The sequence below is a fragment of the Kitasatospora sp. NPDC101183 genome (assembly GCF_044767945.1).
Classification (GTDB): domain Bacteria; phylum Actinomycetota; class Actinomycetes; order Streptomycetales; family Streptomycetaceae; genus Kitasatospora.
In genome coordinates, this window is sequence record NZ_JBIWOW010000001.1 from 452743 (window position 1) to 499753 (window position 47011).

Sequence of the window (47011 nt, forward strand, 5' to 3'; positions counted from 1 at the left end):
CCCGGCGGAGCAGTACCGCCAACTGGACTCGCGCTTCCACCTCGCCATCGGCGAACTCACCGGCTCCCCCACCCTCGCCGCGGCCATCGCCGAGGCCAGGATGCGTCTCAACGACCTGCTCAACGCCATCCCCATGGTGGACCGGAACATCGAGCACGCCGCCGAGCAGCACCGGGCGATGGTCCGGGCGATCCTCGCCGGGGACGGTGACGCCGCCCGGCGCGCCACGGAGGAGCACCTCGCCGCTACGGCCGCGCTGCTGCGGGGCTTCCTCGCCTGAGCGTCGACCGGCCCGAGCGTCGACCGGGGTACTTCCGGTGATCATCGAACCGATGATCACCGGGGATACGGGGAAGGGGGCGCCGCACCGCGGCCGCCCCCTTGCGCACCGCGGGTCATGCAGCCTTCGTGGGGTCCCCCGTGGCCCAGGCGACGCCGTCGCCGCGGTCCATCGTCCCGATCGCGGTCATGTCCTCCTCGTCGAGGGCGAAGCCGAAGATGTCGGCGTTCTGCCGGACGCGGTAGGGGTTGGTGCTCTTCGGCAGCACCGGGTAGCCCTTCTGGACGGCCCAGCGCAGGAGGACCTGTGCCTCGCCGACGCCGTACTTCCGGGCCATGACCTTGAACGGGCTCTCCGCCTGCTCACCGTCGGCCCTCATCCGCTCCGACTTCGCGCTGTCGTGCCCCTCGGCGGTGCGCCAGGTGGAGAGCGGGACCAGGCTGCTGTAGGCGATGGGCGTGATCCCGTTGTCGTCGAGGTAGCGGACCAACTCGGGCTTCTGCGACCACGGGTGGAGTTCGATCTGGTTCGCCGCCGGCAGCGGCAGGCCCGCCGCCTTCAGCTCCTCGATGTGCCCGATGCCGAAGTTGCTCACGCCGATGGCGCGCGCCTTGCCCTGGCGCTGGAGCTCGACGAGCCCGCGCCACTGCGCGAGCCTGTCCTCGCGCCCGAACGGCGCGTGGATCAGGTACAGGTCCACGTGGTCCAGCCCGAGCCGTTCGAGGCTCTCGTCGAGCGAGGTCACCGTGGACTCGGTGGTCTTCGCCTCCTGCCCCCACTCCCGGTTCCCGGGCCAGAGCTTCGTGGTGACGAACAGGTCGCCGCGCGTCAGCCCTTCGGAGCGGAGGGCCTCCTCGATGCCCGCGCCGACGCCGGACTCGTTCCGGTAGACCTCGGCCGTGTCGATGTGCCGGTAGCCGGCGCGGACGGCCTCCGCCACCGCCGCGGCGGCCTCGCCGTCCTCGATGAGGTACGTGCCGAAGCCCAGGTAGGGGATTTCGGTGCCGGTGGTCAGTGTTCGGGTGCGCATGCTGTTCTCCTCGGAAACGGGAAACGCGACGTGATCGACGCTACCCAGCGGGGCCTCGCGACGCCTGCCCGCTCCTCCCTGTGGCTTGCCCGATCCTGCACGGATTGAGAGAGTAGGCTGGCCCACGCGGCTGCCCCGGTGGTCCGGCCGGGGTATCGACGGAGGACGAATCGTGCACCTGGAACGACTGATCGAGGACGCTTCACGCCGGGTCCGCGTACCGGAGGGCAGCCGTCCACAGGCCGTGCCGCAGCCGATGCCGGGCCTCCAGATCCTCCGGCAGAACTCCCCGACCTCCTTCCAGGCCTCGCTGTACGAGCCCGTCCTGTGCCTGATCCTGCAAGGGGCGAAAGAGATCACGATCGGCGAGCAGACGCTGTCGTTCGACCCGGGCGACTGCGTCCTCGTGAGCCACGACCTGCCCGTGACCTCCAGGATCACGAAGGCGCCCTACCTGGCACTGACGCTCGCGGTGGACATCGCCGCGATCCGGGAGCTCTACGACAAGGTCGCCGACTCGGCGCTCGACGGCGAACACGCCCGCGTGCTGCAGAAGCACCGGGCGGACCCGGGGCTGCTGGACGCCATGGGCCGGTACCTGGCGCTGGCCGACTCCCCCGCCGACGCGCGGGTGCTCGGCGCGCTCACCTCGACGGAGATCCACTACCGCCTGCTGACGGCCCCGTTCGGCGGCATGCTCCGCCGTCTCATGCGCCGCGACAGCAACGCGAGCGCCGTCGCCCGCGCCATCGGCCGCATCCGCGAGGACATCCGCTCGCCGATCACGGTCCCGGATCTCGCACGGCAGGTCGGGATGAGCGCGTCCTCCTTCCACAAGCACTTCAAGGCGATCACCTCGACGACGCCCCTGCAGTTCCAGAAGGACCTCCGTCTGCTCGAAGCACGGCAGCTCCTCAGGACGGGCGGCCCCTCGGTCACCACCGCCGCCTACGAGGTCGGCTACGAGAGCCCGAGCCAGTTCAGCCGAGAGTACGCGCGCAAGTTCGGGGTCCCACCGAGCCAGGACCTCGCCGGTGCGAGCGCCACGGCGTAGGTGCGGCCCCCGCCTCCGGCGGGTCCGGCCGGGGCACTCGGCCGCGCTACAGTCCGTCCCATGAGTGAGTCGATGCGCCCTCCCTTCGGAAGTTTCACGGCCGTCTCCGCCGCGCTGGAGGTCTGCGACGACCTCGCCGCACCCGTGGCCGACGCCCTGAAGAACTGGGACGCCCGCGAGGCCGCCGAGTCCGTGCTGTACGTGGACACCGACCCCGAGAGGGCCGACACGGCGGTGTTCGCCGAGGTCTACGAGGTGCCCCTGGAGCTCTCCGCGAACTGCGTGGTGGTCGCGGCCAAGCGCGGTGGGGAGGTCACCCTGGCCGCGTGCCTCGCCCTAGCCCATACCCGGGTCGACGTCAACAAGGCCGTCCGCACGCACCTGGGCGCCCGCAAGGCCTCCTTCGCCCCGATGGACACCGCCGTCGAGCAGACCGGCATGGAGTACGGCGGCATCACCCCCGTCGGCCTGCCGCAGGCCTGGCCCCTGCTGATCGACGAGGCCGTGGCCGCCGCCCCGCACGTCCTGGTCGGCAGCGGCCGGCGCCGGGGCAAGCTCATCCTCCCCGGCTGGGCGCTGGCCCAACTACCGGGCGCCGAGGTGCTGGCCGGCCTGGCCGGCTGAGAACCCTGACGGCCGAGGCCCGGGACGGCGGCGCCGACCTTCCGTCTTTCACCATCGAGGAGCACGTCATGACCGATCAGGTCCACGCCCATCTGCTCACGGCCATCGAGCTGGCGGCGAGCGCACGGGAGCACGGGAACCACCCCTTCGGCGCCCTGCTCACCGACCGCGCCGGGAACCTCCTGCTCACGGCCGAGAACACCGTGCTGACCGACCACGACGTCACCGGCCACGCGGAGACCAACCTGGTGCGGCTGGCCTCACGCACGCTCACCCCCGCCCAACTCGCCGACACCACGCTCTACACGAGTACGGAGCCGTGCGCGATGTGTTCCGGCGCCATCTACTGGAGCGGCATCCCCCGCGTGGTGTACGCGCTCGCGGCGACGGAGCTGAACGTCCTCGCGGGAGTGGACCCCGAGGAGCCGCTGCTCGACCTGCCGTGCCGCCAGGTCTTCGCGGCCGGCGGGAACACCGTGGAGGTGTCGGGACCGTACCTCTACACCGAGGCCGCCGCCGTGCACGCCGGCTACTGGGGGTAGGCACCCGACGGGGCCGGGCGGGCGGCTTCCCAGTAGCGGGGGTCGGCGGGTGGGCGGGTGCGCAGGTCGGCGCGGACCTCCTCGGCAAGGCGGAGGGTGTCGCGCCGGTTGATGTGGGCGCCGATGCCGGCGCCCAGCAGGAGCGGGGTCACGGAGGGCACGCGGCGCAGCCAGCTGCGGGTGAGCCGGTGGCGCACCCGTCGGCGGACCTCGGCGCCCAGGGCGAGGGCGGCGAAGCCGGCTGGGCGCACCAGCAGCGTGGCGTCGATGCCCCGACGGTCGGCCCAGGCGGCCAGGTAGGCGCCGGCTCGCTGCGGGACGGTGCCGGGTGCGGGGAGGCCGTACACCTCGTGCAACTCGGCGACGAGTTTCACCTCGACGGCGGCCACGGCCAGGGTCTCGGCCGCGATCTCCATCGGCATCGCGGGCGGCACCGGCAGCATCGCGGCCGCCCCGACGCCGGCGCCGAGCGCGCCGCAGGCGCGGGTGGCGCCGGTGACCAGCAGGTCGGCCAGGCTCTCGGGGGTGGTGGCGCCGGGGTGCTGGGCGCGCAGGGTGGCGAGGCCGCGCACGGGGATGCGGGGCGCGGCCCGGATCAGTTGCTCGGTCAGGGCACGGCCGCCGACGGCCGTGCCCCGGGCGGCGGCACGGCCGCCTCGGCCCAGCAGGTGCGCGCCCTTGGTCACCAGCGCCCGGCCCCGGCCGTGCTGCGGCCTCGCGGCCGGACGTTCGGCCTCCTCGACGAGTTCGGCGAGGCCCACGGCCAGGCCCTCCCCGGCGACGGGGTCCGGGTCGGAGTCGGTCGGATGCCCGGAACGATCCGATTTGTGGAATTTCCTCATGGGCTCGCGGATACCCCGCCCGGCCGTCCGCCATGCCCTTGATCGTGGTCTGCCGAGTGCCCGACGCTGTCGGGGATCTCGGCGATGGCGGTCCGCCGTGCCCAGGCATCCCGGTCTCCGAGATCCTCGACCTCGTCACCCGCGATCAGCGCTGCGTCTCCTCACGGTGCCCGACGGCGGCCGCGCCGGGTATGACGAGCAGCTTGCCGGTGGTGCGCCGGGCCTCCAGATCGCTGTGCGCCTGCGCGGCCTCGGACAGTGCGTAGCGGCCCGTCACAGCGACATCAAGTGCCTTGGAGCGCACCCACGCGAAGACATCGGCGGCCCGTCGGAGCAGTTCGGACCGATCGGCGATGTAGTCCCCGAGGCTGGGCCGGATCAGCGTCAGCGAACCGCCGTGGGCGAGCCGGATCGGGTCGAACGGAGGCACGGCACCACTTGCCGCGCCGAAGAGCACGAGGTGGCCGCGGGTTCGCAGGCTGGCGAGGCTCGCGTCGAAGGTGTGCGCGCCGACGCCGTCGAAGACGACCGGCAGTCCCTGACCGCCGTTGAGCCGCCTCACCTCGGCTGCGAGATCGTCGACTTCGGAGGAGAGGATCACCTCGGCGGCCCCGGCACGCTTCGCCAACTCGGCCTTCGCCGTGGTGGACGTCGTACCGATCACCCTGCCGCCGAGATGGGTGATGAGCTGGGTCAGAAGCAGCCCCATGCCACCGGCAGCCGCGTGCACGAGCACCGTGTCGCCCGCCCGGACCGGGTAGGCGTCCTTGACGAGGTAGTGCGCGGTCATGCCTTGGAGGAGCGCGGCGGCGGCCGTCTCGAAGTCGATGTCGTCGGGCAGCGGCACCAGCCGGGAGGAGTCCACGACGGCCCGCTCGGCATACGTGCCGGGAATCTCCGCCCAGGCGACCCGGTCCCCCACCGCGACGTCGGTGACGCCCGGCCCGACCTCGACGACCGTGCCGGCGCCCTCGGAGCCCGGGGTGAAGGGCAGCGGGAGGCTGTACCGGCCTTCGCGGTGGTAGACGTCGAGGAAGTTGACCCCGGATGCGGCGACCTCCACGACCGCCTCGCCAGGCCCCGGCCGCGGCTGCTCGACCTCGGCCTCCCGCAGCACCTCGGGACCGCCCACCTCGTACACCTGGATTGCTCGCATGACCCCTCCGACAAACGATTTTCCCCCACCAACTCCCAAGATCGCGATCCGATTCCCGGCCGGGCCGGCTACGGGCCACGGGCTACGGGCCACGGGCTACGGGCTACGGGCTACGGGCTACGGGCTACGGGCCGAGGGTGAGCAGGTGGTCCGCGTGGGTGGCGGCCAGGGGCAGGTCGTGGGTGACGAGGACGACGGCGAGGCCGTGGTCCGCCCGCAGGGTGTGCAGGAGGTGCATGATGCCGGCGGCGGTGGCGGGGTCCAGGGCGGAGGTGATCTCGTCGCAGAGGAGGACGTCGGGTTCGGCGGCCAGGGCGCGGGCGATGGAGACGCGTTGGCGCTGCCCGCCGGAGAGTTCGTGCGGGTAGCGGGCGGCGTGCTCGGGGGTGAGGCCGACGGCCTGGAGCAGGGAGGCGACGCGGTGGTCGTCCGTCCGGCCGAAGTGGAGCTTCAGCGGGCGGGCGAGGGTGGCGCCCACCGTCCGGGCCGGGTTGAGGGCGCCGAGCGGGTTCTGCGGGACGAGTTGGACGCGGCGGCGCTGGTCCTGGGTGCGGCGGCGGTGGGAGGCGGCGAGGGGCGCTCCCCCGAGGGTGACGGTGCCGGCGTCCGGGCGGTGGAGCCCGGCGAGGGTCCGCAGCAGCGTCGTCTTGCCGCAGCCGGAGGGGCCGGTGACGCCGGTCAGGGTGCCGGGGCGGAGGGTGAGGTCGAGGTCGGCGAAGACGGGCCGGCCGCTGCCGACCCGGGCGGCGAGCGCCTTCACCTCGACGACCGGGACGACCGGTTCGGCGAGGATCGGCTCGACCTGCTTGAGGAGTACGGGTGTTGGCGCCTCGACGGGAGCTGCCGCCAGCGCCAGGACGTCGTCGGCGCAGCGCGCGACGAACTCCGCGTCGTGGCTGGTGAGCCCGACGGCGATGCCCTCCCGCTCGGCGAGTTCGCGCAGCAGGTCGGCGATCCCGTCGCGCAGGGCCGGGTCCAGGCCGGCCGTGGGTTCGTCGAGGAGGAGGACGGCGGGGCGCCGGGCGAGGGCGCGGGCGAGGGCGACGCGTCGCTGCTGCCCGCCGGAGAGGCCTGCGGTGCGGCGGCGTTCGAGGCCTTCGTCGACCGGCAGCCGTACGGCGCGCAGCAGGTCCGGTACGGAGGCGGCGCGGCGGGCGGGGGCGGTCTCGGTGATGAGCCGGTCGACGCGCATGCGGGGGTTGAGCCCGGAGCCGGGGTCCTGGCCGACGTAGGCGAGGTGGTGGCGGCGCAGTCGGCGCAGTTCGCCGGGCGGGAGGGCGAGGATGTCGTGGCCGAGGACGGTGAGGCTGCCGCCGGTGACCTGTGCGCCGGGCGGCAGGGCGCCGACGAGGGCGCGCAGCAGGGTGGTCTTGCCGACGCCGGAGGGGCCGGTGACGGCGGTGACGCGGCCGGGGGCGAGGGCGAGGGTGGCGTCGGTGAGCAGCGGGGTGCCGCGAAGGGTGACGGAGAGTCCGGCGACACGGACGACGGGGGTCCTCACAGCGGTGGTGCTCACAGCGGCGTCTCCGGGGTGGGCCTGGCGGGGGCGAGGGCTTCGGCGGCGAGGTTGACGCTGATGGCGAGCAGGCCGATGGCGAGGCAGGGCGCGCCGACCGCCCACGGGTTGAGGGTGATCCCGGCGGCGTTCTCGCGGATCATCAACGCCCAGTCGGCTTCCGGCGGTTGGGGGCCGAGCTGGAGGAAGGCGGCGATGGAGACGATGTAGACGCCCTCGACGAAGCGCAGGCCGAACAGGGCGAGGACGGTGGAGCGCAGGTTGGGCAGGACCTCGTGGACGGTCAGGTGCCACAGGTTCTCCCCGCCGGCCGCCGCTGCCTCGACGTACCCCGCGGAGGCGACGGGCCCGGCCGCGGCGGCCACGATCCGTACGGCGTAGGGGACGCCGAGGACGACGGCGGCGGCCGCCACGGCGAGGCGGCCTCCGCCGGGCCAGGCGAGGGCGATGAGCATGATGGCGAGGACGGACGGCAGCAGGATGGTGAGGTCCGCGGCGCGTTCGATCCAGCGGCCGAGGGCGGGGCGCAGCGCGGCGAGGATGCCGAGGGCCGTGGCGGTGGCGGTGACGACCAGGGCGATGGCGAGGGCGGTGGCGATGAGCGCGGTGCCGCCGCTGAGGAGGCGGCTGAGGACGTCGCGTCCGAGCTGGTCGCCGCCGAGCGGGGCGTCGGCGCCGGCCTCCGCGTACGGGAAGACGACGGGGGCGTCGACGGGGTGCGGGGCCAGGAGCGGTCCGGCGAGGGCGGCGGTGACGAGCAGGAGGGCGGGGGCGGCGCGCAGGAGCGCCCGTCGCTTCCTCCGGACGGCGGCGGGGGCCGTGACGGTCATTGGCGTTCGCCTCCCAGGACGGCGGTGCGGGCGAGGTCGGCGATCAGCAGGAGCACGCTGATGGAGGCTCCGGCGGCGGCCACGACCCCGGCGACGAGCGGGGTGTCGCGGTCGGTGATGGCCCCGGCGAGGACGGCGCCGATGCCGGGGTAGTTGAAGAGGGTCTCGACGACGACGGTGCCGCCGAGCAGCATTCCGGCGGAGGTGGCGATGCCGACGGCGATGGCGGGCAGGGCGCCGGGGAGCATGTGGTGCCCGAGGACGCGCCGCCGGGGCAGGCCGTCGAGGACGGCGGCCTGGACGTGCGGCAGGGCCGCCTGGTCGGCGAGCGCGCCGCGCACGATGCGGGTGTTCCAGCCGATCTGGGGGACGGCCAGGGAGAGCAGCGGCAGCAGGATCATGGTCCAGGTCTCGGGCCTGCCGTCGGGCCCGGTGAGGGTGACGGCGGGCAGCCAGCCGGTCCACTGGGACAGCAGCAGGAGCAGGGCGACGGAGACGACGAACTCCGGGAGCGCGAACGCGGCGGTGGACAGGGCGTCGACGGCGCGGTCCACCCGCCCGCCGGGGCGCAGCGCGGACCAGCCGCCGAGGGCGAGGGCGCCGACGGTGCTGACGGCGAGGGCGAGGCCGCCGAGCAGGAGGGTGTTGGGGAAGGGCCCGGCGAGGACGTCGGTGACGTGCTCGCCGCGCGCGGTGGTGCCGAGGTCGCCGGTGGGCAGGCCGGTCATCCAGTCCCAGAAGCGTTCGGGGACGGGCCGGTCGAGGCCCATGGCGGTGCGCCGGGCGGCGAGGTCGGCGCCGGTGACGCCCCGGTCGGAGGTCGCTCCGGCGGCGTCGCCGGGCAGGAGTTCGACGGCGGCGAAGACGGCGGCGAGCAGGAGGACGAGCATGAGCAGGCGCCGGACGGCCTGTCGGGCGGCCTGCCGGGCGGCCCGGCCCGCACCCGGGAGGATGCGGGCCGCGGCCGGGTGGGCGGTGGTCAACGCGCCAGCCAGGTCTTCTCGAGCTGGACGCGGCCGTAGCCGGGGAGCTTGGGCAGGTCGCGGACGGCGGCGCCGGCGAGGTCGATGCCGTCGGCCATGCCCCACAGCAGGTAGCCGGACTTGGCGAACTCGATCTCCTGGAGCTGGTGGAGGAGCTTGTCGCGCTCGGCGGGGTCGGGGGTGCCCATGGCCTTGCGGTACGTCTCGTCGAAGCCGGGCTCGTTCCAGCCGGTCTCGTTCTGCCCGGCGTCGGAGAGCATGGTCTTGGAGGCGTAGAACACGACGGAGTCGTTGGTGCCCCAGTAGGTGGTGTAGAGCTGGCCCTTGAGCCAGGTCGCGTCCCAGAAGACCTTGGAGTCCTGCTTGACGACGTTGACCTTGACCCCGGCCTCGCGGACCTGGGTGGCGAAGAGGGTCGCGGACTCGGCGAGTCCGGCGATGTCCTCGGTGGTGATCAGGTCGTACGTCTTCGAGGTGTCGAACCCGGCGTCGGCGAGCAGCTGCTTGGCCTTGGCGAGGTCGCGGGCGCGCTGGGGGACGTCCTTGGCGTAGGCCGGGTCGCCGGTGCCCAGGATGTCGTTGGCGACGGTGCCGTAGCCGGAGAGGACCTGCTTGACCATGGCCTCGCGGTCGACGGCGAGCTTGAGGGCCTCGCGGACCCGGGGGTCGGCGAAGGGGCCGTCGGCGGTGCGCATGACGATGGGCATCGCCATGTCGTTGGGGCGCCGGACGATCTGGACGTCCTTGCGGGCCTCGGCGGTGCGGGCGGCGACGGCGCCGACGTTGGAGGCGAGGTCGATCTGGCCGGCGAGCAGGGCGTTGGCCATGGCCTGGGGGCTCTCGAACAGGCGGACCTCGACGGCGTCGAGGAGGACCTTGCCGCCGTACCAGTTCTCGTTGCGCACCAGGCGGGCGTTGCCGTCGCGGTACCAGTCGAGCTTGAAGGGGCCGGTGCCGGGGGCGCCCGCGATCGCGTCGTCCTTGGTGTCCTTCTTGAGGACGAAGGTGGTCATGCGGGTGAGCAGGGGCAGGTCGGCGTTGGGGTAGTCGGAGACGAGGACGACGGTCTTCGCATCCTCGGCCGTGATGCCCTCGGGCTGGATGCCGGGCAGGCGGGACTTGCCGGCGGGGGTGTTGCGCAGGCGCTTGAGGGACCAGACGACGTCCTCGGCGGTGACGGGGGTGCCGTCGTGGAACGTGGCGCCCTCGGCGAGGGTGAAGCGCCAGGTCTTCAGGTCGTCGGAGGCCTTCCAGGAGGCGGCCAAGCGGGGGGCGGTGTTGGGCTTGTCGCCGGGTATCGCAAGGGTGTCGTAGAGCAGGCTGATGATCAGGTAGTCGCTCTCGTTGGACTGCGTACCGTGCGGGTCACGGGTGGTCGCGGAGGCCTTGCCGAGGGCGCCGACCTTCAACGTGCCGCCGCTGCGCGGCTGTTGGGAGGCGCCGCCCGAGGGGGCGCTGTCCTTGGAACCGCCCGTGCTGCCGCCGCAGGCGGCGAGTGCGCCAACCGCTCCGATGCCTGCACCGGCCCACAGCAGCTGTCGTCGGGTGACGCCCACGTTCGATCCTCATCTCGGGTTGCGCTCGATTTGCTTAGGTTTACCTATCCTAAGTTTGAGGCATCGCGCAAGCCGCCGGGTACTCGGGGCCACAGAATCGTTCGTTCACAAATCGGCCCCTGGCCAGGGAAGTTGATTCCGCGCGACATCCGATCCACCGCCCGATCCTGCGACCACGAACATGTCAACTTCGGGCTGGGTAAGGCTTGCCTTACCTCAAACGGGTTGTTACGTTTCCAGTCGTCCGGCCGCCCCAGCCGCTCCGGACCACGACCCACACGCAGCTCCCGCCGCCGTCCCGCAACGGCGCGGTGATGCCGCACGCCCGCACCCCGTGCTCCTTCTCCCTCCCGTCCCCGGAAGGTCCCGCCGTGCCCACCTGCCCTGCCCCGGTACGCCGTCTCGACCCCGCCCTCGCCGCGGAACTCACCTCCGCCGCCACCGAGTTGCTCGCCCTCCACGGCTCCCCGGCCAGCCCGGCCCTGCTCGCCGACCTGCCCGCCCGCTGCGCCCGCCTCAGCGAGCCGCTGCACCTGCGCCTGCGCCCGGTCGACACCGCCGACGGCCTCTTCGTCCTGCGCGGCCTCGACGTCGACGACGCGCGGCTCGGCCCGACCCCCGGCCACTGGTCGAAGGCGGGAGACTCCGGCGAACTCTGGGACGTCGTCCTGCTGCTCGTCTCCACCCTGATGGGCACCCCCATCGCCTGGGAGGGCCAGCAGGACGGCCGGTTCGTGCACAACATCGTCCCCTCCCCCGGCCACGAGGCCGAGCAGACCGGCGCCTCCAGCTCCGTCCTGCTCACCCCGCACACCGAGGACGCCTTCCACCCGGGCCGCGCCCACCTGCTGCTGCTCTGCTGCATGCGCAACCACGACCGCATCGCCACCACCGCGGCCAGCGTGCGCAAGGCCGACCTCCCGGAGGCCGACGTCGAGCAGCTCACCCGCCCCGTCGCGCCGATCCTGCCCGACGACGCGTACGAGCAGGCGCGGCAGTTCGGCGGCCGCCCCGACCCCGTACCCACCCTCTTCTCCACCGCCGAGGGCCTGACCATGCGCTACGACCCCGCCTACACCCCGCTGGAGGAGGCCGACGAGGCCTGGCGCGCCGCGTACGGGCGCCTCGGCGAGGAGCTGGCCCGCGTCTCGGTGGCCGTCGCCCTGGAGCCGGGGGACGTCCTCGTCGTCGACAACGACCTGGTCGTCCACGGCCGCGTCCCCTTCCGGGCCCGCTACGACGGCACCGACCGCTGGCTCAAGCGCGCCTCCGCCCGCGTCGAGGGCCGCCCCACCCGCCCGGCCGCCGAGCGGGAGGAGCACGGCTACGGCCAGGCCGCGCTCACCGCCTGGTCCGCCTGAGAGCACGCACCTCCAACTCCCTGAAAGGGCCCACCCCATGGACCGGGACGACACCACCCTGCGCGTCCTCTCCACCGGCGACCTCGCCGGGCTGGAGATCACCCTCGCCGACGTCCTCGACACCGTCGAACAGGCCTACCGCACCCTGGCCGCCGGACAGTCCGACAACCCGCGCAAGCTCACCGTCAAGCCCGCCGACGGCCACTCCGTGTCCTACGCCATGCTCGGCCGCGACGGCGTGCGCAACGTCGTCGCCGTCAAGACCTCCTACAAGCACGGCCTGCACGAGAGCCGCGAACGGCAGCACTACTACACGACGCTGAGCATCTACGACGACGTCACCGGCCTGCCCGTCGCGATGATGGACTGCTCCCGCATCGGCTCCCTGCGCACCCCGGCCGCCTCCGCCCTGCTCGCCCGCGAGTGCGCCGCCCCCGACGCCCGCACCGCGCTCGTCATCGGCACCGGCACCCAGGGCCGCCTCGCCCTGCCGTTCCTGCTCACCGCCCTGCCGAAGCTGGAGCGCCTGCTGCTCTGCGGCACCCACCCGGACGGCATCGCCGCCGTCCGCGCCGAACTCGCCCGGCACTTCCCCGACCGCGAGCTCGAACTCGTCACCGACCTGGAGGCCGCCGCCCGCGACGCCGACCTCGTCCTCGCCACCGCCGGCCCCCACACCCCCGCCGCCGTCGAGGCCGACTGGCTGCGCCCCGGCGCGGTCGCGGTCCTCATCGGCCACGGCCTCGCCCCCTCCACCCTCCACCGGGCGGACCGGGTCGTCGCGACCAGCGAGGCCCAGATGCGGGTCACCGGCGTCGACATGGCCGACGCCGACGGCGCCCTCCCGGCCGTCGACGTGGAGCTGCCCGCCGCGATCTCCGGCGCCGCCAGGGCCCGTACCGCCGACGGGCAGCGCATCTTCGCCTACAACAGCGGCCTCGTCGTCACCGACATCGCACTCGGCCACCGCTTCGCCCAGCTCGCCGCCGCCCAGGGTCTCGGCACCGAGGTGGCCCTGTGGCGCTGACCCTGCCCGCCCACCCCGACCCACTCACCGACCGCCTCCACACCGGCGGCCTGCTGCACGAACTCGCCCACGGCCTCGGCGGCCCCTTCCACTACCTGCTGCCCGAGCGCTTCGACGCCAACCTCGCCGACTTCCGCGCCGCCCTCTCCGAGGCCGGCGTCGACGGGGCCGTCCACTACGCCAAGAAGGCCAACAAGGCCTCGGTGTTCATGGACCGCTGCGCCGCCGCCGGCGCGGGCGCCGACGTCGCCTCCCTCGGCGAACTGCGCGACGCCCTCGGCCACGGCGTACGCGGCGAGGACCTCGTCGTCACCGGGCCCGCCAAGTCCGCCGAGCTGCTCCACGTCGCGGCCCGGCAAGGCGCGTTGATCACCGTCGACGCCCTGGACGAGCTGGACCGCCTGCTCGCCCTCGACACGCCCCGCCCCATACGGGCCCTGCTGCGCCGCCACCCGCCCGCCCAGCCGCGCAGCCGCTTCGGCCTGGACGAGGCCCAGATGGACGAGGCGCTGCGCCGCTGCGCCGAGGCCGGGGGCGCCGTCCGCATGGAGGGCTTCAGCTTCCACCTCTCCGGCTACGCGCTCCAGCCGCGCGCCGACCTCGCCGGGGAGCTCGTCGAACTCTGCCTCAAGGCACGGACGTTGGGCCTTCCCGCCGACCGGATCAGCATCGGCGGCGGCTTCCCCGTGGACTACGTCGCCGCCGAGGACTGGGCCAGGTTCCTCGACGGGCACGATCCCCGGCACTACCACGGCCACAAGGCCTTCGCCGTCGGCGAGTTCTACCCGTACCACTCGCCGGTCGCCGGAGCCGACGCCCTGCGCGCGATCCTCGCCGCCCGGCCCGGCGGCAGCGGCACGAGCCTCGCACAGCGCCTGCGGGAGGCCAGGGTGGCGCTGCTGGTCGAGCCCGGCCGCGCCCTGCTCGACCGCGCCGGCTCCTCGGTGTTCCGCGTCCAGGGCGTCAAGGACCGTACGGGGTACGGCATCGTCACCGTCGACGGCACCAGCCTGAGCCTGTCCGAGCAGTGGTTCAACAGCGAGTACCTGCCCGAACCCGTCCTGCTGCCGCAGGAGCACCGGGAGGACGGCCCGTACGAGGCCTGCGTGGGCGGCGCCAGTTGCCTGGACTCCGACCTGCTGACCTGGCGGCGGATCCGCTTCCCCGCCCGGCCCCGGTACGGCGACCTGCTCGTCTACCCCAACACGGCCGGCTACCAGATGGACTCCAACGAGTCCCCCTTCCACGACCTGCCCCTGCCGCCCAAGGTCGTCATCGACCACGGCGGCGACCGCCCCCGCTGGCGCCTCGACCACTGACTCCTGGAGTTCTCCCACCGTGACCGACGCCCTCCACCGCCCGCCGGTGGTCAGCCGGATGACCGACCTCATCGGGTACACCCCGCTGTTCGAGCTCGCCCGCGCCGACAACGGCGCCCGCCTCCTGCTCAAGCTGGAGATGTTCAACCCCACCGGCAGCGCCAAGATCCGCATGGCCCGCCAGATGGTCCTCGACGCCGAGGAGCGCGGTGACCTGCGCCCCGGCGGCCACGTCATCGAGTCCACCTCCGGCAACACCGGCCTGGGCCTGGCCGTGGTCGCCGCCGAACGCGGCTACCGCTTCACCGCCGTCGTCGACCACCACGCCGCCGCCGACAAGCTGCGCGGGATGAAGGCGATGGGCACCGAACTCGTCTACGTGGACGAGGACGGCGGCGAGGACCTGCACACCGCCGCCCGCGAGGAACTCGCCGAGGAGATGGCCCGGGGCAGGGACAACACCTTCTTCACCGAGCAGCACAACAACCCCAGCAACGCGGTCGGTTACCACGCGGTGGGCCGCGAGATCGCCCAGGCGCTGGACAACCGGGTGGACGTGCTGATCGGCGCCGTCGGCACCGGCGGCGGCCTGTGCGGCACGGGCGCGGAGCTGAAGAGGAGCGTCCCGGACCTCACCGTCGTCGGCGTCGAGCCCGAGGGCTCCATCGCCTTCGGCCCGCCCGCCCACGACTACTACCAGTCCGGCACCGGCACCCCCGAGGGCGCCACCATCGGCCTGCTCGTCGACTACGACCTCATCGACGAGGGCGTGAAGGTCGGCGACGTCGAGGCCTTCGCCACCGCCCGCGTCGTCGCCCGCCGCACCGGCCTGCTGATCGGCGGCTCGGCCGGCGGCGTCGTCCACGAGGCCCTCGCCCGCCTCCAGGCCCTGCCGCCGGAGGCGGTTATGGTCGCCTTCGTCAACGACGGCGGCGAGAAGTACATGGACACCGTCTTCAACGACGACTGGATGCACGCCCGCTCCCTCGTCGACCCGGCCGTCGAGGCCCGGATCGACGAGACCCTCACCAAACTCCGCAGGAACTGAGTTCTACGATGCAGCAGTTGACCACCCTCGTCCGCGACAGCCGGGCCCTCGCGGCCCTCGCCGTCCCGCTCGCCCTCACCCAGCTCGCCCAGGTCGCCCTGACCACCACCGACACCGTCATGATGGGCGTCCTCGGCACCGAGGCGCTCGCGGCCGGCGGCCTCGCGCTGGTGATCTTCAACCAGTTGCGCACCATGGGCGTCGGGCTGGTCACCTCCGTCGGCAACCAGGTCGCGGCGGCCGCCGCCCGCGCCGAGCAGGCCGACGGGGGCGAGGACGAGGACGAGGTGCGCGGCCTGGTCCGGGCGGCGATGGCCGTCGCCACCCTCGCCGGGATCGCGGGCGCCGTCCTGATGGTCCTCATCGGCCAGGCCGCCACCCTGCTCGGCCAGGAGGCCTCCGTCGCCCACCGCGCCCAGGGCATGCTCGCCGCCCTGGCGCCCGGACTGCTGCCCTGCCTCTGGTTCCAGGCGATCCGCCAGTTCACCGTCGGCATGCGCCGCCCGCAGGCGCTGCTGCGGATCACCGTCGCCTCCGTCGCCGTCAACGCCGGGCTCAACTGGGTCTTCATCCACGGCAGTTGGGGCCTGCCCAAGCTCGGCCTCACCGGCATCGGCGTCGCCACCAGCACCGTCCACCTGCTCTCCTTCCTCGCCCTGTACGCCTCCGCCCGCCGCGACCCCGAACTCGCGCCGCTGCTCGGCCTCGACTTCTGGCGCGCCGACCCCGCCACCGTGCGCCGCCTGCTCGGCCTCGGCACTCCGATCGCCGCCACCTACGGCTCCGAAGCCGGGTTCTTCTCCGTCACCGCGCTGCTCGCCGGCAGCTTCGGCGCCGCCGCCCTCGCCGCCCACACGGCCGTCAACCAGCTGATCTACATCGTCTTCCAGGTCGCCGTCGGCCTCTCCCACGCCGCCTCCATCAACGTCAGCCGCGAACTCGCCCTCGGCGAGTACGCCGCCGCCCGGCGGATCAAGAACACCGCCCTCGCCTGCGGGGCCGTCGTCACCACCCTCGTCGGCCTCGCCTACCTCACCGTCCCCGGCCTCGTCCTGCGGCCCTACTTCGACCCCGACGCGGCCGCCGACCAGCAGGGCCTGCACATCGCCACCGGTCTGCTGGCCGTCGTCGCCGTCCTGCAGTTCTTCGACTGCGCCCAGAACATCGGCGTCGGCCTGCTGCGCGGCCTCGACGACACCGGGAGCGGCTTCCGGATCACCCTCGTCGGCTACTGGCTCGTCGGCCTGCCCGCCGCCTGGCTGCTCGCCTACCCCCTGGGCGGCGAGACCCGGGGCCTGTGGCTCGGCCTGCTCCTCGGCCTCGCCACCACCGCCGTGCTCCTGCTGCGCCGCTACGGCCACGCCCTCACCGCCAGGGCCGCGGCGCCCGTCACCACCTGAACCACGCCCGACCCCTCCATCCCCAGACAGGCAAGCCCCCCATGAACACCGCCACCCTGGCCGCGACCACGGCCGGATACGCCGTGCCCCCGCTCTGGCGCCTCCTCACCAAGACCGGCTACTTCCTCGGCCTCAGCGGGGCCATCGGCGCCACCGTCACGTACGCCGCCACCGTCCGCCCCGCGCTGCGCTCCGCCCGGGGCGCCGCCTCGGACACCGCAGCCTCGGGCACCACCGCCTCGGATGCCATCGCCTCGGATGCCATCGCCGAGGGCACCATCGCCGAGGACGCCGCCGTCCTGCGCCGCCGCTCGGCGCTCTTCCTCGCCTGCTCGGGCGTCGCCCTGCTGGTCGCGGGCTACTTCCAGCTCGCCGCCCGCGTCGCCCGGGCCGGCAAGGGCATGCCCTTCGGCGACGCCCTCGCCCCCGGCGCCCAGTGGGACTTCCTGCGCGCCCCCGCCGCCAAGGGCGCCTGGATCGCCCAGGGCACCGTCTACCTGGTGCAGAACGCCCTGCTGGTCGCGACCGCCCTCGCCCTGATCGCCCTCCTCGCCCCGGCCGCCCGCCGCCGTACGGACGCGATCGCGCTCGCCGCGCTGCCGCTCTCCCTCGCCGTCACCCTGGTCGCCGCCGTGCCGACCACGGCCCCCGCCGACCTCGACGCCTGGCTGAACCTGCTGTTCGACCAGGCCCACATCGTCTCCGGCGTCGTCTGGCTCGGCGGCCTGGCCCTGCTCGTCGCCCTCGCCGGCACCCGCCGCCGCCTCGGCGAGGGCGCCGGCCTCCTGTGGGCCGACGTCTGGCGCCGCTTCGGCCTCCTCGCCATGGTCTGCGTCGCCGCCGTCACCGTCTCGGGCCTCTGGCTGAGCTGGAAGCACGTCGGCGGCATCTCGCAGCTGTGGACCACCGGATACGGCCTCGCCCTGCTCGTCAAGCTCCTGCTGGTCGGCGGCCTGGTCGCCGCCGGGGCCTTCAACCAGCTCTGGCTGACGCCCCGCATCGCCCGGGCCCGCGCCGCCGACGACACCGCCTCGCTGCTGCACCTCACCCTGCGCCACTTCCCCCGGGTCGTCTGGGGCGAGGTCGCCCTCGGCCTCGCGGTGCTCCTCGTGCTGCCCTTCATCTCCGGCTCCGCCCGTACCGAGGCCGGCAGCCCGAAGGCCGTCTCCTCCGCCACCCTCTTCACCGGCGGCGCGGCCCTCGCCCTCGCGCTGGCCGCCTCCCTGTACGCGACGGTGCGGATGTCCGACGCCCTGGCCCGGCGGTCGGCCGCGACCCTCTGACGCGGCGAACGGCCCTGGTCACGCCCGGATCGGGCGTGACCAGGGCCGTTCCGTCGAACCGTCAGTACGGGATCGGACGGTTCTCGCGCGCCCAGAGCTGTTCGGCCTCGCTGCGGGGCGGGGGCGGCCAGTGGCCGTCGATCATCCAGAGGTCCTGCGGGGTCTCGTCGATGTGGAACTCGCAGTAGAGGCCCCGCTCGCGGGTGTGGGGGGCGAGGAGGCGGTCGAGTGCCTCGCCGGTGAGCTTACGGGCTGCAGCGTCGGTGGCGTGGCGGGCGATGTGCTCGACCACGACGCGCACGGCGCCGCCGGTCGGGACGCCGCCGACGAGGAAGGACTCCTCGGGGACTTCGTGGAACAGGGTCACCACGTAGAACGCGGGCAGGCCGAATCCGGTGTAGAGGCCGGTGACGTCGGCGGCGAACTCCCGCTTCTGCTGCGCGTCGTAGGCTCCGACGGGGTGGTAGACGTGCCAGAGGGGCATGGTGCTCTCCTTCGTGACGCTCGGACGGTGCTCGGGTGACGCCTCGGGGTCAACGCCCCAGCGGAACGGCGAGGTTGGCGACCGGCCCCGAGAGCGCGGCCTTGACGCGGCGGGTCGCCTCGTCGACGAGCACCTCGTCCTCCCCCGCCTCCAGGCCGTCGAGGACGGCTTCGGCGACCTCGGCCGGGGAGAGCTTCGCGACGGGGATCGCCGCGACCATCTCCGTGTCGGCGAAGCCGAGGTGCACCCCGACCACCTGGGTTCCCTGCGGGGCGAGTTCGAGGCGCAGCGAGTTGGTGACCGACCACAGCGCCGCCTTGGACGCCCCGTAGGCCCCCGCGCCGGAGGCCCAGGACAGCAGCGAGTGCACGTCGACCAGCGCGCCGCCGCCGTTCGCGGCGAGGACGGGCGCGAAGGCGCGGGCGACGCGCAGGGCGCCGAAGACGTTGGTGTCGAAGGTCGCGACCACGTCGGCCATGTCGGCCTCGATCAGCGGGGACGGGTACAGCACCCCGGCGTTGTTGAGGACGACGCTCACGTCCCCGGCCCGCTCGGCGACCGCCGTGACAGCTTCGGCGTCGGTGACGTCGAGCGGCAGCGGGACGACGCGCGGGTCCTCCTCGGGGACGGGCTTGCGCGCGGTGACGTACACCTTCGCGGCGCCGCGGCGCAGCAGGGCCTCGGTGAAGGCCTTGCCGAGGCCGCGCTGGCCTCCGGTCACGAGCACCACGGAACCTTCGACGGCAACCATGCCGTGCCTCCTGGGACTTGTCGGTGGGTGGCTGCTGTGCAGCTCCCTTAGATTATTAGCATCATCTAAAATCGCCGACAAGTACCCTGAACCCCGTCCCTGACCCTGACCCTGGACCCCGGAAGGACGTGCAGAGCATGGCCCGCGCCTCGAAGGCCGACGCGGAGCGGCACCGCGAAGAGGTGATCGCCGCGACCTCGAAGCTCGTCCGCACCCACGGCGCGTCGGGCGTCAGCGTCCCGCAGGCCATGGCCGCGGCGGGCCTGACGCACGGCGGCTTCTACCGGCACTTCTCCTCGAAGGAGGACCTCGTCGCCCGGGCGTGCAGGGCCGCCTTCACCGAACGCACGACGGCCATGGACGACCTCACCAAGGACGAGTTCCTGGCCGCGTACCTCTCCACCCCCCACCGCGACAACCCGCACGCCGGCTGCGCCGCCGCCGCCCTGGCCGCCGACGCCTCCCGCGCCGCCCCCGACGACCCGCTGCGCGAGTCCTTCACCGAGGGCCTGCGCGAGCTGGCCGACAAGCTGTCCCGCATGGACGGCGCCACCCCCGGGGACGACTCCGCACTGGCCGACCTGTCCGCCATGGTCGGCGCACTCGTCCTGGCGCGCGCCTGCGCCGACGAGGAGCTGTCCGAGCGCATCCTCGCGGCCGCCCGCGCCCGCCTCCTGGGCACCGACTGAGGGCCGACTGAGGGCCGTACGTCCCTGGGAGCACGGTCCCCTCCCCGGCCCCGACCCGGAGCAGGTTCCCGGGTAGGGATTCGTCCTCCGCGCGGACGGATTGACGGTCCGTCGGATGATCCTCTTGGAGGGCACCGAGAAGAGCTCCGGTGCCCTACCCAGAGGGGCATTCCCGTGAACGACCACGCACCGCAGCAGCACCGCCCGAACCGCCTCCGCGGCCGCCGCCGCGCGGTGGCGGCGACCGTGACCGCCGTGGCCGCAGCCGTGGTGGCGGGCGTCCTCGTCCCGGCCACCACCGCCTCCGCCGGGCCACGCAAGGACGTGGTGCAGCAGAGCATCGACGCCCTCGTCCAGAAGGACGGGGTGCCCGGCGCCCTCGCCACCGTCAAGGGCCGCGACGGCCGCAACCACACCTACACCTCCGGCGTCGGCGACACGAAGACCGGGGCCAAGGTCCCCGTCGACGGCCAGGTCCGCGCCGGCAGCAACACCAAGCCGTTCACCGCCGTCGTCGTCCTCCAGCTCGTCGCCGAGGGCAAGATCGGCCTCGACGCCAACGTGGACACCTACCTGCCGGGCCTCCTGCGCGGCGACGGCATCGACGGCCGCACCATCACCGTCCGCCAGCTGCTCCAGCACACCAGCGGCCTGCCCGAGTACGTCAACAAGGACAGCGTGCTCAAGGAGCCCCAGCGGTACTTCGAGCCGCGCGAACTCCTCGACGCCGCACTGACCCAGAAGGCCCGCTTCGCGCCCGGCGCCAAGTGGAGCTACAGCAACACCAACTACCTGGTCGCGGGCATGATCATCCAGAAGGTCACCGGGCGCCCGCTCGGCGAGGAGGTCAACAAGCGCATCGTCGAGCGGCTCGGCCTGCGCCACACCTACTTCCCCGTCCCCGGGGACATGAAGATCCGCGAGACCCACCCCAAGGGCTACCAGCGCGCCGAGGACGGCTCGTGGCGCGAGTACACGGAGCTGGACCCCTCCTGGGGCTGGGCGGCCGGCGGGGTCATCTCCACCAACACCGACCTCAACACCTTCTTCAGCGCCCTCCTGGCCGGCCGCCTGATGCCCGCCGCCCAGCTCGCCGAGATGCGCACCACCGTCCCCGCCGAGGGAATGGCCCCCGGCGTCCGCTACGGCCTCGGCCTGATGAGCCGCCCGCTCTCCTGCGGCGGGCTCTCCTGGGGCCACGGCGGGGCGATCCCGGGCTTCCAGACCTTCGGCGGCGTCACGGAGGACGGCCGCGCCGCGAACATCGCCATCACCACGCTGCCCGACAGCGACGCCACCATCAACCACGCCGACCAGGCCGTGGACGAGGCGCTCTGCCGCTGACCGCCCCTCCGCGCGGCCCCCCCCCCCCCCCCCCGCGGGGCCGCCCCCCCCCCCCCCCCGCCCAACCCCCCCCCCCCCCGGGGGGGGGGGGGGGGGGGGGGCCGCCCCCCCCCCCCCCGGCCGCCCCCCCCCCCCCCGGGGGGGGCCCCGCCCCCGCCCTCCTCCCAGAAACCGGAATCCCCGTGAACGACCACGCCCCCGCCCGCCGCATCCGCATGGTGCGCTACGCCACCACCGCCACGGCCGCCGCCGGACTCGCGCTGACCGCCCTCGCCCCGACCGCCGCCACCGCCGCACCGCGCCCGGACGTCGTCCAGCAGAGCCTCGACGCGCTCGTGAAGGACAACGGGGTGCCCGGCGCCCTCGCCACCGTCAAGGACCGCGACGGCCGCAACCGCACCTACACCTCCGGCGTCGGCGACCTGACCACCGGCGCCAAGGTCCCCGTCGACGGCCAGGTCCGCGCCGGCAGCAACACCAAGCCGTTCACCGCCGTCGTCGTCCTCCAGCTCGTCGCCGAGGGCAAGATCGGCCTCGACTCCAGCGTCGACACCTACCTGCCGGGCCTCCTGCGCGGCGACGGCATCGACGGCCGGACCATCACCGTCCGCCAACTGCTCCAGCACACCAGCGGCCTGCCCGACTACATGGATTCCCCCGCGCTGAGCGACTTCACCACCATCCAGTACCGCTACTTCGAACCGCGCGAACTCCTCGACGGGGCACTGACCCAGAAGGCGCTGTTCGCCCCCGGCACCGACTTCGCGTACAGCAACACCAACTACATCGTCGCCGGCATCCTCATCCAGAAGGTCACCGGCCGCCCCTGGGCCGAGGAGGTCACCAAGCGCGTCATCGACCGGATCGGCCTGCGCCACACCTACGTCCCCGCCACCGGCGAAACCGCCCTGCGCGAACGCCACCCCCACGGCTACATGCCGCGCACCGACACGAGCACCCCGCCGTTCGACTACACCGACATGGACTCCTCCATGGCCTGGGCCGCAGGCGCGGTCGTGTCCACCAACACCGACCTCAACACCTTCTTCAGCGCCCTCCTCGCCGGCCGCCTCCTCCCCGCCGCCCAACTCGCCCAGATGCGCACCACCGTCCCCGCCGAACTCCTCGGCCCCGGCGTCCGCTACGGCCTCGGCCTCCAGAGCCGCCCCCTCACCTGCGGCGGCCTCGTCTGGGGCCACGGCGGCACCTCCGTCGCCTACCGCACCCGCGGCGGCGTCACCGACGACGGCCGCGCCGTCAACATCGCCGTCACCACCATCCCGGACGGCCCCACCACCAAGCGCCTCACCGACACCGTCGACGCCGCCCTCTGCCGCTGACCCCCGCGCCTTCACCCGGCCAGGGAGCCTCCCTGGCCGGGCCTCGGCCGCTCACAGGCCGGACATGGCTACTCGCGAACGATGCCATCCTCGGAATCCAGCCGAACCGCCCTGCCAGGGGCCGGGTGGGAAGGTCTCGGGGCCGGCGCCGGTGAGCCAGGTCGAGCGGACCTGGACGGTCGAGAGGATGACGGTACGGATGGCGGCCTTGTCCGGGTGGTCGGGCAGTTCGCGCGGGCCCTCGGCGGTGACGAAGGTCCAACCGCCGCCAGCCGCTGGCCAGACAGGCAGGATGCGCTTCGACTCGCCGCCCAGGCGGGTCACGGCGAGGTCCGGGTCCAGGGCCGAGGTCAGCGGGTTCTCGTGGATTTCTTCCAGACAGGGTTCGTTCTCCAGCGCCGACGACAGGGACGGGGCAGCGAACGCATGCGTGCTCGTGAACGCGGCTCGTCCCGTAGGTCCGGCCGCATTGCCCAAGGGATACCTTCTTGGCCCCGCCAGCACGGAGGTGACCCCTGATCCACGCTCACCTCTCGCGAACCGCCGAAGCAGCCGACGTCGAGCCAGAAGCGCCCCTCACCTCAGAACCGGGCGGTTGGCGAAGGTGTATTCGTTCGCAACGTTGAACACGCAGGCGCAGGTCGGGCACTCCGCATCGCCGAAGAGATGGGCGATCCCATCAGAGAGCAGGTCTTTCCCGTCGCGGACGGCGATCCCATGCATCCACCGGCCAATGCCGGAAAGATCATCCGGGGACCCCGGTCGCAGGTCACGCCGGTTCACGTCTCCCAGATTCCAGTCCCGGACCGCCGAGTAACGCCCGTATCCACCGATGGCGATCGTCACCTCCACAGCACAGTGGGGGCAGTCCACAAGGTAGAAGTCGTCGGTGAAGTCCCCCAAGACAGCCGCCCAATGGAACTGCTCCTCGGTTGCGAGCAGCGCACGGAAGGTTGCGAGGTAGTCGGCCGGCCGCGATCGGAGGTGCCTGTCCAGCAGCTCCCGAAACTCTGAGACCGCGTCCGCGCAGTCCACGAACAGGTCGTCGCAGCCGTGTTGTCCCGCCGCACGTTCGAGGATCTCGCCGGCCAGCCGACGCGCCGACGCATTGCCCGACGCGAGGCGTACAAGGCGCGGCAGCGCAACGAAGCTGGCAGCCGACACCAAGTCATGTTCGAGGATCAGCCGGTATCCCAGTTCCTCCCACGCATCGGCATCGTCCTCACCCCCCTCCACGCGCTCCAGGAGCACGGGAACGCGATCGGTGTCGAAGTGACAGTCGTACACATCTGCCCAGTTGGCCATCCGGGCATTGAATCGCACCACCGAACGTGAGGCCCAGGGCCCTCAGGTATCACGTTGAGTGAGACGACGACCGATGCCGCGTCTCACTCAATCTGAACCATCGCTGGTCACAGCCTCACCGTGATTCACCTTCACTGAGACAGGACACCGCCACCGCGCAGTCCGCTCCGCCCGTGCGGAGGGCACCTGGAGTCCTTGCCGTGGCCTTGTCCGGAGACGGTGCAGGTGCTGATCCACGACGAGGAGGACGACTGCTTCGGCCTCTGGATGGTCCACGACGGCAGGCTCGTGGAAATACCCCTGCCGCGTACCCGGCGGGCCTGGTGGAACGGGCCGCACAACGAGGACTACGCGCCCGACCCCGGAATCCTGAACCGGACGGACGGTAGGACCGTCAACTGGCCGGAAGAAACCGAGGGAGACAACCAGTCCCGGCCGGCGGCCTGGTGAGGCGATCAGGCGTGAACCATCTCCCCCAGGGGTCTGGAAGCCGTCCGCTCGGCCAGCGCGGAAGTGCCGCGAGAGCGCCCGCCCCAGTTTGTCCTCGATGTGGTCCGCTCCGCCCGCGCGGAGGGATCCGGGCTCCACCACGGTGCCTCGATCGGCGCCGTCGTTCGCTGTCCCACAGACCTTGCAGGACGAAACAGCCGCCTGCCTCAACAGACGCTCAGATCCCGAACATCCGCGCTGCAGTGGGGCTATGTTACGCCCTGGCCTGCTGGTCCCATCTGCGCGGCGACCCCGCACCTGACTGGGCCCACCACCTCACCCCCACCGTCCGCGCCCACCTCCAACGCGGCCTGGCGTATCTGCATCACACGGGCCGACGCCTGGACGACTGACGGGACCGCGCTCGCCCGGAGGCGAGCCGCCTGTGAGTGAGGCCGTGCTCAGAGCGTGATGTCCGCTCCGCCCGTGTGGAGGTGGGGTCGGCCCTGCCCGTACGGGGTGACTCGCGGCCGGGCCCCTTGGCTTGCACCGTCGACGACGGCCTGCCCAGATGTTCCGGCTCACACGGATCCGAGGGGCCTGCCTGACCCCGCACCACCCTCAGCCCGCTCGTCAGTGCGCCGGTTCGTGGTCCAGGACGACCGTCACACCGCCCTCGTCGAGGATCTCCAGGACGTGGTCGACGTAGGAGCGGCTCGCTCCGCACTCGACGGCCCGGTCGGCGAAGGCACGACGGGCGATGTCGAAGTCGTGCCAGACCAGGGTGAACGGGGGAACGACCGCCGGCCCACCGCCGAGGCGGTCCCGGAGCCAGAAGAGGTCTCCGCCCAGTTCCCGGCCGGGGCCGAGGACGGCCTCGCCGATGGCCAGGTGAAGGCCCGGCACGTCCGTGGCGAAGCGGCCGTCGAGGTGGTACTCGCCGCCGGAGCGGCCGATGCCGGGGCCGTACGGGCCGCTGGTCGTCAGCCGTAGCCACGCGTACCGGCCCCGGGTGGTGAGCGGCGCCCAGAGGTTCGGTCGGCTCGGTTCACCGTCGTACCAGGTCTCGTGGATCGCGCGGGCCTCCGGGGACGGGCGCTCGTCGCTGCGGTCCGCGAGCGTGAGGTCCAGCAGGGAGCTGCCCAGGACGGAGGGCCGCACGTCGGCGATGTCGACGTCGACGCCGCGGTGGTACATGACCCGGCCGTTGCAGTCCAATGCCGCCAGCCACACACACTCCCAAGGCCGAGGGTACGGGTCCTTCAACCGTTCCAGCAGCGTATCGGTGGGCTCGCAGCCGATCAGGTGGATCGGCTCCGGCCGCAGGGGGCGCTGCGGGTACAGCCCCCGCGCTTCGAGGCAGGTGCCGAGCGGTTCGTCGTCCCACCGATGCGCCGACCGGATCTCGAAGCGGTAGGAGGTCGGGGCCTGCGGTACGGTCAGGGCCCCGTACGCGGTGTTCGCGACACCGGCGCCGAGGACTAGGTCGATCCGCTCCGGGTCACCGGGCGCGGGGCGGTGGATGATGACGGAAACGTCGACGAGCTCGACGCCCGTCGGCGATGTCCTGTCGTCCGCGTCGAGGACGTCCACGACCAGGTCGCCGAGCAGCCGGTCCTGCGCAGCGGGACGGGTGGCGAGTGCGACGAGTCGGCTGTCGCGGGGGCAGCCGCGCAGAGTGACGACCTCCCGGGGCGGCGGCACCGGCGCCACGTACAGCCCCTCGACGTCGACGCAGCGCGTGACGAGAGCAACGCGTTCGGTGTCCTCCAGGGTGGATTCGTCCGCGACGAGCAGGTAGCGCAGCGGGAGGTCCCGCTTCCAGCCGAGGAACTCCGTGACCCGCATTCGACCTCCGGCACTCGAACCCTTCCGAACCGGGCTACCCTACGGTCCGTCGGAACGATGATCACGCGGGTTTCACCGATGGGAATCCTCTCGGACGACCCGGAGCGCGGCGTCCTCCACCAACTCGACCGCGGCCTGATCCGCAAGCGCCGCTCGGCGGGCTCGGGCTCGAACGGAGGCGTCTCGATGGCTGATCTCTCCGGCGTTCACGGAACGTTCCGGTCGGATGATGGCTTCGGCCAGGTCATTCCCGACGAGTTGGACGAGCTGTTCGAGCCAGGGATGCGCCGGATCTTCCGGGCCGTGGCCGTCGACCGGTTCGGGAGCGGCGCGATGCCCCCGCATGCGGAGCTCCTCTTCGGGCCGGGGTTCGGCCCGTGGGACTCGGATCGCGATTTCCTCGGGCAGTTCTACAACGAGATCCATCACCAGGACACCTGCGACAGGTTCACCGCCGAAGGGGTTCCGCTCCTGGTCGCGCTGGCGGTCGACGGCCGTGTGCGGGCCCAGGAGCGGATGGGGCTCGTCAAGGTGCTCTTCGGCATCGCGACCGAGACCGACCGGCACAGGGCGGAGTACTGGCCTGGTGCACATCCGCAGGCGGACGCTGCCGCGGCGGTCCGGGCAAGGTCGGCGGTCGAGGGGCACCTCCCGGAGGTGCTCGCGCGCTGGGACGGGGAGTGCCTGGGAGTCCGTCTGGCTCTCGCGGCGCTGGGAGTCGTCTTCCGTGACTCGCCCGCCACAGTCACGCTGCGGCAACGGGTGGAGGCGCTCGCTGGTGAGCACCAGGAGAAGGCAACCGTCGTCGGCTTCCTGCGCTTCGTGATGCTGCTTGTCGACGGGACGGACCGTCAGGTGCTCTCCGCCGTCGAGTCACGGACCATGTCGTACTGGCGAGCCTCGCACCGCGAGGTCCCTCTACAGGCCCGCGCTGTGCACCTTCTCGACCAGATGCTCTCGCAGGTGAGGACGACGCTGCTCGCCCGGCGCCCGTGACCGACCTCGGTTGTTCAGCCGGTCGGCGGCCCCGATGAGGAGCCCGCCTGCTGGTCTCGTAGGTCGGCGGAAGGGGTGGACGGCGAACAGCGGGTGGGGGCGCCCGCCTCGTGCCTCGAGCCCACGGGAGGTCAACGGGTGAAGGTGATCTCCGGGTAGGCCGGGGACGGGCCGTTGAAGAGGGTGGTCGGCTGGTTGCGGAGGTGGAGGTCGAAGTAGGCGAGGAGGTAGGCGCGTTGGGCGGCGATGGCGTGGGGGCCGTTGCCGGTGCCGAGGAAGTGGTCGAGTTGGTCGGCGGGCCAGTGGATGACGGACTGGCCCTGGGGGATGAGGAGTTCGAGGTCGCTGTAGGAGAGGTGGCCGGAGTTCTCCAGGTTCAACTGGCGGCGCCAGCCGGTGAGTTCGGGCCAGAGGGTATTCCACATGGCGTCGCGGGCTGGGCTGGCCCAGGCGGAGCTCATCAGGAGGACGGGGCGGGTGAGGCCGTCGGTGGCGACGGTGCCGAAGACCGGGCCGTCGAGCGTGGCGCCGGCGCGGATGCGGGGGTCGTCGTGCATGGCCTGGAGGGTGGTGGCGCCGCCCATGGAGTGGCCGAACATGCCGACGGCGGAGAGGTCGAGGGCGGCGGCGAGGCCGCAGGGGACGGGCCGGTGTTCGGCGTCGGGGTCGGTTCCGGTGGCGAGGCCGGCGAGCCGGTCCAGGACGAGGCGGGTGTCGGCGGCGCGGACGCCGACCACGTCCGCGTCGCTCATCGCGTGCACGGCCGTGGTGTTGCGGACTTCGAGGCGGCCGTCGGGGAACTCGACCTCCCCGGCGTCGAAGGTGTGGTCGATGGTGGCGACGACGTAGCCGTGGGCGGCCAGTTCCTCGACCAGCGCGGTGTCGAAGGAGCGGTCGGCGCGCGAGCCGTGCGAGTAGAGGACGACCGGGTGGCGGACGCCGTGGTCGGCGGGCGCGCCCTCGTGGCCGTCGGTGACGGGCCAGGCGAGGCGGCCGTTCGGGATGCCGAAGTAGTCGGACTCCAGGTGCGCCTCCTCGGCGGGGCTGAGCCAGGGGGCCGCCAGGTGGCCGGCCGTCCTGGTGGCCGGGTACCAGAGCTGGACCTTGAGCTCGCGGGCGCGGGGCGTCGGCGCCCAGGGGTCGGGGCGGGCGGCGTCGACCAGGTGCAGGGTGGTGGTGCCGATGCGGTACGGGCCGCTCGGCGCGGGCAGGGTCAGGCGCACCCGCCCGTCCGGCGGGGCGGTGACGGCGCCGGCCCCGGGCGCGGCGGCGGCCAGGAGTCCGACGGCGAGCAGGGCCGAGAAGGCGCGACGGGGGGTCATGGTGGCTGTTCCTCCGGGGAGTTGGCGCTTCGGAGGTTCCACCCTGCCCAGGCCCGCCGGGCGCCGCATCGGTCCGTGGCAAGAAGCCCGGGCCGGCGCCTACGACCGTGGTCGTAGGCGCGGCCTCACTCCCCCTTCGTCGCCCGCAGCGTGTACACCAGCGGGACGCGCGGCCCAGCCGGGAGGCGGTAGTGCCCGTGGTCGTGCTCGTGCAGGAAGTCCAGGCGCAGCCCGGCGGCGGCCAGGGCGCTGACGACCTCGCCGATGCCGTGCTGCCACTGGACGGTCACGGTCGCGGCCATCGGCGCGTCCAGGTCGGCGTACGTGCCGGGCTCGTCGAGGACCATCGGGGCGTGGTGGAAGTAGTCGGCCTCGAAGCTGCGGCCGTCCTCGGTGAGCAGGTCGGCGACGGGGTGGAACTCGGCCAGGTAGAGGAAGCCGCCGGGGGCGAGGAGGTCGGCCACCAGCCGCGCCCACCGGTCGAGGTCCGGGAGCCAGCAGAGCGCGCCCATGCCGGTGTAGACGATGTCGTACGTCCGCCCGTCGAGCGCCTCCACGGCCTCGTACACGTCGGCGGTGACGAACCGCGCCTGCGCCTGCCCGATCCGCTCGGCGAGGCCGCGGGCCGCCTCCACGGCGGGCTCGGAGAAGTCGAGGCCGGTCACGGCGGCCCCGCGCCGGGCCCAGCTCAGGGTGTCCAGCCCGATGTGGCACTGGAGGTGCAGCAGCGCCTTGCCGCCGACTTCGCCGACCTCGGCGGGTTCGAAGTCCTGGAGGCTCTCCCGGCCCTCGACGAACCCGGGGAGGTCGTAGAAGGACCCGGAGGTGTGGATCGGCACGCGCTCGTCCCAGTTGGCGCGGTTGGCCGCCTGCCAGTCGGGGGTGTCCGTGGGGGTGGTCATGAGGGACCACGCTAGCGAGGGACCGGACGGTGATCCACGGGTTTTGTATCAGGTTCCGGGGCCGGGTGCGGATCGGCGGGGGACGGCGCAGGATGGACTTCGGAGCCGAGCGGAGGCGCGGATGATCGAGATCGCCGACCTGCGGGAGTGGCGGGAGCACGACGTCGTCGACGAGGACGGGAAGAAGATCGGCACGCTGGAGTCCGTCTACGTGGACACCGCCACCGACGAGCCCTCCTTCGCGACGGTCACCGTCGGTGTGCTGTCGCGGCGCCGGCTGGTGTTCGTCCCGCTGGACGGGACGGTCGCCGGGCCGGGCTACCTGAAGGTCGCCTTCCCCAGGGGCCTGGTCAAGGACGCCCCGTCCATCGGTACGGACGACGTGCTGCCCGCCGAGGACGAGCCGGCGGTGTTCGCCCACTACCAGCTGGAGTACGCGACCGGCGCCGCCGGGGAGCGCCGCCTGGCCCGGCGCTGACGGGGCCTACGCGGGCGGGGCCTACGTGGGCGGCGCCGACGCGGCCGGGGCCTACGCGGCCGGAGCCGACGCGGGCAGGCCGGGGAACTCGCCGGCCCGGGCGTGCAGGTACTGGCAGCTCCCGGAGACGGGGCACAGGGACACCCCGAGGTTCTCCCCGTGGGTCGGCGTCAGGAGGCGGAACTCGACGAAGGTCACGAACGTGCCCCCGCCGAGGTCGACCGCGCGGAGCGCCGGCGGGGCGGGGACGTGGGCGGTGTCGCCGCCCACGGTGATGCTCGTGTGCCGCCCGGGGAACGCGGTGAAGACGTACTGCTCCGGCCCGAGCACCCCGTTGGACACCAGGTCCACCTGCCCGGTCAGGTCCCCGATCGGTCCGTACGAGATCTGGTCCCACGGGTTGCCCAGGTTCGCCCAGCAGACGTCGACGTCGTCCACCAGCCAGAAGGCGAGCCCCCGGGAGTGCCCGTCGTCGTCCAGCACCGCCAGCGTGGCGAGCGTCGGGCGCGGGCACTTCCCGGGCGTCTTCGCCTCCCGGTTCACCGTGTCCACGATCCACTGCGCGGAGGCCGGCGCCGGCTCCGGCAGGGCCACCCGGTGACGCGGCGGCCCGTCGTCGCCGAAGGGCCCGCAGGCCACCAGCGCGATCAGCAAGGCCGCTGAACTCACAGCCCCGGCAAAGCGTTTCATCGCATCCCCCCGTAGCGACTTCCCTTCCCCAGGGTCGCCGCCTCGCCCCTGTCGGGCAAGGGGCGGGGGCGGTACGACGCGCCGGGGCGGCCCCGCTCCGGGCGCGAAAAACCGGTTGCCGCCGTGCCGGGGGCCCGTGAGACTGCGGTCCTACCCTGCCCGGCCGGTGCGGTCGCCCGGGCGTCCCACCCGTCCGGACCGGCCGGTCCGGCCATCCGTGAAACCCGGGGTCACCGCATGCCCACCGAGCCCACCGCCCTGCTCCGTCCGCGCGCCCTGCGCCCCGGCGACCTGGTGGCGGTCGCCGCGCCGTCCGGTCCGCTGGACGGCGCCGACCGGCACCTTCTGGACCGGGGCACGGCCGTCCTGGTGGAGCTCGGCTTCCGGGTGCGGGTGTGCCCCTCGGTCACCGGGGGGCGCCCGCACTGGTGGGCCGCGGCCCGGCCCGAGGAGCAGGCGGCGGAGTTCAACGCGCTGCTGCGCGACCCCGAGGTGCGGGCGGTCGTCGCGCACACCGGCGGGGAGGCGGTGACGGGCTGGCTGGACCTGCTGGACCTGGACGCCGTACGCGCCGACCCGAAGCCGGTCCTGGGCTGCAGCGACGTCTCCCAGCTGCTGCTGGCCCTGCACGCGCGCACCGGGCTGGTCGGCGTCCACGCCGACATGGTCACCTACGGGCTCGGCCTGTGGGACGAGCGCTTCGCGGGCGGGCCCGAGCGGGACGCCTCCCACCGGGCCCTGCGCGAGGCCTACACGCGGGTGCTCACCGTGCCCGCCCCGCCCGGCGCGCTGCCGGCGCTCTCCCCCTGGGAGTGCTGGCGCGCCGGCCGGGCCGGCGGCCCGCTGATCGGCGGCCTGCTCAACCGGCTCGTCTCCCTCCAGGCCACCCCGTACGCCCTCCCCTCGCGGTCCTTCGACGGCGCGGTGCTCTTCTGGGAGGAGGTCGACCGGCCGCTGTCCGCGGTCTGGAGGGACCTGCACACGCTGCGGCTGTCCGGCGTCCTGGACCGGATCGCCGCGATGCTGGTCGGCACCCCGCACGGGGTCGGCGGCGGCTCCGGGCCCTCGCTGCGCGAGGTGGTCCTGGACGTGCTCGGCGGCCGCGACCTGCCCGTCCTCGCCGGGCTGGACATCGGCCACGCCGGCCCCAACCTCCCGCTGCCCCTGGGCGTACGGGCCGAAGCGGACGCCACCGCCCGCACCCTCACCCTGCTCACCCCCGCGGTCGCCTGACCCCCGGCGGGCCACCCCGACCCGCGCGGCCGGGGTGGCCCGTGGTCCCTGCGGACGGAGTCCGTTCGAGCACCGCCGTGCACGCCGGCCACGACCGGAACTATCCTCTGGGGGCATGTCGAACCCTGATGCGCTGCTCGTCGAGATCGCCGCGACGGTCGAGTCCGAGCACAGCAACCAGATGCCCCTGACAGTCGTCGTACCGGGCGCGGTCATCACCGGACGCCTGGCCCCCGAGAGCCTGTGGCACGAGCGGATCGCCGAGGTCCTCACGGCCTCCGACCACCTGAAGCCCTTCGCCGCGCTGTTCTCGGCCCCCGCCGCCCACCTCGCCGACGACTCCGGCGGCGACACCCCGCCCCCCGCCCGACCGACGCACCTGCACCTTCACCTCGCCCGCATCCTGCAGGGCAGCTACGCCCTGCCGCACACCGGAGGCATGTACCGCATCGCCATCGCCGACGTCAGCAGCTGGACGGTGGGCGACCTCGGCTACACCGACCAGTGACACCGTGCCCGGGGCGCGGCGCGCCCCGGGCATCCTGAGCGTGTCCTCGCCGATCGGTTCCCGACGCGCCTACGCCGCGCCGTCCGCACCGTCCGGCCCCGGCGCCACCCGCACTGCCGTCACGTTCGGAGCAATCCCCTCCCCCCGCTCGCTCCGAAGCAGTGGTGCACAGCGGTGACGGGCCCCGAGGCGGGCCGGCCGGGAGGGAGGCACGACGGTGTTTGCGGTGGATTCGCTGCGGGCGGCGGTGCCCGCGCCGCGCCCCGAGGGCGCGGGCGGGGGAACCGTGGCCGTGGTCGGCGCGGGGGTGTCGGGTCTGACGGCCGCGTACCGGCTGCACCGTGCGGGGCGCGCGGTGGTGCTGTTCGAGGCCGACGAGCGGCTCGGCGGACACGCCCACACCCAGCGGGCCGTGGGCGGCGACGGGCGGACGGTGGAGCTGGACACCGGGTTCCTGGTGCACAACGAGCGGACGTACCCGCACCTGGTCTCCCTGTTCCGGGAGCTGGGGGTCGCCACCCGGGAGAGCGACATGAGCATGTCGGTACGGTGCGACGGGTGCGGCCTGGAGTACGCGGGAGCACGCGGCCCCGGCGGGCTGGTCGCGCGGCCGGGCTCGCTCGCCCGGGGGAGCTACCTGCGGATGCTGGGCGAGGTGCCCCGCTTCCACCGCCGGGCCCGGGCGCTGCTGGCCGACCCGGGAGCGGGTGAGCCGACGCTGCGCGGCTTCCTGGCGGCCGGCGGCTTCTCGCCCTACTTCACGAGCCACTTCACGACTCCACTGGTCGCCGCGGTCTGGTCCTGCGCGCCGGACGTCGCCGGGGACTACCCGGCGCGCTACCTGTTCACGTTCCTGGCCAACCACGGCCTGCTGTCGGTCACGGGGTCGCCGCGCTGGCGGACCGTGACGGGCGGCTCGCAGACGTACGTGGCGAAGATCGCCGGGCAACTCGAGACCGTGCACCGGGGCGCCGCCGTACGTGCCGTGCGCCGCCACGCCGACGGCGTCACGGTGACCACCGGGGACGGCCGCACCCTCGACGCCGACGCGGTGGTGATCGCCACCCACGCCGACCAGGCGCTCGCCCTGCTGGCCGACGCCACCCGGGCGGAGCGCGAGGTGCTGGGGGCGTTCCGCTACTCGCGCAACCCCACCGTGCTCCACCGCGACGCCTCCCTCCTTCCCGCCGCCCCTCGGGCCCGCGCCTCGTGGAACTACCGGATGGCTCACTGCGGAGGCGGTGCGCAGGGCGTGCGGGTCAGCTACCACCTCAACCGCCTGCTCGGTCTCGACACGGCCGAGGACTACCTGGTGACCCTGAACGAGGACCCGGACCGCCCGGTGGCGGCCGAGCACGTCGTGTCCCGCACCGTGTACGAGCATCCGATCTACACCGCGGAGAGCACCGCCGCCCAGGCCCGGCTGCCGGAGCTGACGACCGGGCGGACGGCGTTCGCCGGCGCCTACCACGGCTGGGGGTTCCACGAGGACGGCTGCCGCTCGGGCCTGGACGCGGCCGACGCCCTGCTCGGGGTGAGCGCACCATGACCGCCGGCCGGCCCGCCCCGGCGGCCGTCCTGCCGGGACCTTGGGGAGCGGTGCTGTACGAGTGCCGGATCGCCCACGTGCGCACCGCCCCGGTGCGCAACGCCTTCACGCACCGCACCTACCTGTGGCTGGTCGACCTGGACCGCCTGCCGGCCCTGCCGTGGCCACTGCGGTGGCTGGCCTCCTTCCCCTCCGGCGTACGGGGCCTGTCGCCGCGTGAGGAGATCCGCCGCTACCTGTTCGGCGAGGGCGTCGACCTGGCCGGCGGACGGGTGCTGATGCTCGCCCACGCCCGTTCGCTCGGGTACGCCTTCAACCCGCTGACCGTGTACTGGTGCCACGACCGCACCGGCCGCCCGGTCTGCACGGTCGCCGAGGTCTCCAACACCTACGGCGACCGGCACCGCTACCTGCTGCGCCCCGACGGACGCGGTCGGGCCGAGGCGGCGAAGGAGTTCTACGTCTCGCCGTTCTTCCCCGTCGACGGCCGCTACCGGATGGTCCTGCCGGAGCCGGGCGAGCGCCTGGCCCTGACCGTCCGTCTGGAACGCGACGGCCGGAGCGCCTTCACCGCCACCCTGCGCGGCACCCGCCACCCGGCGACAGCCGGGCGCCTGCTGCGGGCCGCGGCACGGCACCCCTTCTCCACGTGGGCGGTCAGCACCCACATCCGCCTCCGGGGCATCGGGCTGTGGTTGCGCGGCCTGCCGGTCCACCCCCGCCCCGACCACGACGCCCCGACGAAGGACTCCGCCCCATGACCCTCCCGGCCTGCTCCCTCGCCCCCGCCCCGCCCACGGGGGTCGACGCCCGGCACTGGCCCGACGTGGCCCGGGTCCCGCACGTCCCGGCCCGCGCCGCGGTGGCACGGCGGCTGCTCGGCCGCATCGCCCGGCGCCGGGGCCTTCGCGTCGAACTGCCCGGCACCCGCCTGCTCGTCCCCGCACCCGCCGGGGCACCGGTGCTGCGCCTGCACCGGCCGGGCGCGTTCTTCCACCGGATCGGGGAGAGCGGGCTGATCGGCTTCGGCGAGTCCTACCAGGCCGGCGACTGGGACTCACCCGACCTCGTCGCACTGCTCACCGAACTCGCCACCGCCCCCGGGACGCTGGTGCCCACCGGGGCGCAGTGGCTGCGCCGCCTGTACGTCAAGCGCCCGCCCGCCGCCGAACTCGGCACCCCGGACAACGCCCGCGCGAACATCCACCGGCACTACGACCTCTCGAACGAGCTGTTCGCGCTCTTCCTCGACCCCACGCTGTCCTACTCCTCGGCGATCTTCCCCACGGCCCCGAGCGGCGCGCCCCTCGCCTCCCGGAAGGCCTTCCCGGCTGCGCAGCACCGCAAGATCGACCGCCTCCTGGACCTGGCCGGCGTCGGCGCGGGCAGCAGGGTGCTGGAGATCGGCACCGGCTGGGGCGAACTCGCGATCCGCGCCGCTTCCCGCGGCGCACGGGTGGTCAGCCTCACCCTCTCCGAGGAACAGCTCTCCCTCGCCCGGCGCCGGATCGCGGCAGCCGGCCTCGCCGACCGGGTGGAGGTGCGGCTGTGCGACTACCGCGCCGTCGACGGCGAGTTCGACGCGGTGGTGAGCGTGGAGATGATCGAAGCGGTCGGCCGGCCCTTCTGGCCCGTCTACTTCGCCGCCATCGACCACCTCCTCGCCCCCGGCGGGCGGGCCGCGCTCCAGGCGATCACCATGCCGCACGAGCGGATGCTGGCCAGCAGCGGCACCTACACCTGGATTCTCAAGTACGTCTTCCCGGGCGGTCAGATCCCCTCCGTCGAGGCGATCCGCCACACCACCACCCGCCACACGAGCCTGCGCGTGGCCGGCTGCGAATCCTTCGGCCCGCACTACGCCGAAACGCTGCGGCTGTGGCGCGAACGCTTCACCGAACGCGCCGAGGAGGTCGACGCCCTCGGCTTCGACCAGGTGTTCCGGCGCATGTGGGAGCTGTACCTGGCCTACTCCGAGGCCGGTTTCCGCACCGGCTACCTCGACGTCCAGCAGATCCTCCTGACCCGCCCGGAGCCCCGTGAGGAGCGGCCCTCGTGAACGCCGCCGCCTTCGCCGTCAACCTCGCCGCCACCGCCGGGGCCGCCCTGGTCGTGCTGCTGGCCGCCTTCGTGATCGGGGTGCGCACCGGGCGCCACCGCGGCGTCGACGTCGCCTGGGGCCTCGCCTTCACGGCCGTCGCCTGGACCGGCTACGCCCTCTCCGCCGGGCACGGCGACCCGGCGCGGCGCCTGCTGGCCGCCGTACTGGTCACGGTGTGGGGGCTGCGCCTGTCGGCCCACATCCGGTCGCGTGCGCGCGGGCACGGCGAGGACCCGCGCTACGACCGGATGCTCGCCAAGGCGCCGCCCGGGCGACGCGACGCCTACGCCCTGCGCATGGTCTACCTGCTGCAAGCGGCGATCGTCTGGTTCGTCTCCCTGCCGGTCCAGGCCGCCGAGTACCTCGACCGCCCGCCGGGCCCGCTCGCCGTCCTCGCGCTCGCCCTGTGGGCGACGGGGATGTTCTTCGAAGCGGTCGGGGACTGGCAGCTGTCCCGGTTCAAGGCCGATCCCGCCAATCGCGGCAAGGTCATGGACCGCGGACTGTGGGCCTGGACGCGGCACCCCAACTACTTCGGCGACGCCTGCGTCTGGTGGGGCCTGTTCCTGCTCGCCGCCGACGCCCCGGTCGGGTGGGCGTTCGTCCTCAGCCCGGTCCTGATGACCTACCTGCTGGCCTTCGGCAGCGGCAAACCCCTGCTGGAACGCGGGCTCGGCTCCAGCAAGCCGGGGTGGGACGCGTACGTCGCCCGCACCAGCGGCTTCCTGCCGCGCCCACCGCGCCGATGAGCCCGGCCCGTCGATCGCCCCGTCGCCCCGCTGCTGCTCCGTCCGGCGAGGCCGGCACGGGGCGGCTCCAGGTGCGGCGGCTGCCCGAGCGGCCCGCCGCCGCGGTGCTGGTGCTGCACGGAGGCCGCGCCGACAGCCTCCGACCGGTGCCCCGGTTGAGCCTGCCCGAACTGCGCATGCGGTTCTTCGCCTCCGAGATCGCGCGCCGCAGCTGGGGAGGCGGCGTGCTGCTCGCGCAGGTCCGCTACCGCTTCCGCGGATGGAACGGCCACCGCGCCGATCCCGCCCGCGACGCGGCCCAGGCCCTCGACGCGCTCGCCGAACTCGCGCCCGGCGTGCCGGTGGTCCTGCTCGGGCACTCGATGGGCGCTCGTGCGGCCCTGACCGCCGCCCGCCACGACGCGGTGCGCGGGGTCGTCGCGCTGGCTCCCTGGTGCCCGCCCGGCGACACCGTCGCCCACCTGTACGGCAAGGCCGTGGTGCTCCTGCACGACGAAGCGGACCGCGTCACCTCCGCGCGGCAGACACGGGAGTTCGCCGACCGGGCGGCCGCCGCCGGAGCCGACGTCCGGTTCGTGGCGATGCCCACCGGCGGGCACGCCATGCTCCGCGGCGCCCGCCACTGGCACCGGCTCGCCACCGACTGCACCGCCGCGATCCTGACCCGGAGCGCGAATCCGGCGCCCACCGCCCGCCGCCAGGGAACGTAGGACCTCCGCCCGCAGCCCCCTCGGCCCGACCCAGGCCGCCGCCGGGCCCCCGGGGGCTGCGGGGCGAGCCCAGGTCGGGCCGTCCGGGTGGACGTCTGCTGCGAGTGCCGTCCATCACGGCACCGCGTACCGACCTGCCGTCACCCTCGCGGGTGAATCCACGGGTTTCCCCGCCCGTTGGGCAAGCCGGCCACCCGGCAGCACCGAAGGCATCACGTACGAGCCCGCGAACCGGCGGGCTCCGGCCCGAGACGGGAGCATGATGCCTTCAGAGCGCATCGACACCCGGCTGCTCGCAGAACTCACCGAGCAGTCCGAGGACCTGAACAGCGACGCGTTGCGGATCACCAACGGCGCGCTGACCGACTTCGGGCAGGCGGTCACACCCGGCCGGCGCCGCTGGTGGCAGCGCGGCGGCCTGCTCGCCGGAGCCGCCGGGATGGCCTTGCTCCTCGGCGGCACCCGGGCGTACGCCGACAGCCCCTCGCCGTCCGGCTCGATGGCCGACGACATCCTGGCGCTGCAGACCGCCGCGTCGATCGAGAACCTGGCCGTGTCGGTCTACCGGACCGCCGCCGGGCTGCCGTTCATCAAGGACGGCAACAAGACGGTCGCCGCGTTCATCGCCAAGACCACCCAGCAGCACCAGGCCCACGCCCAGGCGTTCAACGCCGCCGCCACCCAGGCCGGCGGCCAGGCGCAGAACAACCCGGACCCGAAGTACAAGGCCGTCGTCGACCAGGCGCTGCCGACCATCAAGGGCCCGGCCGACGTGGTGAAGCTCGCCATCACCCTGGAGGACGTGGCCGCCCAGACGTACACCAGGAACGTCTCCCAGGTCTCCGACGCCCAGCTGCGCAAGCTCTTCGCCTCCGTCGCCCCGGTCGAGGCCCAGCACCGCGCCACCCTGCTGGCCGTGCAGGCGCTGCTCGCCGGCAACGCCGCCGACCTGATCACCATCCCGGTCGACCCGGCCAAGCTGCCCGCCGCGGCCGGCAGCGTCGGCTTCCCCGACGCCTTCTACAGGACCGACAACGCCTCCCCGATCAGCGAAGGAGCCGTCAAGTGAACGCGCACGACTGGGATCTTCAGATCAGCGAGGGCGAACTCTCCCGCCTCACCAAGGAGATGGACGAGGCGCACCGGGCGACGCTGCCCGCCATGCGCGCGGCGGCCGCCGACCTGGGCGAGGAACTGCGTGCCCGCGGGGACGGCGGTCCGCGCGACACGGGGCGGCGCCGCTTCCTGCTCGGCGCCGGCGGCGCGGCGGTCGCGCTCACCCTGGCGGCCTGCTCCAGCAGCAAGTCCTCCAGTTCCCCGAGCGCGTCCGGCAGCGCCTCGATGCCCGCCTCGGGCGCGGCGTCCGGGCAGTACACCGGGGACCTGTTGGTCGTCGCGCTCGCCACCGCCCTGGAGAACCAGGCCGTGGGCGCCTACCGGACGGCCCTCGACGCCGCCAAGAACGGCAAGCTCGGCACCGTCCCCCCGGCGGTGGCCACCTTCGTCACCACCGCGATGGCCCAGCACACCGACCACGCCAAGGCGTGGAACGCCGTCCTCACCGGCGCCGGCAAGCCCGCCATCACGGATGTGCCGCTGTCCAACCAGGCCGACACGGTGGCCGCGCTCGGCAAGGCCGCCAGCGTGGGCGACGTCGCCAAGCTCGCCCTGATGCTGGAGGAGCAGGCGGCGCAGACGTACCTGTTCGCGACCTACAACGTGACCAGCCCCGCCGGCATCGCCACCGCCGCCACCATCGCCCCCGTGGAGGCGATGCACGCCGCGATCCTCAACTTCGTGCTGGGCCAGTACCCCGTCCCCGACGACTTCCTGCCCGCCGACAAGGCCGCCGGCCCCACCCTGCTCACCGTCTGAGCAGAGCCCAGACCGGTGCGTGCCCGGGCGACACCCCCGAGCCCGGGCACGCACCTCCCCACTGTTCCCGGAACGGAAGTGCACCCGTGACCCCCGTACGCCTGCGCGCCGCCCTGAGCGCGGCCCTGCTGGCCCTCACGCTCGGCGCCTGCTCGTCGAGCCCCTCCGGTTCCCCGGCCTCGACCGGCTCCTCCGGCCCGACCCCCTCCGGGGCCCGGATCACCATCAAGGACTTCCGGTTCCAGCCGGCCGAACTCACCGTCCACCCGGGGCAGAGCATCACCGTCGTGAACGAGGACTCCACCGCCCACACCGTCACCGCCGACGACAAGTCCTTCGACACCAAGGCCGTCGGCGGAGGAGGGACGGCGTCCTTCACCGCACCAGGGAAGGCCGGCACCTACCCGTACATCTGCACCATCCACCAGTACATGCACGCCGCCCTCACCGTCAGCTGACCGGCAGCAGAGCATCCCCTCGTACGGAGGCCCGTATTCCCTCCACCCAGCTCACCCGCACCTGTCCCCGGAACCTGTGGCGCGGCGCCCTTCGCCTGGCCGCGGCAGCCGGGCTCGCTCTCGACGCCGCCGTTCACGCCCGCCTGGCCGGCCAGTACGACGCCGTCCGGGCCACGATCAGCGAAGGCGACCTGTTCCGCGGCTCGGCCGCCGCAGCGGCCCTGGCCGCGCTCCTGGTCCTGGCCTGGCGCAGACGGCCGGGCGACCTCTTCGCCCTGGGCGTCGCCGTGGCGGGCCTGACCGCACTGCTCGTCCACCGCTACACGGACGTCGGCGCCATCGGCCCGCTCCCGGACATGTACGAGCCCATCTGGTCCGACGACAAGGTCACCGCAGCCGTCGCGCAGGGCATCGCGATCGTGGCCCTGTCCGTCATCGCGGCCCGCTCGGCCGGCCGTGGCAGCGGCGCGGGCTGACCACCGACCCGGCCCGGAAAGCCCCGGGCGGGCCGTCGCGCCCCTGCCCGGCGCCCGCCCGCTCTTCCCGCCCTCCCATCTGCCCGGTCCCGTTCTGTGCCCGTCGACGGGCGTCGGCCCACGGCCCGTGTCCGCGACGCAGCCCGGCAGCACGAGGCCCGGCCCACCGCGTGAGCGATCAGTGACCTTTCCCCATCCCCCGGAGCCCGCGCGCACGGAAGCCGCCGTCGAGGATCTGGTCCTCCGTGTCGGCCACGGCGACGAGAGCGCCTTCAACCTGCTCCACGACACCGTGAGTGCCGCCCTGTTCCTGATCGTCCTGCGGGTGGTGCGCGACCGCGCCCAGACCCAGGAGGTCGTGCAGGAGGTGCTGCTGGAGATCTGGGACAAGGCCCACCGCTTCGAACCGGCCCGGGGCAGCGCCATGGCCTGGATCGCGACGGTGGCACATCGGCGCGCCGTGGACCGCGTGCGCACCGCGCGCGCCGCGACGGAGCGGGACCTGCGGGCCCTCCTGCTCGACCACGCACCGGACTTCGACCACGTCAGCGAACAGGTCGAGCACCGGCTTCGGCACGAACAGGTCCGCGACTGCCTGCAAGCCCTCACCGACCTCCAGCGCCAGGCCGTCGACCTGGTCTACTACCAGGGCCTGTCCGGCCAGGAGCTCGCCGACCGGCTCAACCTCCCGCTCGGCACCGCGAAGTCCCGCGTGCGCGACGCACTGCTGCGCCTGCGCAAGTGCATGCAGGACGGCACGTGAACCTCCACCACCCCGGTGTCGGGGGGCAGGGGATCGACAGCAAGCCGAGCAGGCACGAGGTCGACCTCTGCTCCCGGCCTCGCTCCCCTGCGGTCGGCATGGTCAGAGGTTCTTGGAAGCCACAGGGCCGGGAGCGGGCGGGTCGGCGGCGAGGTCGTGGCGCAGCTGCTCCTGGAGCGGCTGCACGCTCTCGCGGATCTCGTCGCCGAGGCCGGACAGTTCCGGGGCGGCGGCGGTGAGGGCGCGGGCCACCAGGGCCTTGGGGTGGAGGTCCTGGGGGCGCAGGTCGGCGAACTCCGGGCCCAGGCTCTGCTTGAGCTCGTCGGTGCCGGTGCGGGCGAACGCCTGGAGGTTGCGCAGCAGCCGCATGGCGTCGGCGATCAGTGCGGGGACCTTCTCCGGCCCGAAGATGATGACGGCCAGCGCCATGAGGACAGCGATCTTGACCAGGCTCAGGTCGAGCACGTGAACGCCCCTTGACGTCGAAGGCTGGTGCGGCGGATGCGCCGGATCGGCGGGTTGAACGGTTCGGCCCCCGGCGGTGGTGTGATCACCGGACGGCGTCGGCGAGTTCGCTCGCCTCGACCGGCTGGGCGGTGGGCGGGGCCGACGCCTCGTCGTCGGGCAGGAGTGCGTCGGGCCGACGGGCCTTGCGGCGGTCGTGCAGGGAGCAGATGCCGAGGGCCGCGAGGAAGAGCAGGCAGATCGGGACGGCCAGGACCAGCATCGTCAGCGGGTCGCCGGTGGGCACGACGACGGCGGCGAACACGAAGATCAGGAAGATGATGATCCGCCACCAGCCGCGCAGCCGGGCGGCGTTGACGATGCCGACCAGGTTGAGGACGACCAGCAGCAGCGGGAACTGGAAGGACAGGCCGAAGACGACGACCATCCGCAGGAAGAAGTCCAGGAACTCGTCCCCGGGCAGGACCAGGCCGAACGAGGACGGCGTGAAGGAGGCCAGCAGCTCGATCGTCTTCGGGAAGACCGCGTAGGCCAGGGCCGCGCCGGCGGTGAACAGCGGTACGGCCGCCGCCGCGAACCCGAGGCCGTAGCGGCGCTCGCGGCGGTACAGGCCCGGTGCGATGAACGCCCACACCTGGTAGGACCAGACGGGGCTGGCCGTCAGCACGCCGACGACGAGCGCGACCTTGAAGGAGAAGCTGAGCGGGCTCAGTGCGCCTTGCAGGACGAGCAGTCCGTTCGGACAGGCCGGGGTGGCGGCGCCGACGCCGTGCACGTGGGTGATCCGGCAGGCGGGGCCCGTCAGGGCGTCCACGACCCGCTCGTGGACGGCCCATCCGACCGCCGAACCCGCCAGCAGGGACAGAGCCACCTTCGTCAACCGGGAGCGCAGCTCCCGCAGATGGCCGCGCAGCGGCATGACGGCACCGTGGGGGTTGTCCACCGGCCGGCCGGGAGTTCCTCGGGCTTTCACGCTGACCCTTCCGCGTCCAGGAGAGCGGGCTCAGCGCGCGGAACGCGACGACTCGCCGACAGGTGCGGGCCCCGGCTCGACGACGCCGCCCTCCAGTACGGCCGCCTCGCCCCTCGGACCGGACGCGGCGGACCCTTCGCCCGGCTGCGCGCCCTCGCTCTTCAGGGCGTTCGTCTCGGCTTTGAGGATGCGCAACGACTTGCCCAGCGCCCGTGCCGAGTCCGGGAGCCGTTTGGCTCCGAACAGCACGAGGACGACCAGGCCGATGATGACGATTTCCCACCCGCGAGTCTGGAACATTCCGGGCACCTCAGATCCTTCGTGCACGGCCGGTAGCCGCTCGGCGACGCCCGCCGGTTCCTGGGAGGGGGCGGGAGCGTCCTGTCGCACGGTCTTCGTGCTCCGCCGGGCGGAAGATGGGTCCGGCCGGACTCAACTTCCCTTTTCACCCGCTCGGGTGAGCGCGTGGCCGTTGAGCTGCGGCGCAGCTGAGCCGACCAGGTGAAGAACGCTCGCGAGCGGTTGCGCGGCGCCTTGACCCGGGCATCGCGCCGGCACTTCACTTCCGGTGACCGCCCGGCGCCTGGGGCCACGGCCGTCACCTTCAATCGCCTTTCCCGCCTGCGCGCATCGCCGGGCGGGATCGTCCACCGTCGCGGACGGCAATCAGGCCGAGCCGGCGGCCCGCCTGTTCACTCCACACCGATGTGAAGGAGAATTCATGTCCCCGGACACCCCCTCAGCCGACACACCGCCCGACGGCCTGTCCCGACGCCGCCTCATGCGCCAAGCGGCCGCGGTCGGTGCCGCCGGCCTGGCCGCGACGCTGGTCACCGCCACCGGACCGGCCGTCGCCACCGAGAACGAACCGGTCGGTGAAACGCCCGGCGCACCGGTGCCCGACCACGACGAGCCGATGATCGTGCACGTCCGCGACATCCGCTCCGGCCACCTCGACCTGTACAGCGGCGAGCGCCACCAGCGCATCCAGGACCCGCAGTTGGCCACAGCCCTGGCCCGCGCCCTCGCCTGACCCGCCCACAGCACCGGCCGGCTCCCGGCGGCGGCCAGGAGCCGGCCGGCCACTCCTCCCTGCCCGCACACACCCCCGTGAGGTTCACATGTCCTCCCACCGCGAAGCCCCCGAGATCTCCAAGGACCCGGTCGCCGACAGCACCGACGTCTACGCCTTCGTCAGCCCCGACGACTGCGACACCGTCACCCTCATCGCCAACTACATCCCGCTCCAGGGCCCGGCCGGCGGCCCCAACTTCTACGAGTTCGGCGACGACGTCCTCTACGCCGTCCACATCGACAACGACAACGACGGCCGCCCCGACGTCACCTACGAGTTCCGCTTCCAGGTCCAGGTCCGCAACCCCGACTCGTTCCTCTACAACACCGGGCCGATCACCTCCCTCGACGACCCGAACTGGAACCGCCGCCAGACCTACACCGTCACCCGCGTCGAAGCCGGCGAGCGCCGCCGCGTCCTCGGCGAGCACCTGGCCTGTCCGCCGTGCAACATCGGCCCGCTCTCCACCCCCGACTACACCTCCCTCGCCAACTCCGCGGTGCACCAGCTCGACGGCGGCCGCAAGGTCTTCGCCGGGCAGCGCGCCGAAGGCTTCTACGTCGACCTCGGCGCCGTCTTCGACCTCGGGACCCTGCGCCCGTTCCAGCAACTCCACGTCATGCCCGCCTTCAGCCAAGGCGCCCCGGGCGTGAACACCACCAAAGCGCTCAACGTCCACAGCATCGCCCTCCAGGTCCCGATCACCGACCTGACCTGGGGCGGACGCAAGCCCGGAGACGTCACGGACCCGCACGCCACCATCGGCGTGTGGACGACCGCCTCCCGCCGCCAGGCCCGCATCATCAACACGACCGGGCACGACACCGAGTCCGGGCCCTTCGTCCAGGTCTCCCGCCTGGGCAACCCCCTGTTCAACGAGGTCATCGTCCCCATGGGGAAGAAGGACCTCTGGAACTCCCAACCCCCGGCCGACGACAAGAACTTCGCCCAGTACGTCGCCACGCCCGAGCTGGCCAGGCTCCTTCCCGCGCTCTACCCGGGCGTCTTCCCCAGCCTCGCCGCCTACACCAAGCCCCGCGCCGACCTGCTCGCCATCCTCCTCACCGGCATCCCGAACGGCGTCGTCCCCGGCTTCCAGAACTACACCGGCGATACCCAGGCCGACATGCTGCGTCTCAACGTCGCCGTTCCCCCGGCCACCAAGCCCAACATCCTGGGCCTGGTGGCCGGGGACGCGGCCGGCTTCCCCAACGGCCGCCGGGTCTTCGACGACGTCGTCACCGTCGAACTGCGCGCCGTCGCGGGCCTCACCCTGCCGCTGGTCGACCCCTCCTTCACCCCCGACGCCGCCACCAGCGCCATCACCGACGGCCTCACCCCCGCCGACGTCACGAACCCCTACCTGGACGCCTTCCCCTACCTGGGCGTCCCGTACGACGGCTACCACAACCCGTCCAACTGACGTGCTCCGTGCCGGGGTTCGAGTGAACGACCACCCGCACCCCGGCACACCCGCGACAACCGACAGTCCGCAGCGACGAGCGAGAGCCGGCCCATGACCCAGCAGCACACCCATCCCCATCCGCACGTCCACGCGCCGCTGCCCGCCCCCTCCCGCGAAGGCAGCGTCGTCCTGGAGATCGGCGGCACCCTCGGCGCCCTGATCATCTACACCGGTCCGGCCGACGACGGTCTGGAGATCGAAGTCAGCCCCGTCGGCGACGACACCACCCGCACCCACGCCGCCGTCCGCCCGCGCCACCTCGTGGCGCACACCACCCACTGCGCCGTCATCTCGCCCCTCCCCGAGGGCGACTACACGATCTGGCGCACCCCGCAGAGCCCGGACACCACCTGCACCGTCCGCGGCGGCGGAGTCACCGAACACCACTGGTCATAGCACCATCCTGCCCCGGTCGCGCCGCGGTGGCGCGGGCCTGTGGTGGCCGCCGCACGGCGCGGCCCGGGAAACTGGCGCCGGCGCGGGCCAATCCGGCGGCCCACCTGCCTCGAAGGCCACATGCCAGCAGTTTTGTTCACCTGGCCGGTCCCCCGTTTCCGGCCATGTCGTGGGGAGACCCGTGATGCCCGCCGTCCGTCCGTGGGGCCCGCCGCCCGCCCGCCGCCTCCGGGGAGCGGGCGGATGAGCGCCGTCGTCCACCTGTCCGGCCCCGTGCGGCCGGGCCCGGACCTCAAAGAGCTCCTCGCCAGGGTCGCCCGCGGAGACCAGGACGCCTTCTCCCGTCTGTACGAAACGGTCGCGGGCCCGGTGCTCGGCCTGGTTCGCCGGGTGCTGCGCGACCCCGCCCAGTCCGAGGAGGTCGCCCAGGAAGTGCTGCTGGAGGTCTGGCGCACCGCCGCCCGGTACCGCGCCGAACGCGGCGAAGTGATGCCGTGGGTGCTCACCATCGCCCACCGCCGAGCCGTCGACCGGGTGCGCTCCGCGCAGGCCGCCGCCGATCGTGACCAGCGCGCCGCGGCCGCCGCCCGCACCCCCGAGTTCGACGAGGTCGCCGAGCAGGTCGAGGGCCGGCTGGAGCGCGAACAGGTACGCCGCTGCATGCGCACGCTCACCGACCTCCAGCGCGAGGCGTTGACGCTGGCCTACTACCGCGGCTACACCTACCCCCAGGTCGCCGAGGTCCTCGGCGCCCCGCTGGGCACCGTCAAGACCCGTATGCGCGACGGACTCATCCGCCTGCGCGACTGCCTGGGGGTAGGAGCATGAGCGCCGCCGACCTGCACACCCTCACCGGCGCCTACGCCGCCCACGCCCTCGACCCCGACGAGAGCGCCGAGTTCGAACGCCACCTGGCCAACTGCCCGGCCTGCGCGCAGGAGGTCGCCGAGTTCGCCGCCACCCTCGCCCGGCTCGGCGCCGCCCAGGCCGTCCTCCCCCCGCCGGCCCTGAAGGCCCGGGTGATGGCCGCACTACCCACGCTGCGCCAGGAGGCCCCGCGCACCGCCCCGGAACCGGTGCGCCGTCCCGGCCGTCTCGCCAGGGGCCGGCGGAGCCTCGGCCTCGCGGCTTGCCTGGCGCTCGCCGTCGGTGCGGGCGCCGTGGCCGTGCAGCAGCACCAACAGGCCGGGCAGGCCCGCGAGCGCGCTGCCGTGCTCCAGCAGCAACAGGACCGTTTCGCCGCCTTGCTCGCGGCGCCCGACGCCCGCACCGCCACTGGTACCGCCACCGGAGGCGGCGGCGTGGGCACGGTGGTGTGGTCGAACAGCCGGTCCCAGGCCGGCTTCCTGGCCTCCGGCCTGCCGGCGCCCGCCGCCGGCACCACGTACGAGCTGTGGTTCAACGACGCGGGAACGATGCGCCCGGCCGGGCTGCTGCCCTCCGGCGACGGGGTCCTCCTGCTGACCGGGCCGCTGGAGAGGGCCAGCGGCATCGGCGTCACCCTCGAACCGGCGGGCGGCTCCGCGCACCCCACCACGGCGCCGGTCCTGCTCCTGTCCTTCACCTGACCGGACCGGCCCGGCCGGTTCCCCCGTCGGCGGGCCGGCGCATCCCTCCGGCCTCTGGCCGAAGCCGGTCACGCGACGCGGCTGTCGACCTGTCGTGGACGGCCGTGGGGGGGGGGGGCCCCGGGGGGGGGGCGCCCCCCCCGCCGCCCCCCGGCCCCCCCCCGCCGGCCCCCCCCCCCGGGGGCCCCCCCCCCCCCGGCCCCCCCCCCCCCCCCCCG

General features: G+C 73.5%; 51 protein-coding genes (1 of these 51 cut by a window edge). 33 read left to right on the top strand and 18 right to left on the bottom strand.

The annotated features are described in order from the left end of the window. Positions 1 to 280, top strand: the final stretch of a protein-coding gene (locus ACIRRS_RS01885) for a FadR/GntR family transcriptional regulator (RefSeq protein WP_402963380.1). It extends 476 nt beyond the left edge of the window; the window shows 280 of its 756 coding nt (coding positions 477-756); its start codon lies off the left edge, out of view; the stop codon is at positions 278 to 280. A gap of 115 nt (positions 281 to 395) precedes the next feature. Here ACIRRS_RS01885 and ACIRRS_RS01890 read toward each other — a convergent pair whose 3' ends face one another. Beyond that, on the bottom strand, positions 396 to 1310 hold the full coding sequence (locus ACIRRS_RS01890) for an aldo/keto reductase (protein WP_402963381.1): 915 nt from the start codon (positions 1308 to 1310) through the stop codon (positions 396 to 398). A gap of 172 nt (positions 1311 to 1482) precedes the next feature. On the opposite strand from ACIRRS_RS01890, the gene ACIRRS_RS01895 reads away from it, so the two are divergent. From ACIRRS_RS01895 to ACIRRS_RS01905, 3 genes are all read left to right on the top strand, one after another. Continuing rightward, complete coding sequence (locus ACIRRS_RS01895; RefSeq protein ID WP_402963383.1) at positions 1483 to 2364, top strand: AraC family transcriptional regulator N-terminal domain-containing protein; 882 nt, start codon at positions 1483 to 1485, stop codon at positions 2362 to 2364. A 72-nt stretch (positions 2365 to 2436) separates the two neighbouring features. Further along, the gene (locus ACIRRS_RS01900) at positions 2437 to 2988 is read left to right on the top strand and encodes a YbaK/EbsC family protein (protein WP_402963554.1); all 552 of its coding nucleotides are present in this window, start codon (positions 2437 to 2439) and stop codon (positions 2986 to 2988) included. A 68-nt stretch (positions 2989 to 3056) separates the two neighbouring features. Next, on the top strand, positions 3057 to 3530 hold the full coding sequence (locus ACIRRS_RS01905; protein ID WP_402963386.1) for a nucleoside deaminase: 474 nt from the start codon (positions 3057 to 3059) through the stop codon (positions 3528 to 3530). Here ACIRRS_RS01905 and ACIRRS_RS01910 read toward each other — a convergent pair. The 6 genes from ACIRRS_RS01910 to ACIRRS_RS01935 all read right to left on the bottom strand — a co-directional run bounded on the left by ACIRRS_RS01910 (position 3518) and on the right by ACIRRS_RS01935 (position 10413). After that, positions 3518 to 4372, bottom strand: coding sequence for a hypothetical protein (locus ACIRRS_RS01910; protein WP_402963389.1), 855 nt, complete (start codon positions 4370 to 4372; stop codon positions 3518 to 3520). The genes ACIRRS_RS01905 and ACIRRS_RS01910 overlap by 13 nt on opposite strands. 145 nt (positions 4373 to 4517) lie before the next feature. Beyond that, positions 4518 to 5528, bottom strand: coding sequence for a quinone oxidoreductase family protein (locus ACIRRS_RS01915; protein ID WP_402963392.1), 1011 nt, complete (start codon positions 5526 to 5528; stop codon positions 4518 to 4520). Between the two features lie 124 nt (positions 5529 to 5652). Further along, positions 5653 to 7044, bottom strand: a complete 1392-nt coding sequence (locus ACIRRS_RS01920; RefSeq protein WP_402963395.1) for an ABC transporter ATP-binding protein — start codon at positions 7042 to 7044, stop codon at positions 5653 to 5655. Continuing rightward, positions 7041 to 7874: an ABC transporter permease gene (locus ACIRRS_RS01925; RefSeq protein ID WP_402963398.1), complete on the bottom strand. Its 834-nt coding sequence runs from the start codon at positions 7872 to 7874 to the stop codon at positions 7041 to 7043. The genes ACIRRS_RS01920 and ACIRRS_RS01925 overlap by 4 nt, the downstream gene beginning before the upstream one ends. Next, entirely contained in the window at positions 7871 to 8857 is a 987-nt protein-coding gene (locus tag ACIRRS_RS01930; RefSeq protein ID WP_402963401.1) for an ABC transporter permease, read from the bottom strand. Before ACIRRS_RS01930 ends, ACIRRS_RS01925 begins: the two co-directional genes overlap by 4 nt. Next, positions 8854 to 10413 carry an ABC transporter substrate-binding protein gene (locus tag ACIRRS_RS01935; RefSeq protein ID WP_402963404.1) on the bottom strand — a complete coding sequence of 520 codons (1560 nt, stop codon included), beginning with the start codon at positions 10411 to 10413 and terminating at the stop codon, positions 8854 to 8856. Before ACIRRS_RS01935 ends, ACIRRS_RS01930 begins: the two co-directional genes overlap by 4 nt. A gap of 371 nt (positions 10414 to 10784) precedes the next feature. Here ACIRRS_RS01935 and ACIRRS_RS01940 point away from each other — a divergent pair, with 371 nt between their 5' ends. Genes ACIRRS_RS01940 through ACIRRS_RS01965 form a run of 6 tightly spaced genes read left to right on the top strand, consistent with a single transcriptional unit; the run spans position 10785 to position 17851 of the window. Further along, the gene (locus ACIRRS_RS01940) at positions 10785 to 11774 is read left to right on the top strand and encodes a TauD/TfdA family dioxygenase (protein WP_402963407.1); all 990 of its coding nucleotides are present in this window, start codon (positions 10785 to 10787) and stop codon (positions 11772 to 11774) included. A gap of 37 nt (positions 11775 to 11811) precedes the next feature. After that, positions 11812 to 12801: an ornithine cyclodeaminase family protein gene (locus tag ACIRRS_RS01945; RefSeq protein ID WP_402963410.1), complete on the top strand. Its 990-nt coding sequence runs from the start codon at positions 11812 to 11814 to the stop codon at positions 12799 to 12801. Next, complete coding sequence (locus ACIRRS_RS01950) at positions 12792 to 14120, top strand: Y4yA family PLP-dependent enzyme (RefSeq protein WP_402963413.1); 1329 nt, start codon at positions 12792 to 12794, stop codon at positions 14118 to 14120. The genes ACIRRS_RS01945 and ACIRRS_RS01950 overlap by 10 nt, the downstream gene beginning before the upstream one ends. A 19-nt stretch (positions 14121 to 14139) precedes the next feature. Further along, entirely contained in the window at positions 14140 to 15168 is a 1029-nt protein-coding gene (locus ACIRRS_RS01955) for a cysteine synthase family protein (protein WP_402963416.1), read from the top strand. Between the two features lie 8 nt (positions 15169 to 15176). After that, positions 15177 to 16568 (top strand): MATE family efflux transporter, encoded by a 1392-nt coding sequence (locus ACIRRS_RS01960; RefSeq protein WP_402963419.1) that lies wholly within the window; start codon positions 15177 to 15179, stop codon positions 16566 to 16568. 41 nt (positions 16569 to 16609) lie between these two features. Further along, positions 16610 to 17851: a CopD family protein gene (locus tag ACIRRS_RS01965; RefSeq protein ID WP_402963422.1), complete on the top strand. Its 1242-nt coding sequence runs from the start codon at positions 16610 to 16612 to the stop codon at positions 17849 to 17851. A gap of 61 nt (positions 17852 to 17912) precedes the next feature. On the opposite strand, the gene ACIRRS_RS01970 is transcribed toward ACIRRS_RS01965, so the two are convergent. Both ACIRRS_RS01970 and ACIRRS_RS01975 read right to left on the bottom strand, forming a co-directional pair. Beyond that, positions 17913 to 18335 carry a tautomerase family protein gene (locus tag ACIRRS_RS01970; RefSeq protein ID WP_402963425.1) on the bottom strand — a complete coding sequence of 141 codons (423 nt, stop codon included), beginning with the start codon at positions 18333 to 18335 and terminating at the stop codon, positions 17913 to 17915. A gap of 49 nt (positions 18336 to 18384) precedes the next feature. Then, the gene (locus tag ACIRRS_RS01975) at positions 18385 to 19086 is read right to left on the bottom strand and encodes an SDR family oxidoreductase (protein ID WP_402963428.1); all 702 of its coding nucleotides are present in this window, start codon (positions 19084 to 19086) and stop codon (positions 18385 to 18387) included. A 137-nt stretch (positions 19087 to 19223) separates the two neighbouring features. On the opposite strand from ACIRRS_RS01975, the gene ACIRRS_RS01980 reads away from it, so the two are divergent. The 3 genes from ACIRRS_RS01980 (at position 19224) to ACIRRS_RS01990 (ending at position 22459) form a co-directional block, all read left to right on the top strand. Further along, complete coding sequence (locus tag ACIRRS_RS01980; protein ID WP_402963431.1) at positions 19224 to 19775, top strand: TetR/AcrR family transcriptional regulator; 552 nt, start codon at positions 19224 to 19226, stop codon at positions 19773 to 19775. Between the two features lie 174 nt (positions 19776 to 19949). Then, on the top strand, positions 19950 to 21119 hold the full coding sequence (locus ACIRRS_RS01985) for a serine hydrolase domain-containing protein (RefSeq protein WP_402963434.1): 1170 nt from the start codon (positions 19950 to 19952) through the stop codon (positions 21117 to 21119). Between the two features lie 215 nt (positions 21120 to 21334). Continuing rightward, the gene (locus ACIRRS_RS01990; RefSeq protein WP_402963557.1) at positions 21335 to 22459 is read left to right on the top strand and encodes a serine hydrolase domain-containing protein; all 1125 of its coding nucleotides are present in this window, start codon (positions 21335 to 21337) and stop codon (positions 22457 to 22459) included. Positions 22460 to 22510: 51 nt separating this feature from the next. Here ACIRRS_RS01990 and ACIRRS_RS01995 read toward each other — a convergent pair whose 3' ends face one another. Continuing rightward, a complete protein-coding gene (locus ACIRRS_RS01995; RefSeq protein WP_402963437.1) occupies positions 22511 to 22936 on the bottom strand; it encodes a hypothetical protein in 426 nt (141 codons plus the stop codon). Positions 22937 to 23035: 99 nt separating this feature from the next. Further along, on the bottom strand, positions 23036 to 23764 hold the full coding sequence (locus ACIRRS_RS02000; RefSeq protein WP_402963440.1) for a hypothetical protein: 729 nt from the start codon (positions 23762 to 23764) through the stop codon (positions 23036 to 23038). 225 nt (positions 23765 to 23989) lie between these two features. Between ACIRRS_RS02000 and ACIRRS_RS02005 the strand changes: the two genes are divergently transcribed. Then, positions 23990 to 24214 carry a hypothetical protein gene (locus ACIRRS_RS02005; protein WP_402963443.1) on the top strand — a complete coding sequence of 75 codons (225 nt, stop codon included), beginning with the start codon at positions 23990 to 23992 and terminating at the stop codon, positions 24212 to 24214. Between the two features lie 612 nt (positions 24215 to 24826). Here the strand turns inward: ACIRRS_RS02005 and ACIRRS_RS02010 are convergent. Further along, the gene (locus ACIRRS_RS02010) at positions 24827 to 26041 is read right to left on the bottom strand and encodes a hypothetical protein (RefSeq protein ID WP_402963446.1); all 1215 of its coding nucleotides are present in this window, start codon (positions 26039 to 26041) and stop codon (positions 24827 to 24829) included. Positions 26042 to 26119: 78 nt separating this feature from the next. Between ACIRRS_RS02010 and ACIRRS_RS02015 the strand changes: the two genes are divergently transcribed. Further along, positions 26120 to 27037, top strand: a complete 918-nt coding sequence (locus tag ACIRRS_RS02015) for a hypothetical protein (RefSeq protein WP_402963449.1) — start codon at positions 26120 to 26122, stop codon at positions 27035 to 27037. A gap of 131 nt (positions 27038 to 27168) precedes the next feature. Here ACIRRS_RS02015 and ACIRRS_RS02020 read toward each other — a convergent pair whose 3' ends face one another. Together ACIRRS_RS02020 and ACIRRS_RS02025 are read right to left on the bottom strand one after the other, a co-directional pair. Then, on the bottom strand, positions 27169 to 28359 hold the full coding sequence (locus tag ACIRRS_RS02020) for an alpha/beta hydrolase family protein (protein WP_402963452.1): 1191 nt from the start codon (positions 28357 to 28359) through the stop codon (positions 27169 to 27171). Positions 28360 to 28484: 125 nt separating this feature from the next. After that, the gene (locus tag ACIRRS_RS02025) at positions 28485 to 29261 is read right to left on the bottom strand and encodes a class I SAM-dependent methyltransferase (protein ID WP_402963455.1); all 777 of its coding nucleotides are present in this window, start codon (positions 29259 to 29261) and stop codon (positions 28485 to 28487) included. A 121-nt stretch (positions 29262 to 29382) separates the two neighbouring features. Between ACIRRS_RS02025 and ACIRRS_RS02030 the strand changes: the two genes are divergently transcribed. After that, the gene (locus ACIRRS_RS02030) at positions 29383 to 29739 is read left to right on the top strand and encodes a PRC-barrel domain-containing protein (protein WP_402963458.1); all 357 of its coding nucleotides are present in this window, start codon (positions 29383 to 29385) and stop codon (positions 29737 to 29739) included. A 51-nt stretch (positions 29740 to 29790) separates the two neighbouring features. On the opposite strand, the gene ACIRRS_RS02035 is transcribed toward ACIRRS_RS02030, so the two are convergent. Continuing rightward, positions 29791 to 30408 (bottom strand): hypothetical protein, encoded by a 618-nt coding sequence (locus ACIRRS_RS02035; protein ID WP_402963461.1) that lies wholly within the window; start codon positions 30406 to 30408, stop codon positions 29791 to 29793. A gap of 258 nt (positions 30409 to 30666) precedes the next feature. Here ACIRRS_RS02035 and ACIRRS_RS02040 point away from each other — a divergent pair, with 258 nt between their 5' ends. From ACIRRS_RS02040 to sigK, 12 genes are all read left to right on the top strand, one after another. After that, complete coding sequence (locus ACIRRS_RS02040; protein ID WP_402963464.1) at positions 30667 to 31662, top strand: LD-carboxypeptidase; 996 nt, start codon at positions 30667 to 30669, stop codon at positions 31660 to 31662. 115 nt (positions 31663 to 31777) lie between these two features. Further along, complete coding sequence (locus ACIRRS_RS02045) at positions 31778 to 32170, top strand: hypothetical protein (protein WP_402963467.1); 393 nt, start codon at positions 31778 to 31780, stop codon at positions 32168 to 32170. Positions 32171 to 32456: 286 nt separating this feature from the next. Then, a complete protein-coding gene (locus ACIRRS_RS02050; RefSeq protein ID WP_402963560.1) occupies positions 32457 to 33719 on the top strand; it encodes an NAD(P)/FAD-dependent oxidoreductase in 1263 nt (420 codons plus the stop codon). Then, a complete protein-coding gene (locus ACIRRS_RS02055; protein WP_402963470.1) occupies positions 33716 to 34480 on the top strand; it encodes a DUF1365 domain-containing protein in 765 nt (254 codons plus the stop codon). Before ACIRRS_RS02050 ends, ACIRRS_RS02055 begins: the two co-directional genes overlap by 4 nt. After that, the gene (locus tag ACIRRS_RS02060) at positions 34477 to 35778 is read left to right on the top strand and encodes a class I SAM-dependent methyltransferase (RefSeq protein ID WP_402963473.1); all 1302 of its coding nucleotides are present in this window, start codon (positions 34477 to 34479) and stop codon (positions 35776 to 35778) included. The genes ACIRRS_RS02055 and ACIRRS_RS02060 overlap by 4 nt, the downstream gene beginning before the upstream one ends. Beyond that, positions 35775 to 36569, top strand: coding sequence for a DUF1295 domain-containing protein (locus ACIRRS_RS02065; protein WP_402963476.1), 795 nt, complete (start codon positions 35775 to 35777; stop codon positions 36567 to 36569). The genes ACIRRS_RS02060 and ACIRRS_RS02065 overlap by 4 nt, the downstream gene beginning before the upstream one ends. Then, a complete protein-coding gene (locus ACIRRS_RS02070) occupies positions 36566 to 37279 on the top strand; it encodes an alpha/beta fold hydrolase (protein WP_402963479.1) in 714 nt (237 codons plus the stop codon). The genes ACIRRS_RS02065 and ACIRRS_RS02070 overlap by 4 nt, the downstream gene beginning before the upstream one ends. A gap of 262 nt (positions 37280 to 37541) precedes the next feature. Continuing rightward, positions 37542 to 38348, top strand: a complete 807-nt coding sequence (locus ACIRRS_RS02075) for a ferritin-like domain-containing protein (RefSeq protein ID WP_402963482.1) — start codon at positions 37542 to 37544, stop codon at positions 38346 to 38348. Next, complete coding sequence (locus ACIRRS_RS02080) at positions 38345 to 39154, top strand: ferritin-like domain-containing protein (RefSeq protein WP_402963485.1); 810 nt, start codon at positions 38345 to 38347, stop codon at positions 39152 to 39154. Before ACIRRS_RS02075 ends, ACIRRS_RS02080 begins: the two co-directional genes overlap by 4 nt. A gap of 86 nt (positions 39155 to 39240) precedes the next feature. After that, a complete protein-coding gene (locus tag ACIRRS_RS02085; RefSeq protein ID WP_402963488.1) occupies positions 39241 to 39612 on the top strand; it encodes a cupredoxin domain-containing protein in 372 nt (123 codons plus the stop codon). Between the two features lie 287 nt (positions 39613 to 39899). Then, on the top strand, positions 39900 to 40088 hold the full coding sequence (locus ACIRRS_RS02090) for a hypothetical protein (protein WP_402963491.1): 189 nt from the start codon (positions 39900 to 39902) through the stop codon (positions 40086 to 40088). A 181-nt stretch (positions 40089 to 40269) separates the two neighbouring features. Then, positions 40270 to 40851, top strand: coding sequence for an ECF RNA polymerase sigma factor SigK (gene sigK, locus ACIRRS_RS02095; RefSeq protein WP_402963494.1), 582 nt, complete (start codon positions 40270 to 40272; stop codon positions 40849 to 40851). A 102-nt stretch (positions 40852 to 40953) separates the two neighbouring features. Here sigK and ACIRRS_RS02100 read toward each other — a convergent pair whose 3' ends face one another. From ACIRRS_RS02100 to tatA, 3 genes are all read right to left on the bottom strand, one after another. Further along, positions 40954 to 41316 carry a hypothetical protein gene (locus ACIRRS_RS02100; protein WP_402963497.1) on the bottom strand — a complete coding sequence of 121 codons (363 nt, stop codon included), beginning with the start codon at positions 41314 to 41316 and terminating at the stop codon, positions 40954 to 40956. Positions 41317 to 41401: 85 nt separating this feature from the next. After that, positions 41402 to 42259, bottom strand: coding sequence for a twin-arginine translocase subunit TatC (gene tatC, locus ACIRRS_RS02105; RefSeq protein WP_402963500.1), 858 nt, complete (start codon positions 42257 to 42259; stop codon positions 41402 to 41404). A 60-nt stretch (positions 42260 to 42319) separates the two neighbouring features. After that, complete coding sequence (tatA, locus tag ACIRRS_RS02110) at positions 42320 to 42589, bottom strand: Sec-independent protein translocase subunit TatA (protein WP_402963503.1); 270 nt, start codon at positions 42587 to 42589, stop codon at positions 42320 to 42322. A gap of 421 nt (positions 42590 to 43010) precedes the next feature. Here tatA and ACIRRS_RS02115 point away from each other — a divergent pair, with 421 nt between their 5' ends. The 5 genes from ACIRRS_RS02115 to ACIRRS_RS02135 all read left to right on the top strand — a co-directional run bounded on the left by ACIRRS_RS02115 (position 43011) and on the right by ACIRRS_RS02135 (position 46793). Further along, a complete protein-coding gene (locus tag ACIRRS_RS02115; protein ID WP_402963506.1) occupies positions 43011 to 43322 on the top strand; it encodes a hypothetical protein in 312 nt (103 codons plus the stop codon). Positions 43323 to 43410: 88 nt separating this feature from the next. After that, positions 43411 to 44787, top strand: a complete 1377-nt coding sequence (locus ACIRRS_RS02120; protein ID WP_402963509.1) for a DUF4331 domain-containing protein — start codon at positions 43411 to 43413, stop codon at positions 44785 to 44787. A 93-nt stretch (positions 44788 to 44880) separates the two neighbouring features. Next, positions 44881 to 45225, top strand: a complete 345-nt coding sequence (locus tag ACIRRS_RS02125) for a hypothetical protein (protein WP_402963512.1) — start codon at positions 44881 to 44883, stop codon at positions 45223 to 45225. A gap of 243 nt (positions 45226 to 45468) precedes the next feature. Next, complete coding sequence (locus tag ACIRRS_RS02130) at positions 45469 to 46053, top strand: sigma-70 family RNA polymerase sigma factor (RefSeq protein ID WP_402963515.1); 585 nt, start codon at positions 45469 to 45471, stop codon at positions 46051 to 46053. Next, positions 46050 to 46793, top strand: a complete 744-nt coding sequence (locus ACIRRS_RS02135; protein WP_402963518.1) for an anti-sigma factor domain-containing protein — start codon at positions 46050 to 46052, stop codon at positions 46791 to 46793. The genes ACIRRS_RS02130 and ACIRRS_RS02135 overlap by 4 nt, the downstream gene beginning before the upstream one ends. Positions 46794 to 47011: the final 218 nt, after the last annotated feature.

Coding starts and splice junctions, on each gene's coding strand:
- ACIRRS_RS02055 (WP_402963470.1), top strand. CDS start 33,716: ATGACCGCCGGCCGGCCCGCCCCGGCGGCCGTCCTGCCGGGACCTTGG.
- tatA (WP_402963503.1), bottom strand. CDS start 42,589: ATGTTCCAGACTCGCGGGTGGGAAATCGTCATCATCGGCCTGGTCGTC.
- ACIRRS_RS01990 (WP_402963557.1), top strand. CDS start 21,335: ATGGTGCGCTACGCCACCACCGCCACGGCCGCCGCCGGACTCGCGCTG.
- ACIRRS_RS01960 (WP_402963419.1), top strand. CDS start 15,177: ATGCAGCAGTTGACCACCCTCGTCCGCGACAGCCGGGCCCTCGCGGCC.
- ACIRRS_RS01980 (WP_402963431.1), top strand. CDS start 19,224: ATGGCCCGCGCCTCGAAGGCCGACGCGGAGCGGCACCGCGAAGAGGTG.
- ACIRRS_RS01905 (WP_402963386.1), top strand. CDS start 3,057: ATGACCGATCAGGTCCACGCCCATCTGCTCACGGCCATCGAGCTGGCG.
- ACIRRS_RS02030 (WP_402963458.1), top strand. CDS start 29,383: ATGATCGAGATCGCCGACCTGCGGGAGTGGCGGGAGCACGACGTCGTC.
- ACIRRS_RS02045 (WP_402963467.1), top strand. CDS start 31,778: ATGTCGAACCCTGATGCGCTGCTCGTCGAGATCGCCGCGACGGTCGAG.
- ACIRRS_RS02135 (WP_402963518.1), top strand. CDS start 46,050: ATGAGCGCCGCCGACCTGCACACCCTCACCGGCGCCTACGCCGCCCAC.
- ACIRRS_RS01975 (WP_402963428.1), bottom strand. CDS start 19,086: ATGGTTGCCGTCGAAGGTTCCGTGGTGCTCGTGACCGGAGGCCAGCGC.
- ACIRRS_RS01970 (WP_402963425.1), bottom strand. CDS start 18,335: ATGCCCCTCTGGCACGTCTACCACCCCGTCGGAGCCTACGACGCGCAG.
- ACIRRS_RS02060 (WP_402963473.1), top strand. CDS start 34,477: ATGACCCTCCCGGCCTGCTCCCTCGCCCCCGCCCCGCCCACGGGGGTC.
- ACIRRS_RS02020 (WP_402963452.1), bottom strand. CDS start 28,359: ATGACCCCCCGTCGCGCCTTCTCGGCCCTGCTCGCCGTCGGACTCCTG.
- ACIRRS_RS01900 (WP_402963554.1), top strand. CDS start 2,437: ATGCGCCCTCCCTTCGGAAGTTTCACGGCCGTCTCCGCCGCGCTGGAG.
- ACIRRS_RS01965 (WP_402963422.1), top strand. CDS start 16,610: ATGAACACCGCCACCCTGGCCGCGACCACGGCCGGATACGCCGTGCCC.
- ACIRRS_RS02015 (WP_402963449.1), top strand. CDS start 26,120: ATGGGAATCCTCTCGGACGACCCGGAGCGCGGCGTCCTCCACCAACTC.
- ACIRRS_RS02040 (WP_402963464.1), top strand. CDS start 30,667: ATGCCCACCGAGCCCACCGCCCTGCTCCGTCCGCGCGCCCTGCGCCCC.
- ACIRRS_RS02000 (WP_402963440.1), bottom strand. CDS start 23,764: ATGGCCAACTGGGCAGATGTGTACGACTGTCACTTCGACACCGATCGC.
- ACIRRS_RS01910 (WP_402963389.1), bottom strand. CDS start 4,372: ATGAGGAAATTCCACAAATCGGATCGTTCCGGGCATCCGACCGACTCC.
- ACIRRS_RS01925 (WP_402963398.1), bottom strand. CDS start 7,874: ATGACCGTCACGGCCCCCGCCGCCGTCCGGAGGAAGCGACGGGCGCTC.
- ACIRRS_RS02120 (WP_402963509.1), top strand. CDS start 43,411: ATGTCCTCCCACCGCGAAGCCCCCGAGATCTCCAAGGACCCGGTCGCC.
- ACIRRS_RS02130 (WP_402963515.1), top strand. CDS start 45,469: ATGAGCGCCGTCGTCCACCTGTCCGGCCCCGTGCGGCCGGGCCCGGAC.
- ACIRRS_RS01890 (WP_402963381.1), bottom strand. CDS start 1,310: ATGCGCACCCGAACACTGACCACCGGCACCGAAATCCCCTACCTGGGC.
- ACIRRS_RS02125 (WP_402963512.1), top strand. CDS start 44,881: ATGACCCAGCAGCACACCCATCCCCATCCGCACGTCCACGCGCCGCTG.
- ACIRRS_RS02010 (WP_402963446.1), bottom strand. CDS start 26,041: ATGCGGGTCACGGAGTTCCTCGGCTGGAAGCGGGACCTCCCGCTGCGC.
- ACIRRS_RS01945 (WP_402963410.1), top strand. CDS start 11,812: ATGGACCGGGACGACACCACCCTGCGCGTCCTCTCCACCGGCGACCTC.
- ACIRRS_RS02115 (WP_402963506.1), top strand. CDS start 43,011: ATGTCCCCGGACACCCCCTCAGCCGACACACCGCCCGACGGCCTGTCC.
- ACIRRS_RS02070 (WP_402963479.1), top strand. CDS start 36,566: ATGAGCCCGGCCCGTCGATCGCCCCGTCGCCCCGCTGCTGCTCCGTCC.
- ACIRRS_RS02075 (WP_402963482.1), top strand. CDS start 37,542: ATGCCTTCAGAGCGCATCGACACCCGGCTGCTCGCAGAACTCACCGAG.
- ACIRRS_RS02025 (WP_402963455.1), bottom strand. CDS start 29,261: ATGACCACCCCCACGGACACCCCCGACTGGCAGGCGGCCAACCGCGCC.
- ACIRRS_RS01915 (WP_402963392.1), bottom strand. CDS start 5,528: ATGCGAGCAATCCAGGTGTACGAGGTGGGCGGTCCCGAGGTGCTGCGG.